Source organism: Stenotrophomonas sp. P2112 (assembly GCF_041897515.1).
GTDB lineage: Bacteria > Pseudomonadota > Gammaproteobacteria > Xanthomonadales > Xanthomonadaceae > Stenotrophomonas > Stenotrophomonas sepilia.
This window is the reverse complement of the sequence record NZ_CP169216.1, coordinates 4,042,512-4,096,485: the sequence shown is the minus strand read 5'-3', so window position 1 is coordinate 4,096,485 and position 53,974 is coordinate 4,042,512. Positions and strand designations below refer to the sequence as shown.

Sequence of the window (53,974 nt, the reverse complement as noted above, 5' to 3'; positions counted from 1 at the left end):
GAATGGGTACGGCTGGGAACGATCTGTCTGGTAGTGCTGGTGCTGTGCTGGTTCCCGGGCGTGATCAGGCACGCACGAAGTCCGATCGTGCGCGCCTGCCGGGATGCCGATTACAATGCGCGCAGGCCAGGTGCTTCGACTGCGCACGCTGCCGCAAATCCGGAGCAGCGTAGCGACACGCCAAGTGCCAGCCCATGATAGGGAAGTCAAGAAATGACATACCATCTTGGGCGCGAGGTGCAGTCCCTGAATCGTTTTGCAGAACGGGTTGCAGATGGTAACTAACATTTGGCCGGCCCTTTCTGGGGCTCTCATGTCCATGCCGAAGGCTGGCATCTTGCGTGCAGCGGTGCTGCTCTTGCCAATGCTAGGGGGCTGCAGCATTCACCAGTTTCAACATACGGAATGGAAGTCGGACTGGGTAGATGTTTCGTCCGGTGCAATTTTCCCTGGCAATTCAACGACTCTGCCGCTTGACCGCGTTTCCATACTTGATCCTGATAGTGAAGCAGCCATTGCGAAGTGGATGTTGGAGCATTCGCTGGTCGTGGTATCGGCATCAGAGGTTGAAGGGAAGATCGGTCCAATGCCGTTGAGTGACCTGAAGCCAGCGCCCGGGGAGAGCGTCTATCTCGTCAGGGCCGCTTCGGATGAAGGTAGGGGCAAGTTCATCGGCTACGTCAACGACTAGGGACTTCTCATCATGTACGGGGTGATGGGGGGCTGCGGTGAGCAGAAGCAACGGGTGGCTGCCGTGAGTCTTCGGGAGAAGCCCGCCAACGTATTCGGCCGATGCTCGGCGGCGCTATAGTGCGCTGAAGCGTCGAGCTCCGCCTACTGCCTGGCGGATGACGCCAGTGTGCGACCAATGGCGCGCTCGGCAACCGCAAGGGAGATCGGTGCAGCGCGACCAATGCGTTCGAGCAGATTGTTCTGGGGAGCTAATGGAAAGCAGTCAAATGAAATCGGGGTTGCTCAGGAGTTCTCTCGATGCCAAAGGCTTCTTCCTACGCGCTTTGTCTTTCGCGTCCGTCTGCGTGCTCGCCCTGAGCGGATGCGAGAATGACCGGTTAGGGGAGCTGCAGCTGAAACCCATCTACGCTGAGCTGAGTAGTGCGTACTACGGTGGGATGTGCGAGGGTGCAGCCGGTCCAGATGCCAGTATCGAGAAGGTTCGTGCGGTGCGCATTGGAACAATCGCTGGTGACTGCGCAGTGCTCTATTTGGATGGAGTAGATAGGAACGGTGAGCCCGTGATCTATGGAGTGAAAACCGGGGATCGGCCTGAATGTGCTGGATTGATACGGAAGCTCGAAGTCGGACGGGCAAGTGCGGCCGTTCTCGGCAGGGCGCGGGAAATATGCAGGTGGTGATTCCCATATCTTCTCCGTATCCTTCTAGCGTGGGGGCGCAGATACCCGCTTTGGGCCGGCAGTCGCAATCTTCTTTTCAGTGCCACCCTGGCCTTATGAAATTCGAATTTGGCGTCTAGTATGAAGATGAATTTGGACACCTTGGAAAAGGTCTCATCAATATTGTTCGCCGCGCTGCGCTCCAGGGGCTTGCAAGAGATTGAAGTGGAGGACGTGTTCTACCGCGTGGTGCCATGGTCGGAACGCCACTCCATGGGCGGTGAGCGGGTGGAGCTTGAAGTTGGAAGTCTTTTCGATGACTACTCTGATATTCAAAGAGTAGCGTCGGGGCAGCAGGAGCCACTGGCCTATCATCTATCTGCTTTGGCCTGCCTCCCCTACGAGATAGGGGGGAGGATGAGTGAAGAAGTGTGATTGCAGATAGGCGTGCACGTGCCGGAGCATCCCATGCGCCGCGTGATCGCTTTGAGCTTGAAGAAGAAGCCCACCCGTGTCTTCGCAGGATGTTCTGCAGCGCGCTGACAGCTCTGTTCGTTGTCGCCGCTCCAGAGTAATCAGCGCAAAGGCTGGAATGGGGCGCGTCATTCAAATGACTTGGTTGAATGGACGGTGATTTACCATGGAGCTTGAAGCGAAAAAGGTAATTTTCTTTTCTCAACAGGATGAACGGTTCTTCTTCGAGTGGATTGGTCGAATCGGCTGCATCGGTAATGTGGTCGGCAGAGGGGATGTCATCTATCTATCCCTGGATCCAGATGCGGTTCTGGAGGAGGACGTCTGGGAACTGGCCGCATTGTTCAGGAGGTATCGGATTCCACTGGCCCAGCTGCGAACGCTGGAGGCAGGCAGGTACTCTCGAGCGCTGCGCGATGCCTTGCGCGAGTAGAGTGCCAAGCGGGAGGCAAGGTGCATGAGCTCCCGCACTCCTCCACAAAAGAACGCGATCGGGCTGCACGCCCTCGGAGAGGTACAAGATGAAAGCCAGGCAGATTCTTCGGTACGGGCTGGCCTACGCGGTGTCGTGTGGAGCACTCTGGCTGTTCCTGCACTTTGTGGGCAGGGCGCTTTACGCCTTCGACTCACATCAGGTTTTCTTCTGGCTGTATGCCGTCAGCCTTTTGTTGCTGGGAATCTGCGCACGGGTTCCCGCCGCGGGCCGCCTTACAATCAGGCGGCTTGCCAAGGGGGCTGGCTTGGGGCTGCTCGCGGGCCTTCTGGCCCAGGTCGTGGTGCTTGTACTGGAAGCCTATAGATTCAGCGGATTAAGCCCATCGCTGCTCTGGCAGGTACCGGTTTCGCTGACGGTGATGAGCGTCGTGCTGCTCACGCCGCTCTGGGGCGCAGTGCTGGTTGCCCTCACTGCCGAACACCGCCGCGACAACCACCCACGTCAGGCCTCGAAGCCATGAAGCACCTGAACGCCTTCTGCCTCGTGGTTGCACTGACATCCTGTGCAGCGCATCCGAACCGCACCACAGAGTGTCAGCCGGCCCAATTCACTTACATCGGCACCGAGAGCGTCGACGGGCTGACCTACGGGCGCTTCCAGGTCACCCACAATGCTGATCAGCCGCTTCAGCTGTGGGTGGATGAGAGACGCAGGTTGAACCCAAGGACCGCTCGCGCAGAGATGAGGCGCACAGGCGAGGATGCCTGGCGGCCTTACAACGTGATCCTTGAGGAAATCACACCGGGAGCGATCGGGCTGTCGATCGGGCAGGATGAACAGCAGACCGTTCTGTTCGATGGTGATGGCCTGTTCCTGCCCGGCGCATCCAGCGCGGGCGCGAATTACTCCATCGTGGTACAGGACGCTGCCGGTTGCGAGCATCGCTCGGCAACGTTCATTCCCTGACCTTTCTGGCGGCGCGCCGGCCAGGCAACGAAGGAAAAATGGCGCGCCCGGAGGGATTCGAACCCCCGACCAATGGCTTCGGAAGCCACTACTCTATCCGGCTGAGCTACGGGCGCGTTGTAGAACCGCCGCGCCGTCGGCCAGTGCCGGGGCGGGCATCGCAGCGCCATGAGGCGGTGCGGGACCGGCATTCTATCCAGTTTCGTCGAACAAATCTCCCCCCACCGGCAAAGCCCTGCCAGAGGGGCAGGAGTATCCTATCGCCATGGCTGATACCCCCCTCACTTCGCCGCAGTCGCCGGCGACGCCGCGTTGGCGGCATTACTGGAGTCTGATGCGCGCTGATCGCCCGATCGGCACGTTGCTGCTGCTGTGGCCCACGTGGTGGGCGTTATGGCTGGCTGCCGGCGGCCTGCCGCCGCTGTGGACGCTGTTCGTGTTCACCGCCGGCGTGTGGCTGACCCGCTCGGCCGGTTGCGTCATCAACGACTACGCTGACCGCTGGCTCGACCCGCATGTGGAGCGCACCAAGGCGCGGCCGCTGGCCACCGGCGCGATCAGCGGTCGCGCCGCGCTGGCGCTGTTCGCCGTACTGATGCTGGTGGCCTTCGGCCTGGTGCTGACCCTGAACGGGCTGACCATCGGCCTGAGCTTCATCGGCGTGTTCCTGGCCGCCAGCTATCCGTACCTGAAGCGCTACACCCATCTGCCGCAGGTCTACCTGGGCATGTCGTTCGGCTGGGGCATCCCGATGGCGTTCGCCGCCGTGCAGGGCGAGGTGCCGATGCTGGGCTGGCTGCTGTATGCCGGCAACATCCTGTGGTCGACCGCCTACGACACCTGGTATGCCATGGTCGACCGCGAGGACGACCTGAAGATGGGCTCGCACTCCACCGCGATCCTGTTCGGTGATCTCGATCTGGTCATCCAGGGCGTGCTGTACGCGCTGTTCCTGGCCACCATGGCGCTGGTTGGCGTGCGCGGCGGGCTGGGTGGCTACTACCTGGCCGGCGTGGCCGTGGCCACCGCGCTGGTGGTGTACGAATTCTGGATCTGCCGCAACCGCGAGCGCGGCCCGTGTTTCAAGGCGTTCCTGCACAACAACTGGGTCGGCGCCGCGCTGTTTGCCGGTATCGCCGTGGACCTGGCGCTGCGCTGACCCCAGGGGTTGGTAGAGCCGGCCGCTGGCCGGCTGCACCCGTGCGCGATCCCGAGTTTGCCGGCCAGCGGCCGGCACTACCGCCACCTACGACCAATAGGTGGCAGACAGCCCACACCCCACCGCCCAGAATCGGTCCATCGAACCTGGGAGGGTAGGCGATGGCCTCGACGGCAGCAGTACAGGACGGCTGGATGGCGCGCGCAGCGCTGCGCTCGGCCGCCTGGGCGGAAAAGTGGTTCCCCGATGCGTATGTGTTCGCGGTGCTGGGCGTGGTCATTGTCGCGCTGGCCGCGATGGGCTTCGGTTCGACCCCTCAGGCCACCGCCAGCGCCTTTGGTGACGGCTTCTGGAGCCTGATCCCCTTCACCATGCAGATGGCCTTTGTGGTCATCGGCGGCTACGCCGTGGCGACCGCGCCGGTGGTCGCACGCTTCATCGACTTCCTGGCCCGGGTGCCGCGCACCGGTCGCGGTGCGGTGGTGTACGTGGGCCTGGTCAGCATGCTCGCCTCGCTGCTCAGCTGGGGCTTCTCGCTGGTGTTCGGTGGCCTGCTGGTCCGCGCGCTGGCCCGTCGCACCGAACTGCGCATGGACTACCGCGCCGCCGGTGCGTCGGCCTATCTCGGCCTGGGCGCAGTGTGGGCGATGGGGCTGAGCTCGTCGGCCGCACAGTTGCAGGCCAACCCGGCCAGCATGCCGCCGGGGCTGGTGGAGATCACCGGCGTATTGCCGTTCACCGAAACCATCTTTCTGTGGCAGTCGATCGCCCTGACCGCAGTGCTGATCCTTGTCTCGCTGCTGATCGCCTGGCTGACCGCGCCTGCAGCCGGCAGTGCGCGTACCGCCGAGGAATTTCCCGGCGCTGCGCAGGCCGAGCCGGAACCGCTGCAGCGACGCACGCGCCCGGGCGAATGGCTGGAATACAGCCCGCTGCTGACCGTGCTGCTCTCGCTGCTGGCGTTCGGCTGGCTGTTCAACGAGTTCGCCAACAAGCCGGTGGTCACTGCCATCGCCAACCTCAACACCTACAACTTCCTTTTCATTTCGCTGGGCCTGCTGCTGCACTGGCGCCCGCGCAGCTTCCTCAACGCTGTGGCCAAGGCGGTGCCGAGCACCACCGGCGTGCTGATCCAGTTCCCGCTGTACGGCGGTATCGCGATGATCCTCACCCACGCCGCCGGTGGTGACGGGCAGACCCTGGCGCACCGGCTGTCGAGCCTGTTCGTGCACGTGGCCAGCACCGATAGCTTCGCGCTGGTGATGGGCATCTACTCGGCGGTGCTGGGCTTCTTCGTGCCGTCCGGTGGCGGCAAGTGGATCATCGAGGCGCCGTACGTGATGCAGGCCGCCAACGAGCTGAAGGCGCACCTGGGCTGGGCAGTGCAGGTCTACAACGCGGCCGAAGCGCTGCCGAACCTGATCAACCCGTTCTGGATGCTGCCATTGCTGGGCGTGCTGGGGCTGAAGGCACGCGACATCGTGGGCTTCACCTTCATCCAGTTGCTGGTGCACATCCCGCTGGTGCTGGGCCTGTTGTGGCTGCTGGGCATGACCCTGGCGTATGTGCCGCCGGTGATGCCGTGAGTGCAGGGCTGGCGTCCGTGCGCGAGCAGGACGCCAGCTCCGTTCAGCGCGTGTTTCCAGCAGAGCACGCCATGAATGCGCGCAGTCGCGCTGACGGCATGAGCACATGCCGAACCCATATGAATCCTTCATCGGCTTGTGCCGCAAGGGGCTTTGCCCGTTCATTCACGCGCGTACACACCAATGTAGCCGCCCACCAACGCGCGATTAACTCTTCGCTGCAGACGATGGGCCCGTCCACCGCATTCCGCGTGTGGCTTTGGAGATCGGACATGGCACAGCAGAACCAGAACCCGAACCAGAAGCAGCAGGGCCAGCAGAACCAGCAGGATCAGCAGCAGGGGCGTGGCCGCGACCAGCAGCAGCAACAGCAGCAGGAACAGCAGCAGCGCAACCAGCGCAACCAGCAACAGGGTGGGCAGGACGAGGAGGAGTGACTTCGGTAACCACTTCCTGTGATGCGCGATGCCCCGCCCCGTGCGGGGCTTCGCTTATTCCAGCACGCCAATGCGTTGCAGCACCGGCGCTGCTGACATGTCGTTCGGGTTGGTACCTGGCTGATCCTGCGGCACCTCCATGCCCATGGCGCGGTAGAGATCGACCCAGTGCTGTGCGATCTGCCCGGTCTTCGGGTTGCGGAAGTTCATCGGCTGCAGTGCGAACACATGGTGCGCACGGAACGCACGTTCGATGAAATCCGAACAGTAGTAGCTGTCCTCATTCAACACATACGACGTGTTGTAGGGCTTGCCCAGCATCATGCGTGCGGTCGCGATCGCATCCTTGATGGCAGCCTGCTGCGATGCGCGCAGCCGATAGACCACGACCTGCCGCTGCTTGCCTCGGGCGTCCTCGCGGAACTGATCCAGCGTCTGCCGGCGCGAGCCTTTCTCATCCGCATGCAGTACCTCCCAGCCGTCTGGCGCCGCAGCGACCAGGGCCACGTGATCGAAGCTGGGTGCGCCCTGCTTGCCGGTGGCATCGTCGATGGCCGCGCTCAGGCCGGCATGGCCGGCGGTGACGAACAGCAGATCGCCTTCCCGGACCTCCAGCGCGGCCGCACCACCAGGCCACAGCGTTGGCAGCAGCAGGGAGAGGGCAAGCAGGAATGCGCGCATGGGGCCAGGGTCGAAGCGTGTGCGGCGTAGTCTAACGGCTGCTGCGATGACGTTGATTTCAGAATTAGTGTGATATTAGTCACAATTCGGCATGTCGGGATATTCCTGACAGCGGATGTTGAAACTGAATTGACCGAGGCATGGCTATCCTTGCCTCCCTACCGCGCCGGAACCGCGCGCGACCGCCCGGAATCAGGAGGATCCCGTGAACCAGCTCCGCCCCGTTGCCCTGCTTGCGCTTGCCCTGGGGCTTGCGCTGTCCGGCTGCAAGCCTGCGCCCCAGGCAGCCCCCGCTGACGCCGCCGCACCGGCTCCGACCAGCACGGCCACTGCCACGACGCCGGCCACGCCGGTTGCCGCGGCCCCGGCAGAGGCTTCTGCCAGCTGCCCCCATCCGGTCTTCGACGACTTCCTCAAGCATTTCGGCAACGAGATCGCGCTGCAGGAAACGTCCACTGCCGATCCGCTGCTGGACAGCCACATCGACAGCGAAGCCGAGCCGGAGCCACGCAAGGTGGAGGAGAAGGTGCCGCTTGCCAAGGTCGAATGGCCGGTGATGCCGGACCCGGCCACGCTGCAGCGCCAGGGCCGCGAGATGCAGGTCACCCGCCTGCCCGATGGCCAGGTACAGGTGCAGATGCGCACTCCCGATACCAGTGACCAGCAGATCTACACCTTTGCCCAGAAGCCGTGCTGGCAACTGGTCAAGCGTGAGGACGAATCGATCTGACCCCTGAGCGACCGCCTGCGAGCGGTCGTGTGATTCACCCAAGGAGCCCCGCATGCGTCTGTCTCCCGTTGCCCCCGTACTGGCCCTGATGCTTGCTGCCTGCAGCGGCCCTGAGGCGGCTGCACCGGCGGCCCCTGCTTCCACTGACCCGGCAGCGACGCCGGCCGCACCTGCGGCTGCCGTTGCGGACCATTCCACCTCTCTTACGCGCGACGAGACCGGCATGCATATCGATTGCCAAGGCACCCGCCTGCACCTGGCGGCCCAGCCCACCCAAGACACGGACGCTTCCCGGCTGACCACGCTGGAAATTGAAAAGGACGGCGCACGCCAGGCCATTGCTGCGCCCAAGGAGATGGACGGCTATACCGCCGTTGGCCTGGCCTGCGTGCAGGACCGCAGCGGTACGCCGTACTTCGTCGTGCAGTACGGTGAACTGCCGTTCGGCTGCAGCTTCTGCGAGTGGTACTACCTGTACGACGCCAGTGGCCGCCAGTTGACCCACAGCACACCGCCGCTGCGCGGCGCGGAAGGCGAGGAGCAGGAGCCCAACAACGACGAGTACGAGAAGTTGATCGACTCGCTCGGCATCAAGCACCCGGAGGTGAACTACATCGAAGACTGAGCGCAGCGGCAGGACGTCGCACGCGCGCTGTGAACGCAGCACTGCAGTACCGCAGTACCAGAGGTACCAGGAGCAGTACCCCTTAAGGAAATCCCCCTTTTCATAGAATGGATAGCACACACATGGCAGACATCTACCAGGACATGGTCCAGCCCCGCGGGGCGGCCTACAGCAGTGACCGCATCAAACCGTGGAGCCACTACCGCGAGCCGATCGACCAGAGCGACGGCCGCCTGCATGGCAACTCCCGCCGGTGGGGCGATGCGACCCCGGAAGTACAGTCACGGGTGATCGACACGATCATCGAGTCGGCGCGCGAGAAGGGCCTGACCCCGCGCGAAACGGCGCACGTACTGGCCATCGCCCGCGTTGAATCGGGCTTCAACCCCGATGCCGCCGCTGGCACCACCTCGGCCTCGGGCCTGGGCCAGTTCATCGACAAGACCGGCAACCACTACCACCTCAACAACCGCAACCGCTTCGACGTCGGCGCACAGTCCGATGCACTGGTTGACCATTACATCGATAACCGCACGCTGGCGCACAAGCGCGGCCAGGGTGAGGAGTACATCTACAAATACCATCACGACGGCCCGACCCGCGATTACGGCGGCCTCACCCTGTCTGAAAAGAAGGTGATGCCGTACGTGGACAAGTACGAGCGGTTCGTGGAGCAGCGCCTGGGACTGACCCACGGCCAGTCCCAGGGCAGCCACGCGGCCCCCGCCGTAGCTGCGGCCACGCACGCGCAGGCCAAGCCGGCAGCGGCGCATGCCGAAGGCCAGACCCGCAACTTCGAGCAGACGATGCAGGTGATGCTGCCCCCGCAGAACGGGGTCAAGCCCCACATTACCGGTGAGTTCGGCGAACACCGCGCGCACAAGCCGCACGGTGGCACCGACTTCAACTATGTCGGCGGCCAGCACGGCCGTAATCTGCAGCACCCGACCGTCAACGCGCCGATCTCCGGAACGGTGACGTTCGTCGGTGGCGACTACGGTACGGTGAAGATCAGGGATGCACAGGGCAACTCGCACGAGATCCTGCACCTGCAGTCGACCCAGGTGAAGGAAGGCCAGCCGATCAAGGCGGGTGAGCCGATCGGTACCATGGGCGGGCGTGGCCCGGGCGGTGCGGGTCAGTATGCCCAGCACGTGCATTACCAGTTGAAGGATCCGCACGGCAAGCTGATCAGCCCGCAGGACTTCTGGGACCACGGCAAGCTGAAGGAAACCGGCAAGGGTGGCCATTCGCATGACGCCGACCACAACGGTGTGCTGCGCCAGGGGGCTAAGGGCGAGGAAGTGACTGCGCTGCAGAAGGAACTCAACCGCCTGGGCGTGCGCGACGGCCAAGGCAATCCGCTGAGCGAGGACGGCAAGTTCGGTGCCAATACCAGGGACGCACTGATCGCCTACCAGAAGCAGCACGGGCTCTCCGCCGACGGCGTGGCGGGTCCGGCGACGCTGGGCAAGCTGGCCGAAGGCCGCAGCCATGCCGAGGCGGCGCCGAAGGGGCCGCAGCTGGGCGACAAGGCGCATCCGGATACGCCGCTGCACAATGCGATCCGTGGCCACATGCCGGGCATGATCTCCAACGAGATGAGCGCGCATGTGACCGCCCAGGCCAAGGCCGCCGGCATCGATTCGCCGGAAAAGCTGCAGGGCGTCACCGTGCAGGATGGCAAGGCCTTCGTCGTGGGCACCGTTCCCGGCTTCCGTACTGCGGTGGACATGACCCAGGCGGCACCGAGCCTGCAGGAGACCAGCGCTGCAATGCTGGCCAAGCATGAGCCTTCGCAGCAACACGTGCAGGACGAGCAGCAGCGGGTGGCCATGGGCCGTTGACCGCTGCGTGTGAAGAAGTGTGTGGTATAGGAGGCCGGCCGGGGTAATCCGGCCGGCTTTTCCGTTCATGGGGCAAGGACATACACGGATGCCGTTTCGCATGATGCACAGCACCGCCATTGCAAGGCACGGCGTCCACATGAGCCGGGTGCTGCCGTGGCGCAACGCATGGCAGTGGGTAGGGCTGGCACTGCTGCTCTGCCTGCTGCCACTGCCAGTGCTGGCGGCGGCCCCGATTCCGGCACTGGACGACCCGGTGGTGGACACCGCCAACGCACTGTCCGCCAGCACCCGCGCCACGCTGCGCGAGCAGGCATTGCAGCTGCAGGCACGCAAAGGCGCGCAACTGCAGGTGCTGGTGGTGCCCAGTGTTGGCGATGACGGCATCGAAGCCTATGCACAGCGTGTCTTCGACCAGTGGCAGCTGGGCCGCGCCGGTGTCGATGACGGGGTGTTGCTGCTGGTGGCGGTGCAGGACAGGCGCGTACGCATCCAGACCGGCTATGGCCTGGAAGGCACCATTCCCGATGCCTATGCCGCGCGCATCATCGACAAAGCGATCGTGCCGCGCCTGCGCGAAGGAGACCTGGACCGGGGCATGCTGGACGGCAGCAAGGTGCTGGTGGCGCTGATCGATGGCGAGCCGCTGCCGCCCGAGCAGGATTCATCCGCACGCAACCTGTTGCCAGCGGATTGGCGTACAGGGGATTCGGTCGTTGCCCTGACGTTGCTGGTGGGGTTCCTGGCCGGTCTGTGGCGATCACCGCCGCGCCTGCTGGCCATCAGGACCGAGGCCGAGTCCAGCGGTAAACGCCGTGAGCGGCGGCGCAAGGCACTGGCAGCCAATGCGGCAGTGCCCAGGCCGAATTGGCCGACCTTGCCTGCCTGGGGCAGGCCGTTGCTGGTAACGGCGGTGATGGCCGCTGGGTTGGTTTCGGCGACGCTGCTGCTGCCGCGGCATGTGCTGCCTGCGCTGTTCTTCGTGCTGTTACCGGCCGTACCGGTGGCGGCGCTGCTGGGGTGGTGCTGGCGTCGCAGCCGTGGTGTGCGCATCGTGCTGTCCGGCATGTTGGCCGTCAGTATCGGTTTCTTCATGGTGATGCTGGTCCGTGGTCAGTTGCCGCCCAGCCTTGCCCTGCACACGTTGCTGAACCTGGCGGTCGCCATTGCCGCCATGCTGGTGTTCTTCCTGGTGCAGGCCGGCCGCGCGCGCTGGCGGAAGAACCGCAACAGCTTCGCCGTGCGCCTGGTGGTGCTGGTGCTGTTGACCGGCGGCTATGCGCTGGGCGCGCTGCTGGCCATCGACCGGGCCGGCGACGAGAACGCACGCGTTTTGGCGACGATCGTGTCCTGCGCAAGCACGCTGTTCCTGTACTTCATCTGGGTGTTCACCCTGCTGCCCGGCGAAAAAGCACGCAGCGGACAAAGGTCGTCCCAAGGCTACCGTTCCTCGTCCAGCACCTCGTCGTCGAGTTCGTCCTCGAGCAGTTCCGGCGGCTGGTCCGGTGGCGGTGGTCGCAGCGGCGGTGGCGGCGCTTCGGGCAGCTGGTAGCTCAGGCCGTCCACACCCGCCAGCCCAGCGTCGCATCGCGCAGCTCGCCGCTGCCGCTCACATCACCCATCTGCAGCTGCACGCCCTGCGCATTGGGCAGGTCTTTCTGCTCGGGGAACCAACGACGGTCGGCGGCGACGATGATCAGCAGGCCCTCGTCGTCGCCCACCGGTGCGAACTGCGGCGAAGGCGGGCTGATCGGCTGCAGGCCGAAGCGCTGGCTGGACTGTTCGCGCACCGCATCGACATCGTGGCTGGGCAGGCCAACCTCGCTCAGGCAGGTCAGCTCGCTGCCATGGAAAGCGCCTGCGCGCGTGCTGACTGGCAGACGGCGCCGGCCGATCAACTCGAGGATCAGGCCGTCGGGACCGGTGAAGTACACCGACTGCGACTGCCAGCTGCTCTCCAGCGCAAAGTAATCCAGGCCCTCAGGATTACGTTGCAGCGGGGTACGTTCGCGCAACCAGGCCATCGCCTCGCTGAAGCGGTTGTCCGGTACGTTGAAGGCCAGGTGCACGCCACCGATGGGGTGATCACCCGCCGCCTGCAGTTCGATCGTGCTCCAGCCGATGTGCACATGGTTGCCGACCACGCGCTGCTGCAGCACATCGTGGAAATACGCGGCGACGGTGGCGACGTCGGACACCGGCAGGGTGAGGTGAAGCAGGCGCATGACCGATTCTCCATGGACGCGCTCACTGTAACGCTGGGGCCTGCCCGGCGGCCACTAGCGCAGTGAATGGTTGAAGAATCGTATTGCTGCGTCCACTGCCTGCGCGTGGGTCTGCGCCTTCGGCACCGACGTCCTGCACAGGTCCTGCAGCCGCCGCTGTCCGGTCGGGGTGCATGCGGCGAGGAAATCGTAATGGCCGACACCGGGCAGCGCCTGCAGTGCAGCGCCCGCAATCACCGCACGCGCAGCCTCGCCATTGCTCTGCGGTGGCGCAACCGTGTCAGCCTCGCCCAGTACGATCGACACGGGCTGTTCCAGCGAGGAGAGCTGCTCGGGCGCAAAGGCCTGCACGATTGCCGGTGCCAGCAGGAACACCGCGCGCACGCCGGGAATGGCGCGCGCGTCGTTGGCGTGGGACATCCACGGCGACAGCTCGGGCGACGCCGCAGCGGCAACACGCGCCTCCATCGTGTGCGTGGCCGCTTCCTGCTGGGGCCGGCAGACGCCGTCATCCGGATGCGCCGTGCAGAAGGCCAGCAGTCGCTGCAGGTCCGGTCGCGCACCGGCCGCCACCAGTGCGGTGTAGCCGCCGGCCGAGAATCCGGCGACCCCCAGGCGCTCAGGATCGACATGCGGGCCCAGCACCGGATCGGCCTGCACAGCCGCCAGTGCGGCACGCAGGTCATCGGCGCGCAGCCAGGTCAGTACGCTGCCGGGCAGGGTCATGCTGTCAACGCCGTTGTTGCCCGGATGATCGACTGCGATCACCAGATAGCCTGCCTGCGCCAACGCGGTGCCCAGCCAGCCCATCATGCGCGCGCTGCCGCCGTTGCCATGGGAGAACAGCAAGGTCGGCAGGCGATCACCGGCGACCGGCGCATCCCTGGACGACCGGCCGACCTCGAACAGCGGCGCGTCGGGTGGACCGATGGTCAGCACGGTCTCCCGGCTGCCTGCAGGTGCCGGATACCAGACCGTGTAGCGCAAGGCGTCGCGGCGCTCTGCGTCGCGCACGGCGGCGCTGGCCAGCGTCGTTGTGCCGTGGCGCTCGCCGGACACCCCGCTTTCGCGAGCGGCGCCGGTGCTTGTGAACGCCATCAGCATCGCTCCCAGCACAGCAGCGGTCATGCGCATCTTCAACTCCTTGTCAGTGGGGACGGTCGTCGACGGGCAGCCAGATTTCCACGCCGCCCTGGCCGGTGTGCTCGTCGAACCGGGCGTCGTACCGCTCCAGATCCGGCGCATCGGCGAGGCTCAGGTTGGAAGCAGGAAGATAATGATCCAGCAACCAGAACCAGGTCGAGCGGATGGCCGAGATGTGCCCGCTGTGCCAGGCCACCAGGTAGCGGCGCGCCGGAATGTCCACGCGTCGCCAGTGCGCAGGCACGCTCGGCACCGTGCTTGCCGGTAGTGCCGCAATGTAGTCGAAGCCACCATCGTCATCACTGTTGCAGCACACGCCGAAGCTGATCGGCGCCGGCATCGGCCATTCGCGGTTGAGCTGCGCCCACTGGCCAGGAATCGCGCCACCACTGTCGCGGGTATGCCGCATGCTGATGCCGGCCACCTGGAACGCGGGCGTCTCAAGCAGGCGGGGCGCTTCAATGCAGGCGGACGGGGCCTCGTCCACGCGGATCGCCTGCACCAGCGCCAGCCCATCGGTGCCCTGTTCGCGTACGCGCTCCGGCGTCTGCCCGAACTGTTCGCTGAAGGCACGCGTGAAGGCTGCATGGGTGGTATAGCCGGCACCCAGCGCCACCTGCAGGATGTCGTTGGCGCCGTTGGCCAACTGCTGCGCGGCAGCGGTCAGGCGGCGCCCGCGCAGGTAGCGCACCACCGGGGTGCCGGTGCGGGCCTGGAACAGACGTGACAGATGAAACGGCGACAGGCCGGCCGCAGCGGCAATGTCGGCCAGCGCCAAGGGCTGGTCCGCATGGGTTTCGATGTACCACAACGCCTTGCCTGCCGCGCTCATCCTGCCGTTCCCCGGATCCAATGCCGGCACAGTAGCGGATCGGCAGGCGCGGCGTTTAGCAGTTCTTGCGCCTGTGCGGATTCAAGCTGTCGTACTGACGTCATGCCTCCTTCACACATCGCGCCGAGACTGCGCGCCTTGTCCAGGCCTGTTGTGTGCGCACAGGTGCTGGCCCTGTCGCGTCCTCCCGGAGCCCTGCCGTGCATCGTTCGAAGCTTTCGCGTTCCATCCTCCTTGCCCTTTCCATGGCCAGCGCAGGAGGCGCGATCGCAGCGGAAGCCGATGCGGTCGATGCCGCCGGCGGCAGCCGCGCCGCGCCCACCCAGCTCGACGCGATGCTGGTCACCGGTACCCGCGCGTCCAACCGCACCCAGTTCGAAACGCTGGCGCCGGTGGACGTGTTCAGCAAGGAAGACATCACGTCCGTCGAATCCACCGACCTGAAGGACGTGCTGGCCCAGCTGGTGCCGTCGTTCGTGGTGCAGCGCCTGCCGATGGCGGACGGCCAGGTGTTCGTGCGTCCGGCCACGCTGCGTGGCCTGTCGCCGGACCAGACCCTGGTGCTGGTCAACGGTCGCCGCTTCCATCGCAGCGCGCTGCTCGGCAACCGCGGTGCGCAGGCGGCTGATCTGGCACAGATTCCCACCAGCGCGATCAAGCGCATCGAGGTGCTGCGTGATGGCGCGTCGGCGCAGTACGGCTCGGATGCCATCGCCGGTGTCATCAACATCATCCTCGAAGAGGGGCCCGGCACCGAGATCACCGCCGGCTATTCGCAGTACGCGCAGGGCGACGGTGCCTCGCGCGATTTCAGTGCGCGCACCGGCTGGTCGCTGGGCGACTATGGCAGCCTGGTGCTGTTCGCCGAATCGTCCAACTCAGACGCCACCTCGCGCACGCGCCAGCGCCCGGATGCGATCGCCTTCCAGGCTGCACATCCGGAGCTGGACGTGCCCAATCCGGTGCAGCGCTGGGGCCAGCCGGAACTGGAAAGCCGCCGCGTCGGCTTCAACGTGAAGGCCCATGCCAGCGAGACGCTGGAGTTCTATGCCTTCGGCCTGTACAGCCACAGCGATGGCGTCAGTGATTTCAACTGGCGCAATCCGGACACTACCACCGGTGCGTACCGCACCACCGCCATCTTCCCGGGCTGGAACCTGCGCTCGATCTATCCGGTGGGCTTCAGCCCGCAGTACGGCAACACGCAGAACGACCTGCAGCTGGTCGGTGGCCTGCGCGGCGAGATCACGCCCAAGCTGCGCTGGGATGTCAGCGCCTCGTATGGCCGCAACGCCATCGACTACAGCTTGAAGAACTCGATCAATGCCTCGCTCGGCCCGGCCAGCCCGACCGCGTTCGATCTTGGCCGCCTGACCCAGACCGAGAAGAACGCCAACGCAGACTTCAACTACGAGTGGGACGTGGCCGCGCTGTCCCAGCCGGTCAACGTCGCCTTCGGTGGCGAGTTCCGCCAGGAGACCTATCAGGTGCGTGCCGGTGACCCCGCCTCGTACGCCGTGGGTCCTGGCGCGGCTGCAGGCCTGGAGGCAAATTCCAATGGCGCGCCCGGCTTCTCGGCCAGCCAGGCCGGGCAGTGGAGCCAGCGCAGCAGGGCCGCCTACGTGGACATGGAAGTGCCGCTGGGCGAGCGCTGGAGCATCGGTGCGGCCAGCCGCTACGAGGACTTCTCCAGCTTCGGCAGCACGCTGGACGGCAAGCTCTCGGCGCGCTTCGCGATCACCCCGGACGTGGCCCTGCGCGGCACCGTGTCCAGCGGCTTCCGTGCACCGACGCCGGCGCAGCTCAACACCACCAGCACCACCCAGGGGTTGGATACGCGCACGCTGCAGATCTTCACCAGTGGCCGCCTGTCGCCGAACGATCCGCTGGCGCAGCTGCTCGGCGCCAGGCCGCTGAAGCCGGAAGAATCGCGGACCGCGTCGCTGGGCCTGACCTGGCGCACCGACCTGGGCCTGTCCGGCTCGGTGGATGTCTACCAGATCAAGCTCAGCGACCGCTTCAGCCAGTCGGCCAGTTTCGCCATTCCGGCCGGTACGCCCAATCCGCTGGGCTATACCTCGGTGAACTATTTCACCAACGACTTCGATACCACCACCACCGGGGTGGACGTGGTCGGCAACTACCTGCGCGACCTCGGCGCCGGCCGCATGACGCTGACCCTGGCCTACAACTACAACCGCACCCGCGTGGACAATGGCAGCACCTCGGTGGCCACCAACGAGACCCAGCGCGTGCTGTTCGAGGATCGCCTGCCCGAGCACAAGGGCAGCCTGACCGGAAGCTGGGACATCGGCGCCTGGTCGCTGATGGCACGCATGCGCTACTACGGCGCCTGGACCGATTCCAGCGGCAATGCAGTGGGCGATATCTACCAGCGCTTCGGCGCGATGAGCTTCCTCGACCTGGCCGTCGGCTATCGCATCAACGAACATCACAGCCTGCGTGTGGGGGCCGACAACGTATTCGACCGCTATCCGGACGAAGCCACCTTCCAGGCCAGCCGCGGCCTGGTCTACTCGCGCAACGCGCCCTATGACACCGACGGTGCCAATCTGTACGCGCAGTACCGGCTGAGCTTCTGATGGACCCGGCCCGCCGTTCCCTGTTGCGTGCCGGCACCTTGCTGCCGGCCGCAGCCGCACTTTCTTCACTGCCGGCCATGGCTGCCACGCGTTACGCTGCGTCCATGCAGATTCCCGCAACGACCGTGGCGCCGGACGTGCTGGCCCGCGATGAAAACTACTGGGCCGCCGTGGCCAGCCACTTCGATGTCACCGACGAAGTGAACCATCTGGAGAACGGCTACTGGGGCGCGATGGGCCGCCAGACGCTGGCCAGCTACCAGCGCCACACCGCGGAAGTGAACCGAGGCAATGCCTGGTATGGCCGCCGTGAGTTCCCGGCGCAGTACATGGCGGTGCAGCGGCAGGTGGCCGAACTGCTGGGCGTGGGCGCCGACGAGATCGCACTCACCCGCGGTGCCACCGAGGCGATGCTGGCGCTGATCGGCGGCTACAACCGCCTGCAGCCTGGCGACCAGGTGCTGTACGCCGACATCGACTACGACAGCATGATCGGCGCGATGCGCTGGCTGCAGCAGCGCCGCGGCGTGCAGGTCGAGCGCATCGCGCTGCCGGCCGTGCCCGACCATGCGCAGATCCTGCAGGCCTACGAGGCCGCGTTCGCGCGGCTGCCACGCCTGAAACTGGTGCTGCTGACCCAGGTCAGCCATCGCCATGGGCTGGTGCTGCCGGTGGCCGAAATCGCTGAACGTGCGCGCGCACGCGGCATCGACGTGATCGTTGATGCAGCACACGGGTTTGGCCAGATCGACTACGCGGTGCCGCAGCTGAAGTCTGATTTCGTCGGCATCAACCTGCATAAGTGGATCGGTGCGCCGGTCGGCGTCGGCGCGATGTATGTGCGCAAGGGCCGCGTTGCGGACCTGGACCCGTACATGGGCGAGACCGACGATGGCCGCGTGGGCAGTCGTGTGCACACCGGTACGGTCAACTTCGCCGCTTACCTGGCGCTGCCGGAAGCGATCGCGCTGCACCAGCGCATCGGCGCAGCCAACAAGCAGGCGCGCCTGCGCTACCTGCGCGAGCGCTGGACCGTGCCTGCGCGGCAGATGGCGCATATCGAAGTGCTGTCGTCGCCTGATCCGGCGCTGGCCAGCGCATTGGCCAGCTTCCGCCTGCGCGGGCGCACCTCGGTAGAACAGAATCAGGCACTGCAGAAGCGCTTGCTGGATGAGCATCGGATCTTCACCACCCATCGCGATGGCCTGGAGTCGGGTGCCTGCGTGCGGGTGACACCGTCGGTGTTCACCCGACCGGCGCAGATGGATGTGCTGGTACAGGCGCTGGTGGCATTGGGGTAGTGCCGGCCGCTGGCCGGCAACCTCATGATCCGTGCACGCCGTTGCCGGCCAGCGGCCGGCACTACCAGGGCTACCGCTCGATCGCCGGCAGCGCGTCCGACAACAACAACCGGTCAATCCGCCGCAACGCGCTCTCCAGCTGCCGTCGGTCCGCCGCCAGCCCCAACGACAGCCGCACGCCGTGCTGATGCTGCACCCCGGGCGGACAGAACGCCGATGAAGGAGCGATGGCCAGCCCCTGCAGCTGCGCGGTACGCACCAGCGTGGCGTCGGTCCATGGCGCTGGTACCCTGCACCAGGCGTGCAGGCCTTCGGCGCGCAGCAGCAGCGACGGCGCCAGCAGGCAGCGGGCCATGCGCACGCGCTCGCGCGCCTCGGCACGCACCTGCGCCAGCAGCGATTGTGCCGAACCATCCAGCAACAGTTGGCTGGCCAGCGCCGACACCAATGGATGGCCCATCAGCCGCGTCGCCCGCAGCGCGGCGGTCATCGCCTCGGCATGCGCGGCACTCGGGCAGCGCACGAAGGCGGTGCGCAGGCCCGGGCTGATCACCTTCGACAGCGTCGCCACATGGAACACATGGCGCGGTGCCAGCATCGCCAGGGGTATCGGCGCCTCTTCGGCAAGGTGCCAGTACGGATCATCCTCGATCGCCAGTAGGCCTTCACTCTCCAGCACACGCGCCAGCGCTTCGCGCCGCTGCAACGGCAACGTCAGCGCGGTCGGGTTCTGGCAGGTGGGGTTGAGATAGAGCAGCCGCGCGCCACTCCCGCGTGCCTGCCGCAGCAGCGCTTCAGGGCACATGCCGTGTTCGTCGCAGTCCACCGGCAACAGCCGCCGGCCAAGCGCCGCTGCGGCCTGCAGCAGGCCCGGATAGACCAGCGCATCGCACAGGATCGCGTCGCCATCGCGGCCCTGGCTGAGCAGGATCGCGGCCAGCGCCACCTGGGCGCCTTCGGTCAGTAGCAGGCAGGCATCGTCCACCGTGCCCAGCATCGGTTGCAGCCAGCGCGCTGCCGCATGGCGGTCGGTCGGGTTACCGCCGCCCAGGTGGTAGGTCATCAGGTTCGGTGCATTGCTGCGCGCAAGCACGGCGGCGGCGCCGCGGCGCAGGGTCTCGGCCAGCGCGTCGGCATCGGGTACCGGTGGCACGTTCATGCTCAGGTCCACCACCTGGTCGAAGCCAGCCTTGGGCGGTGCGATGAAACTGCCTTGTGGCCCACGCGCTTCGATCAGGCCGCGCTTGCGCGCTTCATCGAATGCCCGCGTTACCGTGGTCAGGTCGACGCCGAGCTGCTGCGCCAACGCGCGCTGTGAGGGAAGGCGCTGCCCCGGTGCAAGACCACCGCGACGCACCGTGCGCTCCAGCGAATTGACGATGCGCAGATAGATCGGCCCGTTGTGCGCGAGCACGTCCTGCACCCATTCGCGCGCTGCGACATCCGGTCGCGGCATGTACGGAGCATGTCGGGGCGTATCGTTGCTTCCAACGGCGGGAGCCTGTCCATAACCATCGGTCGGTTCGGACAGGTGACCGCCGTTGTTGTTTGCGGCGGCCACGCCACCCAGAGCCAGTGATGTCATTGCGCGTCCTCAGCGCTTGGCCTGCCACGGGCAGTAACAGCCCACGGCAAGCAGTCCTTTCGGGCGCACGGATTCGCCGCGCACCAGTCTGTCCAGCAGCGGTTCGACGAAACTGTTGGCCGAGTTGCAGACCATGCCGATGCTGTACGGCCCGGCGTAGGCCAGATGGCCCTGCCGGTCCCAGATCGCCACGGCAGGGCTGGCCGGAATGTGCTCGATGCCATCGATGGTCGGCAGGTTGATTACCTTGTTGCGCAGCGGCTCGGGCAGTTCGCCCTGCGTGCCAGGGCGACGGATCGCGTAGAAGTCGATGCCGGCGCGGCGGTACATGCTGATCAGGTAGCTCAGGTGCGCACCAGTCTCGCGGTTGCACACGCCGCAGGCCGGGTCCCAGAAATGCACCACGCGGATGCGGCCGGTATTACCGGCCAGATCGGCCGGCAGGCGCAGCTGCGAGTCGTCGAAGACGATGGCCTGTTCGGTGAACGTGGACTGCGCGCTGTAGCCGAAGTACTGCCACAGCGCCGCCGCCACGCCGGCCATGAACAGGCAGGCGAGGGCGATCATCGTCGGCAGCAACCAGCGGCGACGCGGCGCGGCTGCGCCCATCAGGACGCGTCCCCGCCGAACTTGTGTACGTACTGCTTGCGCATCTCGCGGCAGGAATCGGCCTGCGCCCGGCGCTGGATCTCGCTACGCGACGGATCCTCGCTGCGCTGCACGCATTGCTCGATGGCGTGGCGTTCGGCGGCCTGCACATCCACGGTCTGCGGCTGCAGGCAGACCCAGGCCAGCACAGCCAGCATCAACACCACAAAGCCACCGCAGCCGGCCATCACCAGGTGGAACTTCAGTTTCTCCGCGCGCATCGAGGCACGTCCCTTCATCCATACATTGCATACAAAATATCATTTTGTATGGATGTGGGGCCATGCGTCCGGTTCAGACGATGGCGTTGTGCCGGGCCTCGGGGGCTTCAGACAGGATTTCATTCAGCTTGGCCAGCGCCCCGGCCAGCGCGCCCTGGTCGACCGCGCCGCCCAGTGACAGGCGGATCGCGTTGCCCGGAGGCGGTTCTTCCACGCTGAAGGCGTCGGAACTGGCGATGCCCAGCCCCTGTTCCTGCGCGGCCTGGATCAGCCGGTACTGGTCCAGCCGTGGCGGCAGCGGCAGCCACACATGCAGGCCGGCCGGATGGGCCTGGGCACGGGACGGCAAGTACTGCGCAGCAATCGCCTGGCGCTCGCGCAGCTCCTGCTGGAAGCGCTGCACCATGTCCTGGGCCTTGCCGCTGCGGATCCACTGCGAGGCCACCGCCACCATCGACTGGGTCGGCATCAGCGCGATCGCACGCAGGGCGTCCAGCACCGGTTCCATCGGTTCGCCGGCCGGCACCACCAGGTAGGCGGTGCGCAGGCCCGGTGCCAGGCACTTGGACAGGGTGGAGATGTAATACACCGGGCAGCCGGCGTCGCGGTGGGCGGCCAGCGGCGGTGCGGCGTCCCCGGCCAGCAACCAGTAGGGATCGTCTTCGATCACGGTCAGATCATGGCGCTTGGCGACCGCCAACAGGGCCTGCCGGCGTTGTGCCGACATCGTTGCCGTGGTCGGGTTCTGGATGGTCGGTACCAGGTACAGCAGGCGCGGGCGGCGCAGCTGGCAGGCTTCTTCCAGCGCATCGGGCAGCATGCCTTCGGCGTCCATCGCCACCGGCACCACACCCCGCTGCAGCACGCGCGCGGCGGCCAGCAGGCCCGGGTAGGTCAGCTGCTCGGCGGCAATCAGCTCGCCCGGCTGGGTGCAGGCCAGGATCAGTGCACACAGCGCGGTCTGCGCACCGGGACAGATCACCACCTGGTCGGCGCCCACCGTGCCCAGCATCGGCGCCAGCCACTGCACCGCGGCGGCGCGGTCCTCGCGGGTACCGGCGCCGACGTGGTAGCTCATCAGTTCGCCCTGGCCCAGCTGCTGCCCGACGTGCTGGAAACCGGCCTCCATGCCCTGTGCGAACGGCGCGCTGCCCAGCAGCGGCGGGATGTTCATGCTCAGGTCCACCGAGGTGCTGCGGTTTCCGGCCGACAGCGCGATGAAGGTGCCGCCGGCGCCCTGCGCGTCGAGCAGGCCGGCCTGGCGCAGCTCGGCGAACGCCCGGGTAACCGTGGTCAGGTCCACGCCCACCTGCTGGGCCAGGTCGCGCTGCGGCGGCAGGCGGTCGCCCGGGCGCAGCACGCCGTCATCCACCGCCTCGCGCACCTGCTGGGCAATCTGCAGGTAGAGCGGGCCGGCGCCCTCGCGGAAAGGGCGAACCCAGGTGCGATTGGGGTGTTTCAGGCGGCGGCCGGCGGCAGGTGGCGTCATCGGTCAGGTTTTTCCATACGTGCAGGTGCACAAGTCCATACAATGATGTATCTTGTATGGGCTTGATTGGAGTGGTTCGCCCTCTTGTAGGCGACCTCGTACCCACAGTGTAGCCGCTCCACGCCCGGGCGCTGCGCGCAGGCGAGCCGGTCAAGCGCGCTTCTTCAACAGGGTTGACCTCCAATGAATATCTGCTGGAACCGCATCCGCCTGGCGCTGGTCGCCCTGGCCTGCGTCGGCCTGTCGGGCTGTGACTGGGTGCTGCTGGATTCGAAGGGCATGGTCGGGCTCGCCCAGCGCGACCTGATCCTGATCTGCATCGGCCTGATGCTGATCGTGGTGATACCGGCCATTGTGCTGACCTTCGTATTCGCCTGGCGCTTCCGCGCCGGCAACACCCAAGCGAAATACACGCCGGACTGGTCGCACTCCACCAAGGTGGAAATCGTGGTCTGGGGCGTGCCGCTGCTGATCATTGCCGGCCTGGCAGTGATCGTGTGGAAGTCGACCCACGAGCTGGACCCGTACAAGCCGCTGGACGTGGCCGGTGAACCGCTGCACGTGGACGTGATCGCCACCGACTGGAAGTGGGTGTTCGTGTACCCGGACCTGGGCATCGCCACGGTCAACCAGCTCAACTTCCCGGCCAACCGCCCGCTGGCGTTCAACATCACCTCCAACTCGACGATGAATACCTTCTTCATCCCGCAGCTGGGCGGGCAGATCTACGCGATGGCGGGCATGCGCACGCAGCTGCACCTGATCGCCAACGAGCCTGGCCAGTTCCGTGGCATGTCCGGCAACTACAGCGGGCATGGCTTCTCGAACATGAAGTTCATTGCGACCGCCAGCAGCAACGAAGACTTCGAGCGCTGGGTGGCCGAGGTGCGCAGCGCGCCGGACGCGCTCAGCTTCGCGCAGTTCAAGGCGCTGGCCGCGCCGTCGAAGAACGCACCGGTGCAGCACTTCTCCAGTGTTGAACCGCTGCTGTTCAAGAAGGTCATCGACCAGTTCATCGGCGTCGGTGAGAACACCGCTGCGGCTACCCCGGCGGGCGCTGCCGGCGGTGCCCAGGTTTCCCAGGAGTAACGAACATGTTGGGTAAATTGACGTGGGAGGCCGTGCCGCTGCACGAGCCGATCGTCGTGGTCACATTGGTGGCCATGGTGCTGGGTGGCCTCGCGCTGCTTGGCGCGGTGACGTACTTCAAGCTGTGGGGCCCGTTGTGGCGTGACTGGTTCACCACCGTGGACCACAAGAAGATCGGCATCATGTACGTGGTGGTGGCGCTGGTCATGCTGGTGCGTGGCTTCGCCGATGCGCTGATGATGCGCGCGCAGCTGGCGGCGGCCGGGCCGGGCAGTGATGGCTTCCTGCCACCGGAGCACTACGACCAGATCTTCACCGCGCACGGCGTGATCATGATCTTCTTCGTGGCCACCCCGTTCGTGGTCGGCCTGATGAACATCATCGTGCCGCTGCAGATCGGCGCTCGCGACATGGCGTTCCCGTTCCTCAACGCCTTCAGCTTCTGGATCTTCGTGGTCGGCGCAGCGCTGATGATGATCTCGCTGGGCGTTGGCGAATTCGCCATGACCGGCTGGGTGGCTTATCCGCCGCTGTCGGGCATCGAGTTCAGTCCAGGCGTGGGCGTGGACTACTACATCTGGGCATTGCAGGCTTCGGGCATCGGCACCTTGCTGACCGGCGTCAACCTGTTCATCACCATCCTGCGCATGCGTGCGCCGGGCATGACTCTGATGAAGATGCCGGTGTTCACCTGGACCGTGCTGGTCACCAGCGTGATCATCATCGCCGCCTTCCCGATCCTGACCGTGGCGCTGGGCGCGCTCACCCTGGACCGCTACCTGGACTTCAACTTCTACACCAACACGTTGGGTGGCAACCCGATGATGTACGTGAACCTGGTGTGGGCCTGGGGCCATCCGGAGGTGTACATCCTGGTGCTGCCGGCGTTCGGCATCTTCTCTGAAGTCACCGCCACGTTCGCGCGCAAGAAGCTGTTCGGCTACAAGTCGATGGTCGGTGCAACGCTGGCGATCGGCATCCTGTCGTTCATCGTCTGGTTGCACCACTTCTTCACCATGGGTTCCGGTGCCAGCGTCAACGCCTTCTTCGGCATCATGACGATGATCATCGCCATTCCCACCGGCGTGAAGATCTTCACCTGGCTGTTCACCATGTACGGTGGCCGCGTTGAGTTCAGTGTGCCGATGCTGTGGACCATCGCCTTCCTGGTCACCTTCACCATCGGTGGCATGACCGGCGTGCTGCTGGCCATTCCGGGCGCGGACTTCCTGCTGCACAACAGCCTGTTCCTGGTCGCGCACTTCCACAACACCATCATCGGCGGTGCGCTGTTCGGCTACCTGGCCGGCTTCGCCTACTGGTTCCCGAAGGTGTTCGGCTTCACCCTCAACGAGCGCCTGGGCAAATGGTCGTTCGCCTGCTGGGTGATCGGCTTCTACCTGGCCTTCATGCCGCTGTACATGCTGGGCTTCATGGGCATGACCCGCCGCATGAACCAGTACGACAACCCGGCGTGGACGCCGTACCTGATCGCCGCCTTCATCGGCGCGCTGTTCGTGTTCGCGGGCATCATCCTGATGCTGGTGCAGATCTACGTGAGCGTGCGCGACCGCAAGCGCAACCTGGACCTGACCGGCGACCCGTGGAACGCACGCACGCTGGAATGGGCCACGCCGTCGCCGCCGCCGTTCTACAACTTCGCCGTGGTGCCCAAGGCCGACGAACTGGACGCCTTCCATGAAGCGAAGAAGCGCGGCCTGCCGCCGCCGCCGAAGAAGTACGCGCCGATCCACATGCCGAAGAACACCGGCGTGCCGCTGATCCTCAACATCTGGATCCTGGTGCTGTGCTTCGCCCTGGTCTGGCACATCTGGTGGATGGCCGCGGCCAGCTTCATCGCGATGATCGTCACCCTGATCGTGCGGTCCTACGACGAGGACGTGGACTACTACGTCAGTTCCGAAGAGGTGGCGCGCACTGAAGCGGCCAACCTTGCCAAGCTGAAGGAGGTACGCGCATGAACCTGTTGACCCGCCCCGAGCTGGCCAGCGACACGCAGGCGCACGAGGACCACCACGAACACGACCACAGCCACGAGCAGGGCGGCATGAAGGTGTTCGGCATGTGGGTCTACCTCATGTCCGACCTGGTGCTGTTCGGTTCGCTGTTCGCCTCGTATGCGGTGCTCAGCACCGCCTATGCCGGCGGCCCCACCGGCAAGGAGCTGTTCTCGTTGCCGTTCGTGATGGCCGAGACCTTCCTGCTGCTTGTGTCCAGCATCACCTACGGCCAGGCCGTGCTGGCGATGCATCGCCACGATGCGTCGGCGGTGCTGCGCTGGCTGGGCGTGACCTTCGTGCTCGGTGCCTCGTTCATCGGCATGGAAATCTACGAGTTCTCGCACCTGATCCACGAAGGCGCAGGCCCGAGCACCAGTGCCTACCTGTCGGCGTTCTTTGCGCTGGTCGCCACCCACGGCCTGCACGTCGCCAGCGGCCTGATCTGGATGGCGGTGGTCATGCACCAGGTCTACCGCCGTGGCCTGACCCCGACCAACATCACCCGCGTTTCGTGCCTGAGCCTGTTCTGGCACTTCCTGGACCTGGTGTGGATCTGCGTCTTCACCTTCGTCTACCTGATCGGAGCCTTCTGACATGGCCCACGTCGAAACCTCGCGCGCCGGCAATGCGCACGGCTCCACCAAGTCCTACCTGATCGGTTTCGTGCTGTGCGCGCTGCTGACCGTGGTGCCGTTCGCGCTGGTGATGAACCCGGTGCTGTCGCGGCCGCTCACGCTGTTCCTGCTGGTCGGCTTCGCGGTGGCACAGATCCTGGTGCAGCTGGTCTATTTCCTGCACATGGACCGCAAGTCCGAAGGCGGCTGGAACCTGGCCAGCTTCGTGTTCACCCTGGTGATCCTGTTCATCATCGTCGCGCTGTCGGTGTGGATCATCTGGAGCATGCACTACCACATGATGATCAACTGAGCCTGCGAACCGTGAAAGGCATTGCGTTCCCCCATCGTGGCCTGCGGCTGGCCGCAGGCCTGCTGCTCTGCCTGCTGGCCGGCTGCAGTGCGCAGTCGCGCATGGACTTCTATTCCAAGGACATTGCCTGCGAAGAACTTGGCCAGCAGTGGTCGATGCCCGACAGCCACGGCACCGTGCGTGGCCCGAAGGACCTGCAGGGCCAGGTGACCTATCTGTTCTTCGGCTTCACCAGCTGCCCGGACGTGTGCCCGACCACCATGGTCGAGCTGAGCCAGGTCAAGCACCTGATGGGCAGGGATGCCGACCAGCTGCAGGTGGTGTTCGTCAGCGTCGACCCGGCGCGGGATACGCCGGAGGTTGCGCGCACCTATGTGGAAGCCTTCGATCCCAAGGCAATCGCGCTGGTCGGCAACGAAGCACAGCTGGCGGCGATGGCCAGCGACTTCAAGGCGTTCTACGAAAAGGAGCCCGGCCAGGTACCGGATACCTACACCATGAGCCACATCGCCGGTGGCTACGTGTTCGACCGCCAGGGCCGCCTGCGCTTGTTCGCACCCTACGGCATGCCGGTGGACAAGCTGTTCTCGGACGTGCAGCGCCTGCTGCTGGAACCGGCCCATCCAGCGGCAGGTAACGACGCACTGGCCAGCTGCAGCCGCAAGCACAGCGACGCGTTCGCCGCCCGCTGACGCCGGCGGGTGCCGACCACTGCTCCTGGTGGGTTGGCACGTCTGGATCTGCTCTTGGTAGGTGCCAACCTTGGTTGGCACAGCTGTAGAGCCGAGCCCATGCTCGGCTCACCGCGACCCGCCCCGACTGAGTATCGGCTGACCCACAGCGTCAAGAGCCGATGTATCGATAGTGGAGACGGTCGGAGTCATCCACGAACTCGACATGAAGGATTGCTTCGTCAGGAATTCCGTCAGCGAGCAGTACGCAATCGACAATAACGGTCCCGGCGTTGGTGTAGTAAGCATCTACAAGTGGGCGTGCGTTGCCGGGAAAGGATGTCATTTTCCGCTGAGGAGTTGTGATGCTCACCTCATCGTCAAAGTAGTCGCTGATTGCTTCGAAGATCTCCTCGATGACATCTTCTTGAACAAGGAACCGTTCTGACAGCGCCTTGCGGTTTCGTGTGGATATCGCCGCAACGAATCCTTCCAGTGCACCGTACTGATGGCCAGTGATAACGGCATCCAATGTGCAGCCCTCTTCCGCGTATCCGGCTTGATTGAGAGGCATCAGGATTGGGCAGGGTGCATTTCGTGCCATGTAGCGATTGCGACATTCACTGCGGGACGCAGCCGAGCATAGGCTCGGCTCTACACGATCATCGCCCGTCCGCGGCGAGGGGCCATGCAGGTTTCGACATTGGGAGTGGTTAACGACCGTTGGTCGGCACATCTCCCACACCAATCCCCCGGCCGGCCAGGAGAGCCAACCGGCCAGGGGCACCACTCAACGCCTTACTTGGTCTCTTCCCATTGCACCACGTCCGGCTCGGTCGCGCGGATACCGGCGGTGGACAGCAGCCTGGTGGTCGCATCCAGCGCCGCGTTCACCGACGGGTACTCCACGATGGCCTGGCCTGAAGCCTTGGAGACCTTCACCACGGTACCGCCAGTGGCGGCGGCTGCGCGCTGGGCCGAGGCTGCATCGGTGAAGAACACCTTGACCCGCGACGTCGCCACCACCGGCGCGCCGTCACGGGAGACCGCCGCCGCGAACTTGCCGGCACCGGCATCAGCAGGTGCCGCCGCTGCGCCATCCAGCGAACGCTTGGTACGCGAGCTGGTGGTCGCCGCCGCCTGCGGGGTGATCGTGAACTGGCCGCCGCTGGCCTGCTTCACCGTGGCCGAGGGGGACAGCTGGAAGCGCGTCCCGCCTACATCGAACGAGCGGCCGGTAGCGGACGCCTTCAGTTCCTGCGCATCCACGGTCGACAGGGTCCTGGCCGGAGGAGTCTGCCCCGAGCTCTGTGCCCAGGCAGGGGAGATCATCGCCGCGAGGGCGAGCGTGCTCAACAGAATGGTGGTCTTCATCATCAGTGCCCCAGAACGCGGATCTTGAAGAATTCGAGGTTGCCGCGCGAAGCTGCGGTCGCGGCCTGCCCCATGTCGGTCACTTCCAGCGTCCAGGTGCCGCTGGCATTCTCATCCAGGAAGGCATTGCTGGACAGCAGGTCCCAGCTGGTGAAGTTGCTCTGCGCGCCACCCGTGCCCGAACCGATCGCGGTGAACGCCGGTTGCACCACGCTGCGGGTGCCGCTGGGCGACACCAGCACGAACTGCAGCTGGCGCGTGTTGCGGTGGTTGACCCGGAAGCCCAGCTGCACGCTTTCGATGTTGCGCGCGCCGTTGGCCAACTGGAAGGTCAGGCGTGCCGCGGCGGCCGAAGTGTTGCCGATGGCCACGGTACGCGTCGTGGTGCGCCAGCCGCTGTCGACCAGTGCACCGAGCGACTGGAAGTTCTCGGCCACCTGCACTGCACGTGCAGCGTTGACCACGCCGAAGCCATACCAGTTGCTGTAGGCACGGCCGGCGGCATTCACCGTCCAGCCCGGCACCAGCGTGCGCCCGTCGGCCAGCGTCACCGCCGGCTGGTTCGGGTGGTTGCGGGTGGCGGTGGTGGCCAGGATGTACTTCACATCGCGATAGGACAGGTTCGGATTGGCTTCCAGCACCAGTGCCGCCACGCCCGATACCATCGGCGCCGACGCCGAAGTGCCGTTCATCTTGGCGGTGTAGTTGCAGGTGCTGTCGATGGCCGACAGGTTGCTGTCCAGTGTGTTCTGGCGGTTGGTGTTCTTGTTGCTGCCCTGGGTGCATCCGGTCACGTCGGTGGTGACGATCGCCGGGTCGTACGCGCGTGCCACCAGGCCGGGCGCGTACTGCGCCTGCAGGCCGTACTCACCGCCAAAGGCCGACACCCACAGGGCCGAGCCGGTGGAGGAGTACGATGAGCGCACGCCATCGGCGCGCACCGCGCCCACGGTGATCACGTTGAACAGGTTGTTGCGCGGATCGCGGCCGGCCGGCACGCAGCCGGTGTTGCGGTTCTTGGTGTCGGTGGTGCAGACATCCTGGGTCTGGCTGATCGAGGCATTGTTGAAGTTGTTGCCGGCCGACTTCACGTAGATGCCGCCGCGGCCACCGCGCGTGCCCGACAGTGCCTGCTCGTACGAACGAATCGTGTTTTCGCTGTACGCCAGCGGCAGGTTCGGATTGCCCGGGCCGGCGCCCCAGCTGTTGTTGAACACCTGCACGTCGGCCGATTCCGCGCCGTCCCACCAGGTGTACTCGATGTTGCTCTGCTGGTTGCCCAGGGCCGAGCGCGAAATCGGGTTGAAGCCCTTCAACGTCGCCGCCGGGGCCACACCGCGCACGCCCAGGTTGTTGGCGCCCACCGCGCCGGCGATGCCACCGACCATGGTGCCGTGGTTGTCGACATCCGGGTTGGTCGGGGTGGGGTTGTTCGAGCCATTGGTGAAGTTCTTGCCGGCCACCGCGGCCACGTTGGCCGCCAGGTCCGGATGCGCGATCTGCAGGCCATCATCGACGATGGCGATGGTGACGCCCTGGCCGCGGATGCCGTTGCGGAACAGGCCATCCACGTTCAGATCGTTGCCGGCCACCGGCAGCGTGTCAGCCGGGACCGTCTGCCCGGTGTTGAGCAGGTGCCACTGTATTGCCGCCAGTGGATCGGCCTGTTGGGCCTGGGCAGTGACGGCCAGGCTGCCCAGTACCAAGGCAGTGGCGAGGGCCAGGCGCGCGGAGCGCGGTGGCGCGGTGCGTTGCGTGTGTCGCTTCATACACGAATCCTTCTGTTGTGAATCGGCATGGCAGGACGGCGGGGCGGAACTGCCCCATCGCAACGAGCCAAACGCGACACAACGAAGAACCCCCTACCTCTTCACACCCGCAATGTGCGAATGTGCCAATTGCGTCACAATCGCTTAGTACGTCAAGTTATGACAGGTCACGCGAATACCTTCACGCCATCTTCGCGCGCTTGCTTCGAGGTACGGGAAACGTGGGTAATCACATACAAGTGAAGTCACACATGAAGAACGCACGCCAGCGTGCCCGTGCGCGCGCGGACCAGACTCCGCTCTCGGTTGCCGCCATCCGCAAGGTGGTGCTGTCCGTGCATACGCGCAGCCACGACTATGGCGACGATGCCGATATTGCCGAGTTGTTGCCCGAGCTGGCAGCCTTCGGCATCACCACGGTGAAACCGCTGCGCCTGCTGATGAAGAAACACCGTCGCGCACTGCTGCAGGAGGAACGGATCGTCATGCGACGCGCAGAGACGCTGCATCTGCGCACCGAGTGGCGGCCCGGTGGCATAGACGTGCATGCCAACACCAGCCGCTACGCCATCGGCGGCCTGGTCCGCACCAGCATGGAACACGAATTCGGCTTCGAGACGATGCTGCCCTTCCACGAGGTGCGCGAGGACGAGCCCGCGTAGTGAGGTGCCTGCCCGGCCGGTGCGGCAGTCCTGCCGGGGCATCATCGCGCCCCCTCACACGCGGCTGTGCTACTACAGCCCGTGCACCCTTCCGCACGGAGCACGATGATGGTCAATCCGCTCGCCCAGGCCCATCGCGGCCTCGGCACCACACTGTTCAGCCTGTTGAACCCGATACCTTTCGGCTTCTTCGTCGGCGCACTGATCTTCGACGCGATCTATCTCAACAGCGCCGAGGTGATGTGGGGCAAGGCCGCTGCCTGGCTGATCACCTTCGGCCTGCTGATCGCCATCGTGCCGCGCCTGATCAACCTCTTCGCGGTCTGGCGCCGCAACGGTACCGCCACCCGCATCGACCGCATCGACTTCTTCCTCAACCTGGTCGCGGTGGTGCTGGCCATCTGGAACGCCTTCGTGCACAGCCGCGATGCGTACGCCGTTGCGGTGCCGGGCACGATCCTGTCGGCGTTGACCGTGGCCCTGATCGCCCTGGGCCTGATCCTGCTGTCACTGCAGCCGCCGGTGCTGCAGGGAGGTCGTCATGGCTAAGCACATCCTGCCCACCGTGGGCGCCCTGGCGCTGGCCGTGATGCTGTCGGCCTGCGCCGGCAAGGCTGAATACCATCCCGCCGACCAGTCGGGCCCGCGGCCGCCGCTGCCCAAGCCGGCCAACTTCCTGATGCCGCCGATGCAGGTGCCCAAGGGCGTCGGCTGGGCTGATGGGCAGACCCCCACGGTGGCCGAGGGCCTGAAGATCGAGCGCATCGCCGCCAACCTGCAGCATCCGCGGCGCCTGCTGACCCTGCCCAATGGCGATGTACTGGTGGTGGAAGGCAACGGCCCCGGCGAAGAACCGGTCACCACGCCCAAGCAGTGGATTGCCGGCAAGGTCAAAGCGCGCTCGGGCAAGGCCGGCAAGGGCGGGAACCGGGTCACCCTGCTGCGCCGCACGCCGGGAACGAACACGTGGACCCAGCATGTCTACATCGAGGGCCTGCATTCGCCGTTCGGCATCCAGCTGATCGGCGACACGCTGTACGTGGCCAACACCGGCAACATCATGCAGTACCACTACGTGCCCGGCGAAACCCGCATGTCGGACAAGGGCCGCGAGTTCACCGACCTGCCCAGCACCATCAACCACCACTGGACCAAGGAACTGCTGGCCAGCCGTGATGGCCGCAAGCTGTATGTGGGCGTGGGCTCCAACAGCAACATCACCGAGAACGGCCTGGCCGTCGAATACCGCCGCGCGGTGGTGCTGGAAGTGGACGTGGCCACCCGCGGCAGCCGCATCTACGCCTCGGGCATCCGCAATCCGACCGGGCTGGACTGGGAGCCGAGTACCGGGAAGCTGTGGGCGGTAGCAAACGAACGCGATGAGATCGGTGCCGACCTGGTGCCTGACTACCTCACCTCGGTGAAGGAAGATGGCTTCTACGGCTGGCCCTACAGCTACTACGGGCAGCACGTGGACGAACGCGTGCAGCCGCAGCGGCCGGACCTGGTGGCCAAGGCAATCGTGCCGGACTACGCCATCGGCTCGCACGTGGCACCGCTGGGCCTGTTGTTCTACACCGGCCAGGCACTGCCGGCGCAGTATCACGGCGGTGCCTTCATCGGCGAGCACGGCAGCTGGGACCGCTCGCCGCTGAGCGGCTACGAAGTGGTGTATGTACCGTTCAAGGACGGCAAGCCGACCGGGCGCCCGCAGACCGTGGTGAGCGGCTTCGCCTCAAAGGACGAGAAGACCCTGATGGGCGCACCGGTGGGCATGGCCATGGACGCCGAGGGCGCGCTGCTGGTGGCCGACGACGTGGGCGACGTGGTGTGGCGGGTGTCGGCCAAGTAGTTCTGTAGAGCCGAGCCATGCTCGGCCTACGCGCGCAGCGCGGGGTTTCGCGTACAGGTCGAAGAGCAGTCGAGCATGGGCTCGGCTCTACAGTTCCGCAGTACCGCTGCGGAACCCGCTGAACACCGACTCGGCAGCAAGCCCCACGCCGCCCAGCAGCACGCCGAAATACACCACTGTGGCCACCACGAAGCCATAACCGGCCGCCACCGCCGCGCCATCGCGCTGGATGAAACCGATGGCGAAGGACATCAGCGCCAGCGCCGGCAGCGTGTTGCTGAAGGGTATCGGCCCGGCCGGCGCCATCAACAGCAGGGTCGCGAACACCAGCATCAGGTTGTTCAGGCGCATCATCTTCTTCGAGCGCACCATCACCGCCAGCCGCATCGGCCGCGACAGCCGCTCCATGCGGTGCACCCATTTCAGCGCACGGCCGAGGTTGGTCTTCAGCTTGTCGGTGGCGATCTCGCGGCGGGCCAGCTTCTGTGGCACCCGTAGCGGGCGGTTGCGCACCCGGCTCAGGCCGATCAGCAGGATCGAGGCGCCAAACACCGTACTCAGCCCGGGAATCGACACCGGAATGATGAAGATGGCCGAGAGCAGGATCACCATCAGCAGCAGGCCCTCATCGCCCAGCGCGCTGAGCAGGGTGCCGACGCTCACCTGGTCGCCGGGCAGCTCGTCGATCATCTGCTCGATCTGCTGGGCCAGGGGCGCGCTGTCATTGGTTTCGGGGGCACGGTAGGTCATGCGTCGCAAGGTTCTCCAGGGAAGGGCGGTCAACGGGCCGTCCTGCGGTGGGGGACGCACAGGCTCCCGCAGTATCCCGGCCAACGTGGGCAAAGAGGTGAACCGGGCATGAGGGGTTAAACTGGCGTGCCCCGCACGAGTTGAATGCAATGGACATGGGCCGCAGGCAATCGACCATCGAACTGGTCGCCATCGACATGGATGGCACGCTGCTGGACCCGTCGCACCAGCTCACCTCCCGCGCCAGGAAGGCCATCGCGCAGGCGCGGGCGCTGGGCGTGCACATCGTGCTGACCAGTGGCCGCCCGGTTCCGGGCCTGGCGCCGTACCTGCACGAGCTGGGCATCACCGGCAACGACGACTACTGCATCGCCTGCAATGGCGGCCTGGCGCAGCGCATCGGTACGCGCGAAACCGTGGTCGAGTATCCGCTCAGCTTCGACGACTTCCTGTTCTGCGAGCACGTCGCCCGCGACCTGGGCGTGCACTTTCAGGCGCTGGACAGCCAGCGCATGTACACGCCCAACCAGGACATCAGCTACTACACCGTAGCCGACTCGCATCTTTCGCGGATGCCGCTGTCGTATCGTCGCGTGGAGGACATGGACCCATCGATGTCCTTCATCAAGCTGATGATGATCGACGCGCCGGACGTGCTGGATGCCGCCATTGCGCGCCTGCCCAGCGAGCTGACCGAGCGCTTCGCGGTACTGAAGAGTGCACCGTTCTTCCTGGAAGTGTTCGACCACCGCGCCGGCAAGGGACCGAGCCTGCAGAAGCTGGCCGAGCACCTGGGCATCGACCGCGCCAATGTGATGGCCATCGGTGACCAGGAGAACGACTTGACCATGCTGCAGTACGCTGGCACCAGCGTGGCGATGGGCAATGCCATCGACGCGGTGAAGGCGGTGGCGCGGTTTGAGACCAGCAGCAATGCTGATGACGGCGTGGCGCGCGCCATTGAGACCTACGTATTGCGTTGAGGCGCCAAGCGGCGCTCAGCGCCTCAGGCCCAGCACGCAGTGCGGAGCATCGCGCTGGCTGCGGACGATGATCTCCTGCGCTCCTACGGTGAGCGAATGGTGCTGCTCGTGGTTCCGCGCGATCAATGGCGCACCATGGCTGGGTGGATAGATGAATGGCTGCAGGGTGTAACGCATAGCCAACCGCTCCAGTGGGAAGCATGGCGTATCCACGAACGTGACGAACAGAAGGCGGATTTCATCGTCCTTGCCGCGTATAACGCGATACTCCACGTTATCGATGGCAAAGCCATCGGCGGTCAGCATCGGCTGTGACCGGTAGATGCGCGGTCCTGCATCCTTCTCAAATGAAAACGGCGCGATGATGCCCAGCTCATGCAACTGGGCCGGGCTGATCGGCGACGGCGTGGTGACGAGCGCGTCGATCAGGGCATCCAGACGCTGTGGGGAACGCACTTCAACTCTGTCGTGCGATAGCGCAGTTTCCATGCACGAAAGCAACATCATGCCAACGGTGGCTGTTACTTTCCAGGTGGTCCAGCGGATCATCAAGGCTCCTGCCAATCTGGAATCGGGTATCTGAAGATACCGGACAGGACGATACCTGCGTATAGCTGCGCTGTACCACCGTGCAATAGCGAATGCGGCAGTGCGATGCAAGAATTCCGCACGTCGAAATCACGCCATCGAATCCCACAGCAGATGATCGTCTTCGTCTGCTGACCGGCGCGCACCGCGCCGTCGCTCCCTCAACGCAATCGCATCGCCAGCCAGGGCGCCGACACCGGTGCTGCAACGTGCTGGGCGTGCGCCTGCGCCGCTCTCTCCCTGCACCCTGGATCTGCTGCTATGAACGCCCTACCCACGACGCGCCTCGCCCTGGCCATCATCGCGGCCATCACCGCACCTGCGTACGCCGCAGAAACGCACGACGCCGCGCTCGACACGCCCACCACGCTCAACGCCCTGCAGGTCATCGCCACACCGCGCGGTGCGGCCGTGGCACCGACCCAGGTGGTTGGTCCCAACCGCTACATCATCAAGGCCGAAGACCTCGACGCGATGGTCACCGGCAACAACGGCCTGGCCATGCTGAAGCAGGTACCGGGCGCCAGCTACACCGCCACCGATGGACTGGGCCTGGATATCTCGGCCACCAGCCTGTTCGTGCGCGGCTTCCGCATGAATGAAATGGGCATCACCTTCGAAGGCGTGCCGCTGAACGACAATGGCTTCCTCTCGCTTACCGGCACCAGCGTGGTGAACGTGGGCGTGCCCGATGGCATCGGTGCGATCACGGTCAGCCCCGGTGGCGCACCGGTCAGCGTGTTCTCCAGCAGCGTCAACGGCGGCAGCCTGGAGTACCGCCTGCGCGAGCTGCAGGACACGCCCAGCCTGCGCGTGAAGCAGGGCGTGGGCAGCAACAGCACGTTGGTCACCACCGTATCCGGGCAGACCGGCCAGCTCGGCGAGCACGGCCCGAAAGTGCTGGTCGACCTGCAGCGTGTATCGGCCGATAAGTATCAGGGCGAGGGCACGCAGAACTTCCTGCGCGGCGACCTGAAGCTGCAGCAGGACGTCGCCTGGGGCGATGTCACCGTGTTCCTGTCCGACAGCAAGGCCAAAGTCTGGGGCTACAACAACATCTCCTTCGACATGATCCGCAAACTGGGCTGGAAGGCCGACATCTTCTATCCCGATTATGCGTGGGCGTGGTACGTGGCCTCGCCGGAGAATGCAGACAAATCCTGCGGCGCCTACACCTGCGGCGAGCTGTCCGAACTGATTCCGTACGACACCGGCCAGATCACCCGCGACCGCGTGTCATCGATCAACCATCGCTTCCAGATCACCCCGGCACTGAGTGGCAACGTGCAGCTGTACAACGCCAACAGCCACACCCAGGCCACGCTGACCGACCCGACCGTGCCATCGCCCAACGGTGCGCCGTTCTCCGAACAGGTGCAGACGCCACGCCTCAACCGGCTGGGCGGCATGGTCAACCTGCAGTTCGAGACCGGCGCGCACACTTTCACGGCCGGCTTCTGGCAGGAGAAGAGCAAGGCCGCCGCCAAGACCGAGTGGTACCAGCAGCCACTGCTGGGCGAGGGCCCGCCGCTGAAGGCCACCGGTCCGTTCGATGTGTACGGTCCCGCGTTCAAGACCGACAACGCATCGAGCTGGGTGACCCGCTCGCGCCAGTTCTACCTGCACGACGACATCGTGTTGAACGACACGCTGAAGCTGGGCGTTGGTTTCAAGGCCGTGGACTTCCGCACCAGCGGCGGCGGCCTCGGCGATGCCAAGGACTGGCCGGTGAACGGCACGCTGCGCGCGAAGAGCAACTTCCTGCCGCATGTCTCGCTGTTCTGGAGCCCGACCGAATCCACCGATGCTTTCATCGACCTGGCCAATACCATGAACGGCTATCGCGTCGCCCAGCGCGGCAACATCGGTTACACCGCCTCGGCGTGGACCATCACCGACCAGGAAGAGTTCGACCGCGTGGCGGGTACCCTGCGTCCGGAAAAGAACTGGAACCTTACCGTGGGCGCATCGCACCGCTTCGACCGGCTGACGATCACCGGCGATGTGTTCTACAACGACATCCGCAACCGCCTGCTGTCGGCTGCCATCGGCACCCAGTTCGCACAGATCAACACCGTGCGGTTGATGCCGAAGATGCACGTGATCGGTGCCGACCTCGGCATCACCGCCGACCTGACCGACCACCTGCAGTTCTACCAGGGCGTGGCCGTGGCCCGTTCGTACTATGACAGCGATTTCGTGGTGGGTGACACGGTGTACCCGATCAAGGGCAACGCCCAGCCGGGCTACCCGCAGATCTCGCTGGTCAGCGACCTGTCCGCCCACTTCGGTGACTGGCGCTTTGGTGCCACCAGCACCTCGTACCTGCGCCAGCCCTTCACCTACGAGAACGACATCCGCGTGCCGACCTTCTGGCAGGTCAACACCTACGCCGCTTACCGCTTCGGTGCGGACAGCGCCGTGCCCGGCCTGGAGCTGCGGCTGGACGTGAGCAACCTGTTCAACCGCCACAACATCGGCACCGCCACCATCGCCGGCTCGTCGTTCTCGGGGGATTACCAGACCCTGCAGCGCAGCGCGCCACGGCAGCTGATGTTCAGTACCTCGATGGCCTTTTAAGTAGATCCACGCCATGCGTGGATGCACTTGGCGGTCCCCAGGCAGGTGCTCAGATCCGCCCAAACCCCGCCTTGCGCAAACAACAGGGGTTTTCTGGCGGCGACGCAAGGTTCCCACAATGTTGCTGGGTCATGCTGTCGGCATGGCTCAGTACAACCCGCGAACCCCGCTGTTCGGCATCCGAGGCCCAGGACGGCCCCGGCAGGCGCCGTCCGTGGCGCCTGTGATCGACCTGCAGGCCGAGTACCACTTCTGGCACGTCTACGAACGCGTGGTCCGCCCGCTACCCGGCGGTGGGCTGCCGCAGGCCTGGCTGGTGTGCCAGAAGGTATATCGCGACCGCTGGCAGCACCCGGAGGACAGCGACGCGGCGGGGCTGTCGCGGGTGCTGTTCGGCGACAACATGACGGCTGGCCGGGCGTCGGAGCTGGCGGAGCTGCACGCGCTGGTCAGCCGTCGGGTGGCGTTGCTGGCGAAGCGGGGACGGTTGCATTCGGCAGCCTGATGCCTGCCCTTGGTAGGGTCGACTGTTAGTCGACCGCTCTTCGCATCTACCTCTCAGAAGGCCGCGCTTCGCGCGAGAGTCGACCAACGGTCGACTCTCCCAAAAGCCAACCCGACCGGCATTTCTAAGGCTTTCCCCGATCCAACTGCCGATACCCGATCGCCTCAGCCAGATGCGCGGTCTGGATGTCCTCGCAACCCGCCAGATCCGCAATCGTGCGCGCCACCCGCAGAATCCGGTGCATCGCACGTGCTGAAAGCTGCAGACGCTCGATGGCCTGTTCCAGCATGTCCTGATCGGCCTCGCTCAGCTTCGTGCACGCCCGCAGCGCCGCCGGCGGCAGATGCGCATTGAGCCCTCCACGCGCCTGTTGTCGGGCATGTGCGGCTTCCACCCGTGCACGCACCGATGCACTGGGCTCACCCAGCGGCGTGCTCTCCCGCAGCTCCACCGCATCCATGCGCGTTACGCCGATATGCAGGTCGATGCGGTCCAGCAGCGGACCGGACACTCGCGCACGATAGCGGTTGATGCGCTCGTCGCTGCACTGGCAGCGGTTGCTGCGGTCACCGGCCCAGCCGCACGGGCAGGGATTCATCGCCGCCACCAGCTGGAAGCGAGCGGGATACTGCACGCTGCGCGCCGCGCGGGCGATGCGGATGTGGCCGGACTCCAGTGGCTCGCGCAGGGTTTCCAGCGCGCTGCGGTTCCACTCTGGAAGCTCGTCGAGGAAAAGGACGCCATGATGAGCCAGCGAGATTTCGCCGGGGCAGGGTGGGTTGCCGCCCCCCACCAGCGCCGCTGCACTGGCACTGTGATGCGGCGCCCGAAAGGGCCGCTGCCGCCATCGTCTTGGGTCAAGCCCTTCGCCACTCACCGACGCAATCGCGGCAAGCTGCAGCGCCTCAGTCTCTTCGGTGTCCGGCAGCAGGCTGGGCAGGCGCGAAGCCAACAGCGTCTTGCCGCAGCCAGGGCTGCCGATCAACAACAGATGGTGCCCACCAGCGGCCGCCACTTCCAACGCGCGCCGTGCATGCGCCTGCCCGCGCACGTCGGCCAGATCGGGCAGGGGCAACGGCGTCGTGTCCACGCGCTCCACGGGTGGCAGCAGGCGCGGATTGCTCAGCCCGGCACAGCACTCCAGCAACGTACGCGCTACCCGCACATCGGCATGCTCGGCCAAAGCAGCCTCAGCGGCATTCCCTGGCGGCACCACCAGGATACGCCCGGCGTCAGCTGCCGCGATCGCGGCCGGCAGTGCACCGGCCACCGGCCGCAGCTCACCGGTCAGGCCCAGCTCGCCCAGGAACTCGTACTGCAGCAGCGACTGCGGATCGACCTGGCCACTGGCCGCCAGAATGCCCAGCGCGATGGCCAGGTCGTAGCGCCCGCCTTCCTTGGGCAAGTCGGCGGGCGCGAGGTTCAAGGTGATGCGCCGCTGCGGAAAGTCGAAGCGTGCACAGAGCAGGGCGGCACGCACGCGCTCGCGCGATTCGCGCACGCTGGTCTCGGCCAGGCCGACAATCTGGGTGGCGGGCAGGCCGCCAGAGAGGTGCACTTCCACCCGCACCAGCGGGGCATCGACCCCGGCGCGGGCACGGCTGTGGACCAGCGCCAGGCTCATGTGTGGATTCCTGCAGAAAGACGCCTGATGGTGCGGCAGGTAATCTGCGTGGGACTATCGGGGTTTGCCGGCAATGCGTCTCGGGGTATTTCTGCCTGCAAAGGGTGCAGCATTCGGATCAAGGGCAGATGTTCTGTGCAGCGCGGCTCTGCGATGGCGGTTTCGGAGGCCTTGCGTCAGAAAAGGCGTACAACAGGGCAGTACAAGGAAAGGAGCGAGCTGAAATGCAGTGCATTCGAGTACTGATGGCCCTCTCGCTCGCCATGGGCCTGCCGGGGTGCCGGGATGAGGTGGAGAGTTCAACGTATCCCATCGGCCAGACGGGAGAGACGTGCACAGCCTACAAGGGCCTCGACCGCCAGCCTCCTGAAGTAGTTGTGGCCGAGCTTGCCAAGCGAGGGTTGGATAGCCGCCGATTGGTGCATAGGACAGTCTGCGGCCCGATCACAAGTTGGGACATTCTCCCCGCAGGGGCGTCGATCGATCGGATACCTCCGCCAGACGCATATGTAAGCGTCCACCTGCTGGAAGACGGCTCGGTTTCCGTCAGTACAGACCGCCCCTGACGTTGGCGCCGCCCTTGATGATCGAGCGGCGGGCGAACAGACAAAAGTACGGATGGGCTCGGGAGGCGGGGCGAGTGGCACCCAGGTGGGCTGGAAGGGTGACAACGATGCGACCCTGCGTGCTGAGAGCGGCACCAGGACAGCGGCGGAGTAGACATTGAGTTTTCCACATGTCAGGAGTACCCGGGAAATGTACAGATTCAAGGCCGAAGTCGTTTCCATAGAGGAAGATGACTACTGCATCGTAGTTGGCTTGGCCGACAGCTCGACGAATCCGTCTCGTTACGTGGTATTGCAGAACGCGAAGGCGTATGACGACCAGGACGAAGAGTTGGGCATGGCGCACGCCCATATCGAGGTCGGTGGAGGTCTTGAGCCTTGCTATGGCGGTCTGGTGCATATCTCTCTGCGGCGCATGGAGCTTGAGCTGTCTCTCTCCGAAAGTGCACAGAGGAAGCTTGGGATCACTGGCGGGATTGCAGTGACACTGAAAACGTTGGAAAACGGCAGCAAGCTGGAGGCCGCGTTGCGGAAAATCTGTGTTGCGGAGGGTACTCCGCTTGCTCTGAACTCGTCTGGACGGGATTGAGTTCATGCTGTGCCGCACTGCCTGCGAGCGCCGGGCTGAGCGGGGACAAGAGGCAGCAGGTCCGCACAGGCGAATGTGTTCTGGCTCATCTTCAACGCCGAGGGAGTGGCATGAAAGCTGACGAATTTGTATCCGCTATTCAGCGCTATGTGCTTGAGTCATCCGTGGACAGTACGATCTCGAACCTGGCGTATCCCCCAGGCCGTCGGGTGGCCCCAGACCTGTTGGCGCGGTCCGAATGGTTCAACAGCTTGTCCGCTATGGAAGTCGACATGTTGCGCGCCGTTGCCGGTGAAGCTGCCCGTTCGGCGGTCTTCGGGTTTCTGGCGGTGCTTGATGGCGCCCGTGTCATCGATTCAGAGAAAGGCACCTTCGAGCTTTACCATGTGGGTCGCGAGAAGCGCCTGGTGAGTCCGTCTGGCATCGATCTACACGACCTGCTCGAATAGGTGCGGGATGCGCGCGCAGCACTGACATGGAGCGTGGGACTGATGAAACTGAGCTTCGCGGCGGACTGCGACTGGGAGTCGCAGGTTGGCAGGATCAAAAGTCACTACGTAGAGCGCTCCGCTACATTCGAGTCCAGGAGCTACGGGAACGAAGTGGCTTGTGTGGCCTTGCTTTTCGTGTGTCGAGATCCCGAGCTGGACTTCAAGCGAAGAGTGCAGTTTCGACGAAAGAAGGCGGAATTCTATACGGATGTGATGCTTGACCTGCCAGCCATCGTTCCGCTCTCGATGAAGGGGAGGATGCGGTATGTCTCACGCGAATTGCTTGAGCAGTTGGCGGAGCAACTGGGCAGGGTGAAGTTCAAGGACTTCGACCACGCAAGGTTTCTGCTGGATCTGAAGGTGTGGCTGGAGGACATCGATAGCCGTTACGACGGCCAATCGTCGGGCGCATGGCACTATGCCTCGGGCGAGCCGTCCTAGTCGCTCCGGAAGTCACCGATGCTCACTTGCTGGTCAATTTTCTCAACGGAATGAGGGATCCATTGCAGCGCTATCTTTGTGATCTGGATGTAACAGGCAATCTTTCGGCGGGGCGCGATGTCGAGCAGCTGCTCCCCGATCGATATGAGTTGGATCAGCGTGTGATTCGCTTTGTCTCCATTGAGCAGGCCAATCTGAACGCCTGGAGGGTTCGTCTTTGCGAAGTGTTTGACAATGGAGCGCCTGGCTTCATCGATGTGTACGAGTTCGAGGCGGTGGATCCGGATCATCCCTTTGGCACCGAGTGGACGTTTGATTCGGTTGACGGCGCCTTGAGGTTCGCGCGGGACGTGTTGAGGAAGAGTCAGGGGCGCTATGTGAACCAAGGACTGATTCAAGACGAGTACAAGGACCGCTATCATCCGGAACGGTGATACGCCTCTGGAACGAGTGGGCTATCCGCACATGAGTCACGAATGCTCTGTGATCATTCCTTCAGATGGATGGACGAAGTTGTCATGAGGGCACTCAGATTCATCTTGATCGCGCTGGGCATGCTGCCTGCGGTCGCAGGCTTTCCCGCAGGGAATCCACGGGTGGACTTTGTATCGAAAGCCTTCCGCGATGGAAGTTTCATCCCGCATGTCTACAGCGAGAGGGATGTCCTGCGCCGCTATGGTGATGGCGAGATGGTCGTGGACGCGGCAGGGCTGATACGGCGTAGATACCTGGATCCCACTACCCGATTGGAGGTGCTGATGACCTCCAACCCTGACGTCGCTCCGGAGTTCCGAACCATCGATGAAATCCGCGTTTCATCGATCAGCACAGGGCAACCTGCTGCAGGCAGAACCGAGAGCTTGCGCGGCGTGAAGCTGAAAGGCGTTGCAATGGGTGACCCGGCGTCCAAGGCTGCCAGCGCAGCGGGCGGGTATGGCCAGAGGGACACAGAGCAGGCAACGCTGGGCAGCTTCAAGGTCGAGCGCACCTGTGGGTTCTCGGAAGGTGGATCGAGCATTTGCTTCTACGTTCGGGATGGGAAAGTGGTTGCGATGGCGCTGGGGTTTGGCCCCTGACCAGTTGCTGTGCCGCATGCGGTGCAGGCACAGCGCAACCGTGAGCGTCAGCCAACGAGGGCACTTCAGCGCTGAGGTAATTGGTGGGATCGGCCTGGCGGTGTGCCGGCGCCCCAAACAGACACCGCTGCTCATCAAGCACCAGCCCATTGAAGCGCCCAAACCGCGCCTCAACCCACGAAGGCCCCGCACTTTCCACCAGCAATCGCCCCTGGCTCTGGTGCAGATCCAGCCAACGCTCGAAGCTGACACGCAGCCGTTCGATATCCGGCGCCCGCCAGCGTGCATCGGCGGGCATGCGGATCAGCACGCGCGAGGGCGCATTCTCCACGTCCATCACCAGCACGCCTTTGCACCGGATCTCGAAGGACGTTGCTCTGGCATGGCGTGTATGCAGTTCAAAACCCTCGTGGGCCTTCGCGGTCACGAAGCCGAGCGCATCACTGTGCAGCAGGCGGTAATCGGCCGGCTGCAGCTTCTGGTAGGCCCACACCTGATCGCTCGCAGGCTCAGGCCACTCCACCCACATCGCGCCGATCACCGCGATGCACACCGCCGCAGCGGCAAGGCCGTGCATCTTCATTCGTCACCCCGCACACAGGCAGAAAGGTACGCGCCGTGAGCGCGCGCGCTCAGTCCTTGGGTCGCATCCGCTCGTGGATGAAGGCGGTCAGCGCCAGATCGGCCATCACCAGCCCCTCCATCACCCGGTCGCCGACGTACTGCTCCGGCTCGCCGTTCTGGCGCGTGCGCTCGGCCGCCAGCAGGATCTCCTGCACGATGCGTTGGCCGGTGAGTGCGCAGTCGGCGTCGGACAACTGCATCTGCCGGCTGCGTAGATGGTGCCGCTCGGGCCAGGGCTGTCCGTCGGCCGCAGCGCCCGCGCCGATGGCGTGCAGGATGGCGATGAGGCTGTTGGGGTCCAAGGCCGGCGCGGTCGAGGGCGCTTCCTGGATGGGGCGTGGGGGCGGGGAGTGCGGCGTGGTCATGGCGTGCTCCGTGCATGCAGGCGGAAGCCGCCACCGATAAAGGTGGCGGGCAGAGCGTGGCTCGAAAACCGGGCTATTAGGAAGAAACCGGCGGGCACAAGGCCCCCACGCCCCGCCCGCCATAGCCGGCAGACGGAATGCCAGCCGACACCACGCAAGGCGATGCCGGCTGGCAAGTGCAAACAACATCCTAATAGCTCGGGTTTTCGAGGCCCGGCCACCCGTTTTCGGTGGCGATACCAGAGTTGCCTGACGTAGTTGGGAATGCCAAGGGGTAGGGGTCAATGCCGCCAAAACCCGAGACGTTTTCGGCATTGTCGCATAGCGCGGAAAGGGGCGAGAGCCTTGGCGGGCTAGGCGTACAGGCACTTCTGGAACGGAGTCTTCAAATTCTTCCGCCAGAGACGCCAACCGCGGCAAAAGCGACAGCACTCGCCCATCGGGCATGCGTGATCGCTCATGCAACCGAATCGCTGCGACACCGGCTGGATGGTTTAAATGACTTCCTGCCTGTTGAACCTACCGAGTGCCGCGCGCAATCTGACTACCGCTGTAGTCACTCAAGACCATCCTGCCCGCAGCAGCAAGGTTCTGCAGCGTTTAAACGGATTCCCTCCACTGGCTCAGGCCAATACAAGGATCACTGCACGTGCAACGCCGCAGCCGACTGCTTCTCTGCGCGGGTCTGGTCCCGCTTCCGTGGTTCCTGTTCTGGACCAGCGTTGCCGCCGTGTTCGCGCCGGGCTACAACCCGCTAGCGCAGCACGCCAGCGAACTGCTGCAGGCGCCCACGCTTGCAAGCATCTGCGGCAGGATCGCCGCCATCGGCTCCGGTGTCGGCTTCGTGGCGTTTGCCATCGGGGTATGGCGGGAGTCCGGCCGCCGGATTGCCCTAGGCGCGATCTGCTGGTTGGTCTTTGGCATTTCCATGCTGACCAACGGGCTCTGGCCCATGGGCCATCCAATGCACGGCTTCTACACCATCGGCATCGCAAACATCATTGCACCGGCGATGTCGCACATCGAATTGAGCGCGTGGTCTGCCAACCGAAGGGCATACGCCGTGACCGCTGTGGTGAGTATCGGGGGCATCGTCTATCTCTGGTTGAACGTGGTGGGCGCGGACCCGGAGGGCTACCGAGGGCTGACCCAGCGCGTGTTTTCATCGATCAACTCGCTGTGGCCATTCCTGGTGGCGTTGTATCTGGTGCGCAGGGAGGCAAGCGCGCTGAAGGCGCAGCCTGCGCATTGATGGGGGCGCGCGACAGGAACATGGAGGACCGATCAAGGACTTCTCGATTCTCCGGCCCCAGCTCAAGGTGATCTTCTCGGGATTCATGCCAGGGTGCCCACTGTTCAAGCCATGGGCGCTCTTCAACTATCTGTTCCTTTATGCTGGCACCCCGGGTGGCAAGAGGGGAAAGGTCGTGCGTGCCTTCTGCTATAAGTAGCGCAACCGCGCCCAGAGGGCCTTTTGGAAGGTTGTGGACTCATGGAGTTGTACTGGCGCTTGTTCACCAATTGCGCATCGCAGCAGTCGGCTCTCAAGGTCGCGGCGCGGATGTTTGAGCAAGCAGGTCTTGAAGTCAGCAATCTCCACGCCGAGCCCTATCAAAAGGGCGGCTTCATGGTGAGTGCCTGCTCCCATCATGCCGCGCAATCGTGGCCTGAATTTGTGGTTCTTGCCCTGGCTTCGGCTCAGTGCACCGGCCGCGGATGGCTCTTGAGTGGCTCAATTGCAGAATTGCTGGATGCTTGGTCCAATCATTCCTTGGCTTCCGGTGTTTCGTCTATCCATATCCAGGCGGAAAGGCGGGAATGACGAATCGCTGGTGCCGATACCGAGTTCTGGCATGAAGCGGCCCCATAGCCCCAGGCTGCTAGCCGGCCATCATCTTGCAGTAGCGCGGCAAGAGTCGAGCTTGAGAAGCGCGCATCCAGCTGGCCTGACGGGGCCCATACTCTTGCGCAGGTGTTCCTCGACCTGGAACGCTCGATGTCTGCTCTTGGCCGAAAGCGGACGCAACCGGTGGCACAGAACCGTACCAACGATGCTAGCGTCCGCTCTCGACCCGAAGCGGACATTCCACTGTGCCCTCAGATGCCACAGGACACCGTTTCTGTCCCAAATTGGCGGGCCGGTTATACGCCGGCTTGCTCGCCGAAGCACAGGGCCCTAAGATCAAAATTTATTGAGGGGATAGTTCGCCACCGGTGAGCTGCGGATCATTCGCATGGTCAGTTTATGGATCTGATTTATAAGGTGGTCGTGACTATTTTATGAAAAAGTTGCCGATATCTGTTCAACATTCCATCGCTGATTTCTACCACAGGGATGCGCGAGACTTTGCATCGCGTTTTGATACCCTATGGGAAAATCAGCTTCACAAGACCGGAAGAATTAAGAGCTTCGTTGATTTGATCATGGGGTGTGAATGCGCGCTCAAGTCCCACGTCTTTCTTTCACGTTTAGACCGGGATCCGGATGATACATACAACCTAGTCCGCAAAGCAGGCCATAATTCGGAAAAGCTATCGGTGTTGGCTGCATTTCTTGAAGATAGATCGCTTTACGAGCGAGTTGGATCGAAGCTCTCACCTTTCTCGGTAATTGTGCGCTACTCGCTAGATGCTTACTCCACGTTCTTTCCCGCGCTATCTAATTGGGCGGATGCGCCAATAAATCACGCGGCGTCGGTAGGTAATAACGCTTGGGTTCTGGGCGTGCGTGCCGACCTGCAGGATTTGATAGATTCGTCCTCTGCAGAATTCACTGGTCTTGTCAGTGATGATATTGATGCCATCCTCCAAAATGAGCGGGATTTAGAGGATTTTATGCGTAGAGTCGCGCCTAGAGGTTCATTCAAATTGAGGCCGCTTCGCGGCGCGGCGTAATTGCTGAGTTGAGTGTGACGATCATGCTAAAGGACCTTCGTGAATGGATCCAACTAACGTTCGTTATTGTTGGTGGGCTAGTTGCTCTTACAGCGTTCTTTCAGAATCTTCGACAGCGCCGCGTAGAGAACGCCCTCAAGTTCATTGGCCTCTTTCGTGATGCTCTGGATGACGGCGATCTTGAATATTGGGAAGAGCTTTACCGGTCTTCCAGCGAGCTTGCTGGTGCAAGGCCCGGCTATTACCTCCACGAGTCGGAGAGATTACACCCCATCACTGATTACTTTTCCGAAGGTTCGCCCGATGGTCATGCGATCTCACGTATGGCAGTGGCGTTGGACGTAATCTGTCACCAAGTGAACTCGGGCGCAGCTGATGCCAGGACCGTCTACTACGAATTGGGGCAACTGTTGAGTAGTATTCACTTTTGGCTCGCAAGCTCAGAGGCAAGTGAGCCTTGTAAGTCCCTGCTTGAAGCTTCATATCCTAGTATCGCCAAATTCTTCAAGCGCTTCGCTCCGGAAAGATCTTTGTGGCCCTCACGCGTCTATGCCTTTATTGAATGAATTAATCAGAATTTAATGCGGCACCTTACGACCCTTTGCGGTCATACATGGACCCAAAGCGACCCAGTCACTGCGGGCAATGGATACCGCGTTTTGTAGTTTACTTATATCTGCACCAAAATCAGGCCTTGGTGCCCAGTCTGTTTATCTACTTGAATTTTCGAGAGGTTGAGTTGATCGGGATTTCCACACTGCCCAGCTTGCCAACATATTCTGTGGAATACATCACGCTGGGTATATGTAAAATATTTTAGTACTCCACAGAGATAAAATTAAATTGCCATGGCGACACAAAATATATCCGTAACTCTTATTACTCAGGGTGAGCACAAGTTTTACTCCGGCACCATGGAGATAGAGCTAATCGCCACAACGTGCTCGACAAATCCGCGCGAAGATGATCCAGTCATGGGATTCCAGCGAAGACTGGACGAGTCCCGGGCCCAATCAATTGCTGACTACATTCGCACCGGCGGTACCATACCGTCGAGCATTATTCTTTCTGCGCAACCTGAATCGGAATTGTCCTATAACTCAAAAAATAAGACTATTACGTTCAATGAATCGCAGAATTCCTTCTTGATTCTAGACGGCCAGCACCGAGTGTTCGGTTTCAGAAAGCTCCTCAACGAAGGAGTCAAATATCGTGTCCCTGTAATTATATACAACGAACTGAATCCGATGCAGGAGGCGAGGATATTCATCGATATCAATACCTTGCAGAGGCCCGTTCCTAAAGAGCTGCTTCTAGACATCAAGCGCCTCGCCGATAGAGAGTCTGACGATGAACGACTTCTTGATGATCTATTCACCTGTTTTGAAACGGAGGCGGATAGCTATCTTTTTAACAAGCTAAGCAGAATAGACAAGCAACGCGGAAAGATATCAAAGGTCACCTTCTACGACTCAATGAGGCCGATGCTCAAAGAATTTAATATTTTGAACACCGATCGGCTTTACAAAATCATCAATACGTTCCTTATCGCAGCCAACGATGTGTCGGAAGATCACCAATTTGATCTTTCTGCATCGATAACCAAAGCGACGCTATTCAAGATTCTTATGGCGCACTCTAGGGCCATCATAAGCATGATCTCCGACAGCAACAGTGAGGACTTAGACAAAATCAGCGAACATAAAAAATATCTACTTCGCTCACTTCCAGGCTCGTTCCAGGAAATCGCAAATTCCAAAGCTTACTTAAAATCAGTCGAGATGCTGGACAGAAAACTTCTTCGTAGAAATCTCACTATCTAATGGACATCAAGAGAGCCATTCGATTACTTGGCCCTCTGCTTGTTGAGGGCGCACTTGCTGCGCGCCAAAACTCAAATGAGCGTTTGGTTGAGATGCTGCATGAGTTAGAGTTTAGCACCAAAAGCATCAACAAAAATGCTGATTCTATTGAGATAGAGTTGCAAATTCTAGACGTGGACTTACTGCACAGGCTCCTCGCAGGCGAAGCAAACAGGTTTCTTCTTGCTTCCAGAGTCACTCACGATAGATCCATGCAAAATCAGCTGAATAATGCCTCTTGGCAGGCTATCGAGAGCTATTACGCCGCGTACTTTGGCGTTCATTATATACTTCGCCTTACTGGCGTAAGTATCACAAATCTTGACTCCAGGGGGGTGGCATCCATAGAGCGAAGCAATTATGGCCCCAAACCAAGCTTTACAATACCTGGTGGTTTGTATGTTATAGCTTACGATGAATCGTCAAAAATTCTTAAATTGACGAAAAACACAAAGAAGAATGGAGGATCACATCAAGATGCGTGGCAACTTTGGGAGAAATTGATTGATCGACTTCGCCTTCAAACAGACACGGATCCGGTTGAGTACGCGGCCCTTTCAATTTATTTGGCGGAACACAAGCAATTCCTAGTACGGTCTAGCTCAAAATACAACCCGCCGGAAATTCGGGGCGAGATAAATTATCAGTTTCGAGGTGGCTCTTGGGTTTTCGAGAAGGGCGCATCAAAATCAGTCGGGATTCTGCAAAGATCTTTGTCGGTACAGGGTGTGCCGGACCTGCCTGTTACAGCGGCGACACCTGCTGGATTAATTTTCACTAATAAATTTATTATTAGTCTCGCAAAAGAAATATTTCTTCATGCTTCCGAAAAATATCCAAAGGGGGTTTGTAGATCAATATCAAACAAATATAAATCTTATATGCAATAAATCCAGATTTGCGCGCAATTATCCAACTATCGGTTCGATGCGAACGCCGATATTGACCTTCGCTTCGCGATTCTGATGGCCCATGTTGGCGTCCTACATGCTCCGGCGCCAGGTTGTCCTGGGTGTTGAGCGACCGTTTCAGTGGTTGAGTAATGGCCGCTCTTGGCTGGAATCTGACATCAACGAGGCCTACGTACTGGAGTACCTTCCGAAAAGGACAACTGGATTCCCATGGCAGCATTCGATCATTCCCTGGTGACCCTCAGATTCTTCGGGGACGACCTCCTGCCCGAAGAAGTCAGTGCCTTGCTCGGGGCGACCCCGACCGCTTCGCATCACAAGGGCCAGGAACTCAGAGGCAACCCATCAGGCACCGTGCGTATCGCCAGGACTGGCAGCTGGCAACTTGATGCGGAGCGTCGTGAGCCTGAAGATCTGGAAGCGCAGATGTTCGAGATCCTCGATCAGCTCACCGGCGATCTCGCCGTATGGCAGTCATTGGCACGGTTCCGGCCTGACCTGTTCTGCGGTCTTTTCATGTGCAGCAGCAATGACGGTGTCTCGCTTTCGCCCCGCGTGCTGCTCGCTTTGGGAGAGCGTGGCATTGAGCTCGGGCTGGACATCTATGAAGCCGATGAAGAAGTGCGCAACGCCCAACGCCAGCAGGTCATCAATTGATGATCTCCCCACTCCCCGAAGCAACAAACGCCTTCAACTGCCGAACGAACTCCGCGTCGTAGAGCTCCCACTCCACAATCTCCCCCACAACCCGCAACGGCTCCGCACTCCGATACGACCGCGTCGGGTTGCCGGGAAACTTCTTGTTGGTCACATTCGGATCGTCTTCAAACGGCCCGGTCGGCTCCACCACATACACACGCGGCCGACCTTCACCCCGGGCCATCTCCGCAGCCAGCCCGGCGCCCTTGGCAATCGTGGTGAAGTAGATGTGGTTCATCACCACACTGTCGCGATAATTGGAGCGGAAGCCCGCACTCAGTAACTCGCCCACCGCCAGGTCAGCGCGGGTGCCGTGATAGAACGGCCCGGCGACCTGGTCGCAGGTGTCATGCGAAACGGGTGTCCATTCGGTGTCCTGCGCCATCGCTGCTGCCCCTGCTTGTCCTGCCGGATCGACAGGCCGGCGAGTCTAGGGCGCCCGGTGGGCCTTGCTGCAAGGCCCCATCCGGGAAATACTCTGTAGTGGGAGGCGCGGTGCGCCTCCTTTTTTCATTCTGCGGCGCCGCGCCCTTCCAGCTCGCGCACGGCGGTTTCCAGCGCGTCCAGCTTCTGGCGGGTCTTCAGCAGCACGGCGCGCTGCACTTCGAACTCCTCGCGGGTGACCAGGTCCAGCTTGGCCAGGCCGGCCTGCAGTGCGCTCTTGAAGGTGGCCTGCAGTTCCTCGCGCGATTCGCGCAGGCCCGGCGGCACCAGGTCGCTGAGGCGACGGGCGAGGTCATCGATTTGGTTCAGGTCGATCATGGGGTGCTCCGTGGGGGTGGGCCCGTGCATCCGGCGCGGGCAGGCCATTCGGGCACAAGGATACTGCTGGCACCCACTGCCCGGACAGGCCGCAGCGGCTTCGCACGGGCCACGTTCAGGCGCTATCCTCCACGCCGGAAGACAGGAGATAGACGATGAAGATGGTCATGGCGGTGATCAAGCCGTTCAAGCTCGACGACGTGCGCGAAGCGCTGGCCGAGCGTGGGGTTACCGGGATCACGGTGACGGAAGTGAAGGGCTTTGGTCGCCAGAAGGGCCATACCGAGCTGTACCGCGGCGCGGAGTATGTGGTCGATTTCCTGCCGAAGGTGAAGCTGGAAGTGGCGGTGACCGATGACCAGGTGGAGGCGGTGGTTGAGGCCATCGTGAAGGCCGCTGGCACCGGCAAGATTGGTGACGGCAAGGTGTTCGTGTACGACCTGGGCAGCGTGGTGCGTATCCGTACCGGTGAGTTGGACGCGGACGCGTTGTAACCCGTTCGGCGGGATGTCGTAGAGCCGAGCCGATGCTCGGCTGCATTTCGCGCGATGCAGGAACAGCAGCCGAGCGCGGGCTCGGCTCTACAAAGAGCGGTAACGCGGTCGAGCGAGCTCGCCCCCTACCGGCGCTTGGCCCACTTGTAGAACCGCTTCCAGCCCTGCCGCACCGCGGCCACCCAGCCCGGGTCGGCCACCAGTGCAGCCTGCGCGGCACTCGGGGCCTGGCCGGTTACGCGCTGGCGGATCTTCAGCAGGTTCTTCATGTCGCTGCGGCGCATCTGCCGGCTCAGTGGATTGCGGCGCAGCCAGCGCGGGGCGCGCCAGGCCGAGGTGAAATCCAGCAGCACCGGCACGCCGCCGCTGACCACCACGTTGGTGCCATGCAGGTCGTTGTGGGTGATGCCGGCGGCGTGCAAACGGCTGAGCGCGTGCTGCAGCTGCTCGAACACTTCATTGCCCACGGCCTGCGCGGTGCTCAGGGTCTGGCCCGGGATGAACTCCATGCCCAGTGCCAGGCCACCGAGGGTGCCGAGCAGCGCGGGGGCATGCTTCCAGCCGCCGAGGCGCTGCAGCATGCGGGCCTCGCGGCGCACCATCAGTCGCGCGATCAGCGAAACGGGAGTGCCGCGGTAGCGGGAGTAGTCCTTGATGACCGCCTCGCGCCCGTCCAGGCAGGTGCGGTAGACGTCGGGGGCCAGGAAACGTTCGCCGCGCTTGAGCAGCAGCGGGGAGGCGGCGTCATCGCCGCAGGAGGAGGGGGGCAGGGCAGGAAGATGCATGTCGGGGTCTCGGACGACCCGGTGGGTGGCGCAAAGCGTCAAGCGAACCGGTGTTACAGGGAGTTACTAAGTTTTCGTTAATTTTAGTACTCGCCAGTTCGCTATTCCACGATTTGTCGGAGAAATGTCGGGGCCGTGGCTGGAACAGTTCGTCGCGCAGAATCGGACAATTCTGTCTCACTTATTCCAGTTGGCCTTTAGTATCAACCGCTTGCGCGCTCAGCCTTGCGCCTCGTCCACAACCGGCTGAACGCGGCGCACGGGCAACTTGACCCCGGCGCACGGCCTGCCGACCATAAGCTGTTAACCCGCGACATCGGCGGCCGCCCCCCTCCGGCACGTCCCCGTCCCCTGCCGCGTTCCCCATCGGTGCTGGCCGCCTGGCCGTGCATCGCCCCGTTTCCCGTTCCGGCCGCGGCTGGAGGAAAGTGCTTTGATCATCAAAATCGTCATTGCAGCGCTGTTCGTAGCCTGCGTGCTGTACATCCACTTCCGTGGCAAGGTCCGCGCGCGCTGGTCGCGCCAGCTGCTGGACCACTCCAGTTTCATGGCCCCGATCAACGTGGTCATGTACATGTTCTCGAAGGTGCCGACCACGCCGTTCCTGGACCCGGGCAAGGAGTTCCCGCAGCTGGAGCCGCTGCGCCAGAACTGGCAGATGATCCGCGACGAGGCGCTGGCGCTGCGCGACGCGCAGAAGATCGCCGCCTCCAGCACGTTCAACGATGCCGGTTTCAATTCGTTCTTCCGTCGTGGCTGGAAGCGCTTCTACCTGAAGTGGTACGGCCCGTCGCACCCGTCGGCGAAGACGCTGTGCCCGAAGACCACGGCGCTGATCGAGTCGATCCCGGATGTGCGTGCGGCGATGTTCGCGCAGCTGCCGCCGGGCAGTGAGCTGCGCCCGCACCGCGACCCGTTCGCCGGCTCGCTGCGCCTGCACCTGGGCCTGAGCACGCCCAACGACGATGCCTGCTACATCGAAGTGGACGGCATCAAGAAGAGCTGGCGCGACGGCGAGTGGATGATGTTCGACGAGACCTACATCCACCATGCACACAACGAGACGCAGCAGGACCGCGTGATCCTGTTCTGCGACATCGCCCGCCCGCTGCGCTTCGGCTTGCCGGGGCTGTTCAACCGCGCGGTGGCGGCCACGCTGCTGGCCGGCGGCGCCTCGCCGAACCTGCCGGGTGACCCGACCGGTGGCGTCAACAAGGCATTCGGCAGCGTCTACAAGGTGCGCCTGAAGGCCAAGGCACTGCGCGAGCGCAGCGTGGTGGCCTACCAGCTGATCAAGTGGGGCCTGGTGGTGGCGGTGATTGCAGGTATCTGGGCGCTTTGATCGTTACATGAGGTTGCCGGCCAGCGGCCGGCACTACCGGAACATGAAAAAACCCGCGCTGTCGCCAGCGCGGGTTTTTCTTTCGCCTTGGTGGGTGCCGACCGTTGGTCGGCACGCCTTACTTCAGTGCAGCCTGCACGAACGGCGGGGTCACCAGCACGCCGGTGTGCAGCGCGGCGGTGTAGTACAGGGTGTTGAAGGTCTTGGCGGCCGAGTCGGCCTGGCGGAAGTCGAAGCTGCTGTCGCCCTTGCGCGCCATGGTCACGCTCCACCAGCCGGTGGGGTAGCACGGCTGCGGGAACGGCAGGGTCTTGAACGAACCGAAGCCGGCCTTGCC

At 63.6% G+C, this 53,974-nt stretch carries 58 protein-coding genes, 1 tRNA gene and 1 pseudogene (1 of these 60 running past the window's edge); 39 read left to right on the top strand and 21 right to left on the bottom strand.

Annotated features, from left to right (window positions below; translation table 11 throughout):
• The first annotated feature begins 313 nt into the window (after positions 1–313).
• The 5 genes from ACEPA4_RS18905 to ACEPA4_RS18885 all read left to right on the top strand — a co-directional run bounded on the left by ACEPA4_RS18905 (position 314) and on the right by ACEPA4_RS18885 (position 3,228).
• Entirely contained in the window at positions 314–691 is a 378-nt protein-coding gene (locus ACEPA4_RS18905) for a hypothetical protein (RefSeq protein WP_139727915.1), read from the top strand.
• Positions 692–1,493: 802 nt separating this feature from the next.
• Entirely contained in the window at positions 1,494–1,787 is a 294-nt protein-coding gene (locus ACEPA4_RS18900; protein WP_262090168.1) for a hypothetical protein, read from the top strand.
• A gap of 205 nt (positions 1,788–1,992) precedes the next feature.
• Entirely contained in the window at positions 1,993–2,259 is a 267-nt protein-coding gene (locus ACEPA4_RS18895) for a hypothetical protein (RefSeq protein ID WP_139727913.1), read from the top strand.
• Positions 2,260–2,347: 88 nt separating this feature from the next.
• Entirely contained in the window at positions 2,348–2,782 is a 435-nt protein-coding gene (locus ACEPA4_RS18890; protein WP_139727911.1) for a hypothetical protein, read from the top strand.
• Positions 2,779–3,228, top strand: a complete 450-nt coding sequence (locus ACEPA4_RS18885) for an adhesin (RefSeq protein WP_235649006.1) — start codon at positions 2,779–2,781, stop codon at positions 3,226–3,228. The genes ACEPA4_RS18890 and ACEPA4_RS18885 overlap by 4 nt, the downstream gene beginning before the upstream one ends.
• A gap of 39 nt (positions 3,229–3,267) precedes the next feature.
• Here ACEPA4_RS18885 and ACEPA4_RS18880 read toward each other — a convergent pair.
• Positions 3,268–3,344 (bottom strand) — tRNA-Arg (locus tag ACEPA4_RS18880).
• Between the two features lie 149 nt (positions 3,345–3,493).
• Here ACEPA4_RS18880 and ubiA point away from each other — a divergent pair.
• The 3 genes from ubiA to ACEPA4_RS18865 all read left to right on the top strand — a co-directional run bounded on the left by ubiA (position 3,494) and on the right by ACEPA4_RS18865 (position 6,410).
• Positions 3,494–4,387: a 4-hydroxybenzoate octaprenyltransferase gene (gene ubiA, locus ACEPA4_RS18875; RefSeq protein ID WP_005411493.1), complete on the top strand. Its 894-nt coding sequence runs from the start codon at positions 3,494–3,496 to the stop codon at positions 4,385–4,387.
• Between the two features lie 161 nt (positions 4,388–4,548).
• Positions 4,549–5,973: a short-chain fatty acid transporter gene (locus ACEPA4_RS18870; RefSeq protein WP_170944951.1), complete on the top strand. Its 1,425-nt coding sequence runs from the start codon at positions 4,549–4,551 to the stop codon at positions 5,971–5,973.
• Positions 5,974–6,245: 272 nt separating this feature from the next.
• Positions 6,246–6,410 (top strand): hypothetical protein, encoded by a 165-nt coding sequence (locus ACEPA4_RS18865; RefSeq protein ID WP_005414774.1) that lies wholly within the window; start codon positions 6,246–6,248, stop codon positions 6,408–6,410.
• Between the two features lie 54 nt (positions 6,411–6,464).
• Here ACEPA4_RS18865 and ACEPA4_RS18860 read toward each other — a convergent pair whose 3' ends face one another.
• Complete coding sequence (locus tag ACEPA4_RS18860) at positions 6,465–7,091, bottom strand: YiiX/YebB-like N1pC/P60 family cysteine hydrolase (RefSeq protein ID WP_053497353.1); 627 nt, start codon at positions 7,089–7,091, stop codon at positions 6,465–6,467.
• A gap of 205 nt (positions 7,092–7,296) precedes the next feature.
• On the opposite strand from ACEPA4_RS18860, the gene ACEPA4_RS18855 reads away from it, so the two are divergent.
• The 4 genes from ACEPA4_RS18855 (at position 7,297) to ACEPA4_RS18840 (ending at position 11,845) form a co-directional block, all read left to right on the top strand.
• The gene (locus tag ACEPA4_RS18855) at positions 7,297–7,821 is read left to right on the top strand and encodes a hypothetical protein (protein WP_139727904.1); all 525 of its coding nucleotides are present in this window, start codon (positions 7,297–7,299) and stop codon (positions 7,819–7,821) included.
• Positions 7,822–7,873: 52 nt separating this feature from the next.
• The gene (locus ACEPA4_RS18850; RefSeq protein WP_227836791.1) at positions 7,874–8,446 is read left to right on the top strand and encodes a hypothetical protein; all 573 of its coding nucleotides are present in this window, start codon (positions 7,874–7,876) and stop codon (positions 8,444–8,446) included.
• A gap of 122 nt (positions 8,447–8,568) precedes the next feature.
• Positions 8,569–10,293: a peptidoglycan-binding protein gene (locus ACEPA4_RS18845; protein WP_235646036.1), complete on the top strand. Its 1,725-nt coding sequence runs from the start codon at positions 8,569–8,571 to the stop codon at positions 10,291–10,293.
• Between the two features lie 139 nt (positions 10,294–10,432).
• Positions 10,433–11,845, top strand: coding sequence for a TPM domain-containing protein (locus ACEPA4_RS18840; RefSeq protein WP_139728167.1), 1,413 nt, complete (start codon positions 10,433–10,435; stop codon positions 11,843–11,845).
• A gap of 1 nt (position 11,846) precedes the next feature.
• Here the strand turns inward: ACEPA4_RS18840 and ACEPA4_RS18835 are convergent, their stop codons facing one another.
• Genes ACEPA4_RS18835 through ACEPA4_RS18825 form a run of 3 tightly spaced genes read right to left on the bottom strand, consistent with a single transcriptional unit; the run spans position 11,847 to position 14,493 of the window.
• Entirely contained in the window at positions 11,847–12,518 is a 672-nt protein-coding gene (locus ACEPA4_RS18835; protein WP_262090165.1) for a VOC family protein, read from the bottom strand.
• Between the two features lie 54 nt (positions 12,519–12,572).
• Positions 12,573–13,652: a serine aminopeptidase domain-containing protein gene (locus ACEPA4_RS18830; RefSeq protein WP_262090164.1), complete on the bottom strand. Its 1,080-nt coding sequence runs from the start codon at positions 13,650–13,652 to the stop codon at positions 12,573–12,575.
• Positions 13,653–13,665: 13 nt separating this feature from the next.
• A complete protein-coding gene (locus tag ACEPA4_RS18825; protein WP_374082916.1) occupies positions 13,666–14,493 on the bottom strand; it encodes a helix-turn-helix domain-containing protein in 828 nt (275 codons plus the stop codon).
• 200 nt (positions 14,494–14,693) lie between these two features.
• On the opposite strand from ACEPA4_RS18825, the gene ACEPA4_RS18820 reads away from it, so the two are divergent.
• Positions 14,694–17,096 carry a TonB-dependent receptor plug domain-containing protein gene (locus ACEPA4_RS18820; RefSeq protein ID WP_374082915.1) on the top strand — a complete coding sequence of 801 codons (2,403 nt, stop codon included), beginning with the start codon at positions 14,694–14,696 and terminating at the stop codon, positions 17,094–17,096.
• Positions 17,096–18,397 (top strand): aminotransferase class V-fold PLP-dependent enzyme, encoded by a 1,302-nt coding sequence (locus ACEPA4_RS18815; RefSeq protein WP_374082914.1) that lies wholly within the window; start codon positions 17,096–17,098, stop codon positions 18,395–18,397. Before ACEPA4_RS18820 ends, ACEPA4_RS18815 begins: the two co-directional genes overlap by 1 nt.
• 70 nt (positions 18,398–18,467) lie before the next feature.
• Here the strand turns inward: ACEPA4_RS18815 and ACEPA4_RS18810 are convergent, their stop codons facing one another.
• From ACEPA4_RS18810 to ACEPA4_RS18795, 4 genes are read right to left on the bottom strand one after another with little or no spacing between them, the layout of a single operon-like run.
• Positions 18,468–19,982 carry a PLP-dependent aminotransferase family protein gene (locus tag ACEPA4_RS18810; protein WP_279945771.1) on the bottom strand — a complete coding sequence of 505 codons (1,515 nt, stop codon included), beginning with the start codon at positions 19,980–19,982 and terminating at the stop codon, positions 18,468–18,470.
• A gap of 9 nt (positions 19,983–19,991) precedes the next feature.
• Positions 19,992–20,591, bottom strand: a complete 600-nt coding sequence (locus ACEPA4_RS18805) for a DUF6436 domain-containing protein (protein ID WP_053497371.1) — start codon at positions 20,589–20,591, stop codon at positions 19,992–19,994.
• Positions 20,591–20,869: a hypothetical protein gene (locus ACEPA4_RS18800; RefSeq protein WP_231109129.1), complete on the bottom strand. Its 279-nt coding sequence runs from the start codon at positions 20,867–20,869 to the stop codon at positions 20,591–20,593. The genes ACEPA4_RS18805 and ACEPA4_RS18800 overlap by 1 nt, the downstream gene beginning before the upstream one ends.
• Positions 20,870–20,924: 55 nt before the next feature.
• A complete protein-coding gene (locus ACEPA4_RS18795) occupies positions 20,925–22,340 on the bottom strand; it encodes a PLP-dependent aminotransferase family protein (RefSeq protein ID WP_065179383.1) in 1,416 nt (471 codons plus the stop codon).
• 183 nt (positions 22,341–22,523) lie between these two features.
• On the opposite strand from ACEPA4_RS18795, the gene cyoA reads away from it, so the two are divergent.
• The 5 genes from cyoA to ACEPA4_RS18770 are packed head-to-tail and all read left to right on the top strand — an operon-like array spanning position 22,524 to position 27,069.
• Positions 22,524–23,429 carry a ubiquinol oxidase subunit II gene (cyoA, locus tag ACEPA4_RS18790; protein ID WP_005420037.1) on the top strand — a complete coding sequence of 302 codons (906 nt, stop codon included), beginning with the start codon at positions 22,524–22,526 and terminating at the stop codon, positions 23,427–23,429.
• A gap of 5 nt (positions 23,430–23,434) precedes the next feature.
• Positions 23,435–25,411 (top strand): cytochrome o ubiquinol oxidase subunit I, encoded by a 1,977-nt coding sequence (gene cyoB, locus ACEPA4_RS18785; protein WP_138953524.1) that lies wholly within the window; start codon positions 23,435–23,437, stop codon positions 25,409–25,411.
• Complete coding sequence (gene cyoC, locus ACEPA4_RS18780; RefSeq protein ID WP_005420033.1) at positions 25,408–26,043, top strand: cytochrome o ubiquinol oxidase subunit III; 636 nt, start codon at positions 25,408–25,410, stop codon at positions 26,041–26,043. The genes cyoB and cyoC overlap by 4 nt, the downstream gene beginning before the upstream one ends.
• Before the next feature lies 1 nt (position 26,044).
• Positions 26,045–26,377, top strand: coding sequence for a cytochrome o ubiquinol oxidase subunit IV (cyoD, locus tag ACEPA4_RS18775; protein WP_005411473.1), 333 nt, complete (start codon positions 26,045–26,047; stop codon positions 26,375–26,377).
• A gap of 11 nt (positions 26,378–26,388) precedes the next feature.
• On the top strand, positions 26,389–27,069 hold the full coding sequence (locus tag ACEPA4_RS18770; protein ID WP_262090159.1) for an SCO family protein: 681 nt from the start codon (positions 26,389–26,391) through the stop codon (positions 27,067–27,069).
• Positions 27,070–27,220: 151 nt separating this feature from the next.
• Here ACEPA4_RS18770 and ACEPA4_RS18765 read toward each other — a convergent pair whose 3' ends face one another.
• The 3 genes from ACEPA4_RS18765 to ACEPA4_RS18755 all read right to left on the bottom strand — a co-directional run bounded on the left by ACEPA4_RS18765 (position 27,221) and on the right by ACEPA4_RS18755 (position 30,191).
• Positions 27,221–27,652 carry a hypothetical protein gene (locus tag ACEPA4_RS18765; RefSeq protein ID WP_262090157.1) on the bottom strand — a complete coding sequence of 144 codons (432 nt, stop codon included), beginning with the start codon at positions 27,650–27,652 and terminating at the stop codon, positions 27,221–27,223.
• Between the two features lie 194 nt (positions 27,653–27,846).
• Complete coding sequence (locus tag ACEPA4_RS18760; protein WP_206620751.1) at positions 27,847–28,425, bottom strand: DNA breaking-rejoining protein; 579 nt, start codon at positions 28,423–28,425, stop codon at positions 27,847–27,849.
• The gene (locus ACEPA4_RS18755; protein WP_262090156.1) at positions 28,425–30,191 is read right to left on the bottom strand and encodes a S8 family serine peptidase; all 1,767 of its coding nucleotides are present in this window, start codon (positions 30,189–30,191) and stop codon (positions 28,425–28,427) included. Before ACEPA4_RS18755 ends, ACEPA4_RS18760 begins: the two co-directional genes overlap by 1 nt.
• Before the next feature lie 251 nt (positions 30,192–30,442).
• On the opposite strand from ACEPA4_RS18755, the gene ACEPA4_RS18750 reads away from it, so the two are divergent.
• The 3 genes from ACEPA4_RS18750 (at position 30,443) to ACEPA4_RS18740 (ending at position 32,705) form a co-directional block, all read left to right on the top strand.
• Positions 30,443–30,853 (top strand): hypothetical protein, encoded by a 411-nt coding sequence (locus ACEPA4_RS18750; RefSeq protein WP_138953527.1) that lies wholly within the window; start codon positions 30,443–30,445, stop codon positions 30,851–30,853.
• Positions 30,854–30,961: 108 nt separating this feature from the next.
• Complete coding sequence (locus tag ACEPA4_RS18745) at positions 30,962–31,402, top strand: DUF2231 domain-containing protein (protein ID WP_041863928.1); 441 nt, start codon at positions 30,962–30,964, stop codon at positions 31,400–31,402.
• Positions 31,395–32,705 (top strand): sorbosone dehydrogenase family protein, encoded by a 1,311-nt coding sequence (locus tag ACEPA4_RS18740; protein WP_262090155.1) that lies wholly within the window; start codon positions 31,395–31,397, stop codon positions 32,703–32,705. Before ACEPA4_RS18745 ends, ACEPA4_RS18740 begins: the two co-directional genes overlap by 8 nt.
• 87 nt (positions 32,706–32,792) lie before the next feature.
• On the opposite strand, the gene ACEPA4_RS18735 is transcribed toward ACEPA4_RS18740, so the two are convergent.
• Positions 32,793–33,455, bottom strand: coding sequence for an exopolysaccharide biosynthesis protein (locus ACEPA4_RS18735; RefSeq protein ID WP_262090153.1), 663 nt, complete (start codon positions 33,453–33,455; stop codon positions 32,793–32,795).
• A gap of 149 nt (positions 33,456–33,604) precedes the next feature.
• Between ACEPA4_RS18735 and yidA the strand changes: the two genes are divergently transcribed.
• Entirely contained in the window at positions 33,605–34,438 is an 834-nt protein-coding gene (gene yidA / locus ACEPA4_RS18730) for a sugar-phosphatase (RefSeq protein WP_262090151.1), read from the top strand.
• Between the two features lie 15 nt (positions 34,439–34,453).
• On the opposite strand, the gene ACEPA4_RS18725 is transcribed toward yidA, so the two are convergent.
• The gene (locus ACEPA4_RS18725) at positions 34,454–34,987 is read right to left on the bottom strand and encodes a hypothetical protein (RefSeq protein ID WP_262090150.1); all 534 of its coding nucleotides are present in this window, start codon (positions 34,985–34,987) and stop codon (positions 34,454–34,456) included.
• A gap of 300 nt (positions 34,988–35,287) precedes the next feature.
• Here ACEPA4_RS18725 and ACEPA4_RS18720 point away from each other — a divergent pair, with 300 nt between their 5' ends.
• Together ACEPA4_RS18720 and ACEPA4_RS18715 are read left to right on the top strand one after the other, a co-directional pair.
• A complete protein-coding gene (locus tag ACEPA4_RS18720) occupies positions 35,288–37,606 on the top strand; it encodes a TonB-dependent receptor (protein ID WP_262090149.1) in 2,319 nt (772 codons plus the stop codon).
• Between the two features lie 118 nt (positions 37,607–37,724).
• Positions 37,725–38,111, top strand: coding sequence for a hypothetical protein (locus ACEPA4_RS18715; RefSeq protein WP_095378955.1), 387 nt, complete (start codon positions 37,725–37,727; stop codon positions 38,109–38,111).
• Between the two features lie 124 nt (positions 38,112–38,235).
• Here the strand turns inward: ACEPA4_RS18715 and ACEPA4_RS18710 are convergent, their stop codons facing one another.
• Positions 38,236–39,735: a YifB family Mg chelatase-like AAA ATPase gene (locus ACEPA4_RS18710; protein ID WP_374082913.1), complete on the bottom strand. Its 1,500-nt coding sequence runs from the start codon at positions 39,733–39,735 to the stop codon at positions 38,236–38,238.
• 756 nt (positions 39,736–40,491) lie between these two features.
• Between ACEPA4_RS18710 and ACEPA4_RS18705 the strand changes: the two genes are divergently transcribed.
• The 5 genes from ACEPA4_RS18705 to ACEPA4_RS18685 all read left to right on the top strand — a co-directional run bounded on the left by ACEPA4_RS18705 (position 40,492) and on the right by ACEPA4_RS18685 (position 42,898).
• Positions 40,492–40,890, top strand: a complete 399-nt coding sequence (locus tag ACEPA4_RS18705; RefSeq protein ID WP_262090120.1) for an Imm10 family immunity protein — start codon at positions 40,492–40,494, stop codon at positions 40,888–40,890.
• Between the two features lie 110 nt (positions 40,891–41,000).
• Positions 41,001–41,339: a hypothetical protein gene (locus tag ACEPA4_RS18700; RefSeq protein ID WP_262090119.1), complete on the top strand. Its 339-nt coding sequence runs from the start codon at positions 41,001–41,003 to the stop codon at positions 41,337–41,339.
• Positions 41,340–41,381: 42 nt separating this feature from the next.
• A complete protein-coding gene (locus tag ACEPA4_RS18695; RefSeq protein WP_262090118.1) occupies positions 41,382–41,822 on the top strand; it encodes a hypothetical protein in 441 nt (146 codons plus the stop codon).
• A gap of 26 nt (positions 41,823–41,848) precedes the next feature.
• The gene (locus ACEPA4_RS18690; RefSeq protein ID WP_262090117.1) at positions 41,849–42,256 is read left to right on the top strand and encodes a hypothetical protein; all 408 of its coding nucleotides are present in this window, start codon (positions 41,849–41,851) and stop codon (positions 42,254–42,256) included.
• 69 nt (positions 42,257–42,325) lie between these two features.
• On the top strand, positions 42,326–42,898 hold the full coding sequence (locus tag ACEPA4_RS18685) for a hypothetical protein (protein ID WP_374082912.1): 573 nt from the start codon (positions 42,326–42,328) through the stop codon (positions 42,896–42,898).
• A gap of 109 nt (positions 42,899–43,007) precedes the next feature.
• On the opposite strand, the pseudogene ACEPA4_RS18680 reads toward ACEPA4_RS18685, so the two are convergent.
• Both ACEPA4_RS18680 and ACEPA4_RS18675 read right to left on the bottom strand, forming a co-directional pair.
• A pseudogene (locus tag ACEPA4_RS18680) lies at positions 43,008–43,481 on the bottom strand (cold-shock protein); the annotation flags it as partial.
• A 49-nt stretch (positions 43,482–43,530) separates the two neighbouring features.
• Positions 43,531–43,887: a hypothetical protein gene (locus ACEPA4_RS18675; protein ID WP_262090114.1), complete on the bottom strand. Its 357-nt coding sequence runs from the start codon at positions 43,885–43,887 to the stop codon at positions 43,531–43,533.
• A gap of 649 nt (positions 43,888–44,536) precedes the next feature.
• On the opposite strand from ACEPA4_RS18675, the gene ACEPA4_RS18670 reads away from it, so the two are divergent.
• The 7 genes from ACEPA4_RS18670 (at position 44,537) to ACEPA4_RS18640 (ending at position 50,212) form a co-directional block, all read left to right on the top strand.
• Positions 44,537–45,139: a DUF998 domain-containing protein gene (locus tag ACEPA4_RS18670; RefSeq protein ID WP_262090113.1), complete on the top strand. Its 603-nt coding sequence runs from the start codon at positions 44,537–44,539 to the stop codon at positions 45,137–45,139.
• 240 nt (positions 45,140–45,379) lie between these two features.
• Entirely contained in the window at positions 45,380–45,709 is a 330-nt protein-coding gene (locus ACEPA4_RS18665) for a hypothetical protein (protein WP_262090112.1), read from the top strand.
• Positions 45,710–46,167: 458 nt separating this feature from the next.
• Positions 46,168–46,782 (top strand): hypothetical protein, encoded by a 615-nt coding sequence (locus ACEPA4_RS18660; RefSeq protein WP_262090111.1) that lies wholly within the window; start codon positions 46,168–46,170, stop codon positions 46,780–46,782.
• 23 nt (positions 46,783–46,805) lie between these two features.
• A complete protein-coding gene (locus tag ACEPA4_RS18655) occupies positions 46,806–47,348 on the top strand; it encodes a hypothetical protein (protein WP_262090110.1) in 543 nt (180 codons plus the stop codon).
• Between the two features lie 282 nt (positions 47,349–47,630).
• Positions 47,631–48,605 carry a DGQHR domain-containing protein gene (locus ACEPA4_RS18650; RefSeq protein WP_262090109.1) on the top strand — a complete coding sequence of 325 codons (975 nt, stop codon included), beginning with the start codon at positions 47,631–47,633 and terminating at the stop codon, positions 48,603–48,605.
• Positions 48,605–49,534, top strand: coding sequence for a hypothetical protein (locus ACEPA4_RS18645; RefSeq protein WP_262090108.1), 930 nt, complete (start codon positions 48,605–48,607; stop codon positions 49,532–49,534). Before ACEPA4_RS18650 ends, ACEPA4_RS18645 begins: the two co-directional genes overlap by 1 nt.
• Positions 49,535–49,765: 231 nt before the next feature.
• Positions 49,766–50,212, top strand: a complete 447-nt coding sequence (locus ACEPA4_RS18640) for a DUF4279 domain-containing protein (protein WP_262090107.1) — start codon at positions 49,766–49,768, stop codon at positions 50,210–50,212.
• Here ACEPA4_RS18640 and arr read toward each other — a convergent pair.
• Together arr and ACEPA4_RS18630 are read right to left on the bottom strand one after the other, a co-directional pair.
• Positions 50,205–50,639 (bottom strand): NAD(+)--rifampin ADP-ribosyltransferase, encoded by a 435-nt coding sequence (gene arr / locus ACEPA4_RS18635; RefSeq protein WP_065198242.1) that lies wholly within the window; start codon positions 50,637–50,639, stop codon positions 50,205–50,207. The two genes, ACEPA4_RS18640 and arr, sit on opposite strands and share 8 nt — an antisense overlap.
• A 125-nt stretch (positions 50,640–50,764) precedes the next feature.
• On the bottom strand, positions 50,765–51,016 hold the full coding sequence (locus tag ACEPA4_RS18630; RefSeq protein WP_005419983.1) for an accessory factor UbiK family protein: 252 nt from the start codon (positions 51,014–51,016) through the stop codon (positions 50,765–50,767).
• Between the two features lie 155 nt (positions 51,017–51,171).
• Here ACEPA4_RS18630 and ACEPA4_RS18625 point away from each other — a divergent pair, with 155 nt between their 5' ends.
• Positions 51,172–51,510: a P-II family nitrogen regulator gene (locus ACEPA4_RS18625; RefSeq protein ID WP_005411374.1), complete on the top strand. Its 339-nt coding sequence runs from the start codon at positions 51,172–51,174 to the stop codon at positions 51,508–51,510.
• A gap of 125 nt (positions 51,511–51,635) precedes the next feature.
• Here ACEPA4_RS18625 and ACEPA4_RS18620 read toward each other — a convergent pair whose 3' ends face one another.
• The gene (locus tag ACEPA4_RS18620; RefSeq protein ID WP_005419978.1) at positions 51,636–52,295 is read right to left on the bottom strand and encodes an RIO1 family regulatory kinase/ATPase; all 660 of its coding nucleotides are present in this window, start codon (positions 52,293–52,295) and stop codon (positions 51,636–51,638) included.
• Between the two features lie 436 nt (positions 52,296–52,731).
• Between ACEPA4_RS18620 and ACEPA4_RS18615 the strand changes: the two genes are divergently transcribed.
• Entirely contained in the window at positions 52,732–53,637 is a 906-nt protein-coding gene (locus tag ACEPA4_RS18615) for an aspartyl/asparaginyl beta-hydroxylase domain-containing protein (protein ID WP_032954620.1), read from the top strand.
• Between the two features lie 118 nt (positions 53,638–53,755).
• Here the strand turns inward: ACEPA4_RS18615 and speE are convergent, their stop codons facing one another.
• Positions 53,756–53,974: the end of a polyamine aminopropyltransferase gene (gene speE / locus ACEPA4_RS18610; protein WP_005419974.1), read on the bottom strand. Its footprint extends 633 nt past the window's final position; the window shows 219 of its 852 coding nt (coding positions 634–852); the start codon falls outside the window, past its right edge; its stop codon occupies positions 53,756–53,758.

What these genes read in the sequence shown, in the direction of transcription:
- ACEPA4_RS18905 (WP_139727915.1), top strand. Translation starts at nt 314, where the DNA reads ATGTCCATGCCGAAGGCTGGCATCTTGCGTGCAGCGGTGCTGCTCTTG.
- ACEPA4_RS18900 (WP_262090168.1), top strand. Translation starts at nt 1,494, where the DNA reads ATGAAGATGAATTTGGACACCTTGGAAAAGGTCTCATCAATATTGTTC.
- ACEPA4_RS18895 (WP_139727913.1), top strand. Translation starts at nt 1,993, where the DNA reads ATGGAGCTTGAAGCGAAAAAGGTAATTTTCTTTTCTCAACAGGATGAA.
- ACEPA4_RS18890 (WP_139727911.1), top strand. Translation starts at nt 2,348, where the DNA reads ATGAAAGCCAGGCAGATTCTTCGGTACGGGCTGGCCTACGCGGTGTCG.
- ACEPA4_RS18885 (WP_235649006.1), top strand. Translation starts at nt 2,779, where the DNA reads ATGAAGCACCTGAACGCCTTCTGCCTCGTGGTTGCACTGACATCCTGT.
- ubiA (WP_005411493.1), top strand. Translation starts at nt 3,494, where the DNA reads ATGGCTGATACCCCCCTCACTTCGCCGCAGTCGCCGGCGACGCCGCGT.
- ACEPA4_RS18870 (WP_170944951.1), top strand. Translation starts at nt 4,549, where the DNA reads ATGGCCTCGACGGCAGCAGTACAGGACGGCTGGATGGCGCGCGCAGCG.
- ACEPA4_RS18865 (WP_005414774.1), top strand. Translation starts at nt 6,246, where the DNA reads ATGGCACAGCAGAACCAGAACCCGAACCAGAAGCAGCAGGGCCAGCAG.
- ACEPA4_RS18860 (WP_053497353.1), bottom strand. Translation starts at nt 7,091, where the DNA reads ATGCGCGCATTCCTGCTTGCCCTCTCCCTGCTGCTGCCAACGCTGTGG.
- ACEPA4_RS18850 (WP_227836791.1), top strand. Translation starts at nt 7,874, where the DNA reads ATGCGTCTGTCTCCCGTTGCCCCCGTACTGGCCCTGATGCTTGCTGCC.
- ACEPA4_RS18845 (WP_235646036.1), top strand. Translation starts at nt 8,569, where the DNA reads ATGGCAGACATCTACCAGGACATGGTCCAGCCCCGCGGGGCGGCCTAC.
- ACEPA4_RS18840 (WP_139728167.1), top strand. Translation starts at nt 10,433, where the DNA reads ATGAGCCGGGTGCTGCCGTGGCGCAACGCATGGCAGTGGGTAGGGCTG.
- ACEPA4_RS18835 (WP_262090165.1), bottom strand. Translation starts at nt 12,518, where the DNA reads ATGCGCCTGCTTCACCTCACCCTGCCGGTGTCCGACGTCGCCACCGTC.
- ACEPA4_RS18830 (WP_262090164.1), bottom strand. Translation starts at nt 13,652, where the DNA reads ATGCGCATGACCGCTGCTGTGCTGGGAGCGATGCTGATGGCGTTCACA.
- ACEPA4_RS18825 (WP_374082916.1), bottom strand. Translation starts at nt 14,493, where the DNA reads ATGAGCGCGGCAGGCAAGGCGTTGTGGTACATCGAAACCCATGCGGAC.
- ACEPA4_RS18815 (WP_374082914.1), top strand. Translation starts at nt 17,096, where the DNA reads ATGGACCCGGCCCGCCGTTCCCTGTTGCGTGCCGGCACCTTGCTGCCG.
- ACEPA4_RS18810 (WP_279945771.1), bottom strand. Translation starts at nt 19,982, where the DNA reads ATGACATCACTGGCTCTGGGTGGCGTGGCCGCCGCAAACAACAACGGC.
- ACEPA4_RS18805 (WP_053497371.1), bottom strand. Translation starts at nt 20,591, where the DNA reads ATGGGCGCAGCCGCGCCGCGTCGCCGCTGGTTGCTGCCGACGATGATC.
- ACEPA4_RS18800 (WP_231109129.1), bottom strand. Translation starts at nt 20,869, where the DNA reads ATGAAGGGACGTGCCTCGATGCGCGCGGAGAAACTGAAGTTCCACCTG.
- ACEPA4_RS18795 (WP_065179383.1), bottom strand. Translation starts at nt 22,340, where the DNA reads ATGACGCCACCTGCCGCCGGCCGCCGCCTGAAACACCCCAATCGCACC.
- cyoA (WP_005420037.1), top strand. Translation starts at nt 22,524, where the DNA reads ATGAATATCTGCTGGAACCGCATCCGCCTGGCGCTGGTCGCCCTGGCC.
- cyoB (WP_138953524.1), top strand. Translation starts at nt 23,435, where the DNA reads ATGTTGGGTAAATTGACGTGGGAGGCCGTGCCGCTGCACGAGCCGATC.
- cyoC (WP_005420033.1), top strand. Translation starts at nt 25,408, where the DNA reads ATGAACCTGTTGACCCGCCCCGAGCTGGCCAGCGACACGCAGGCGCAC.
- cyoD (WP_005411473.1), top strand. Translation starts at nt 26,045, where the DNA reads ATGGCCCACGTCGAAACCTCGCGCGCCGGCAATGCGCACGGCTCCACC.
- ACEPA4_RS18765 (WP_262090157.1), bottom strand. Translation starts at nt 27,652, where the DNA reads ATGGCACGAAATGCACCCTGCCCAATCCTGATGCCTCTCAATCAAGCC.
- ACEPA4_RS18760 (WP_206620751.1), bottom strand. Translation starts at nt 28,425, where the DNA reads ATGATGAAGACCACCATTCTGTTGAGCACGCTCGCCCTCGCGGCGATG.
- ACEPA4_RS18755 (WP_262090156.1), bottom strand. Translation starts at nt 30,191, where the DNA reads ATGAAGCGACACACGCAACGCACCGCGCCACCGCGCTCCGCGCGCCTG.
- ACEPA4_RS18750 (WP_138953527.1), top strand. Translation starts at nt 30,443, where the DNA reads ATGAAGAACGCACGCCAGCGTGCCCGTGCGCGCGCGGACCAGACTCCG.
- ACEPA4_RS18745 (WP_041863928.1), top strand. Translation starts at nt 30,962, where the DNA reads ATGGTCAATCCGCTCGCCCAGGCCCATCGCGGCCTCGGCACCACACTG.
- ACEPA4_RS18740 (WP_262090155.1), top strand. Translation starts at nt 31,395, where the DNA reads ATGGCTAAGCACATCCTGCCCACCGTGGGCGCCCTGGCGCTGGCCGTG.
- ACEPA4_RS18735 (WP_262090153.1), bottom strand. Translation starts at nt 33,455, where the DNA reads ATGACCTACCGTGCCCCCGAAACCAATGACAGCGCGCCCCTGGCCCAG.
- yidA (WP_262090151.1), top strand. Translation starts at nt 33,605, where the DNA reads ATGGACATGGGCCGCAGGCAATCGACCATCGAACTGGTCGCCATCGAC.
- ACEPA4_RS18725 (WP_262090150.1), bottom strand. Translation starts at nt 34,987, where the DNA reads ATGATCCGCTGGACCACCTGGAAAGTAACAGCCACCGTTGGCATGATG.
- ACEPA4_RS18720 (WP_262090149.1), top strand. Translation starts at nt 35,288, where the DNA reads ATGAACGCCCTACCCACGACGCGCCTCGCCCTGGCCATCATCGCGGCC.
- ACEPA4_RS18715 (WP_095378955.1), top strand. Translation starts at nt 37,725, where the DNA reads ATGTTGCTGGGTCATGCTGTCGGCATGGCTCAGTACAACCCGCGAACC.
- ACEPA4_RS18710 (WP_374082913.1), bottom strand. Translation starts at nt 39,735, where the DNA reads ATGAGCCTGGCGCTGGTCCACAGCCGTGCCCGCGCCGGGGTCGATGCC.
- ACEPA4_RS18705 (WP_262090120.1), top strand. Translation starts at nt 40,492, where the DNA reads ATGTACAGATTCAAGGCCGAAGTCGTTTCCATAGAGGAAGATGACTAC.
- ACEPA4_RS18700 (WP_262090119.1), top strand. Translation starts at nt 41,001, where the DNA reads ATGAAAGCTGACGAATTTGTATCCGCTATTCAGCGCTATGTGCTTGAG.
- ACEPA4_RS18695 (WP_262090118.1), top strand. Translation starts at nt 41,382, where the DNA reads ATGAAACTGAGCTTCGCGGCGGACTGCGACTGGGAGTCGCAGGTTGGC.
- ACEPA4_RS18685 (WP_374082912.1), top strand. Translation starts at nt 42,326, where the DNA reads ATGGACGAAGTTGTCATGAGGGCACTCAGATTCATCTTGATCGCGCTG.
- ACEPA4_RS18675 (WP_262090114.1), bottom strand. Translation starts at nt 43,887, where the DNA reads ATGACCACGCCGCACTCCCCGCCCCCACGCCCCATCCAGGAAGCGCCC.
- ACEPA4_RS18665 (WP_262090112.1), top strand. Translation starts at nt 45,380, where the DNA reads ATGGAGTTGTACTGGCGCTTGTTCACCAATTGCGCATCGCAGCAGTCG.
- ACEPA4_RS18660 (WP_262090111.1), top strand. Translation starts at nt 46,168, where the DNA reads ATGAAAAAGTTGCCGATATCTGTTCAACATTCCATCGCTGATTTCTAC.
- ACEPA4_RS18655 (WP_262090110.1), top strand. Translation starts at nt 46,806, where the DNA reads ATGCTAAAGGACCTTCGTGAATGGATCCAACTAACGTTCGTTATTGTT.
- ACEPA4_RS18650 (WP_262090109.1), top strand. Translation starts at nt 47,631, where the DNA reads ATGGCGACACAAAATATATCCGTAACTCTTATTACTCAGGGTGAGCAC.
- ACEPA4_RS18645 (WP_262090108.1), top strand. Translation starts at nt 48,605, where the DNA reads ATGGACATCAAGAGAGCCATTCGATTACTTGGCCCTCTGCTTGTTGAG.
- ACEPA4_RS18640 (WP_262090107.1), top strand. Translation starts at nt 49,766, where the DNA reads ATGGCAGCATTCGATCATTCCCTGGTGACCCTCAGATTCTTCGGGGAC.
- arr (WP_065198242.1), bottom strand. Translation starts at nt 50,639, where the DNA reads ATGGCGCAGGACACCGAATGGACACCCGTTTCGCATGACACCTGCGAC.
- ACEPA4_RS18630 (WP_005419983.1), bottom strand. Translation starts at nt 51,016, where the DNA reads ATGATCGACCTGAACCAAATCGATGACCTCGCCCGTCGCCTCAGCGAC.
- ACEPA4_RS18625 (WP_005411374.1), top strand. Translation starts at nt 51,172, where the DNA reads ATGAAGATGGTCATGGCGGTGATCAAGCCGTTCAAGCTCGACGACGTG.
- ACEPA4_RS18620 (WP_005419978.1), bottom strand. Translation starts at nt 52,295, where the DNA reads ATGCATCTTCCTGCCCTGCCCCCCTCCTCCTGCGGCGATGACGCCGCC.